The organism is Lewinella sp., assembly GCF_050633125.1.
GTDB lineage: Bacteria > Bacteroidota > Bacteroidia > Chitinophagales > Saprospiraceae > Lewinella.
Genome location: NZ_JBOEFX010000073.1, coordinates 1 through 57671 on the forward strand (window position 1 = coordinate 1; position 57671 = coordinate 57671).

At 43.8% G+C, this 57671-nt stretch carries 49 protein-coding genes (1 of these 49 running past the window's edge); 33 read left to right on the plus strand and 16 right to left on the minus strand.

The features are described from left to right. From ACRBG0_RS15650 to ACRBG0_RS15690, 9 genes are all read left to right on the plus strand, one after another. Positions 1 to 606 (plus strand): hypothetical protein (locus ACRBG0_RS15650; protein WP_431487805.1); only part of this gene is annotated, 606 nt, incomplete at its 5' end. A gap of 461 nt (positions 607 to 1067) precedes the next feature. Beyond that, a complete protein-coding gene (gene ileS, locus ACRBG0_RS15655) occupies positions 1068 to 4409 on the plus strand; it encodes an isoleucine--tRNA ligase (RefSeq protein ID WP_431487806.1) in 3342 nt (1113 codons plus the stop codon). Between the two features lie 214 nt (positions 4410 to 4623). After that, a complete protein-coding gene (locus ACRBG0_RS15660) occupies positions 4624 to 6021 on the plus strand; it encodes a VWA domain-containing protein (protein WP_431487807.1) in 1398 nt (465 codons plus the stop codon). Positions 6022 to 6234: 213 nt separating this feature from the next. Further along, positions 6235 to 6693 carry an NUDIX domain-containing protein gene (locus ACRBG0_RS15665; RefSeq protein WP_431487808.1) on the plus strand — a complete coding sequence of 153 codons (459 nt, stop codon included), beginning with the start codon at positions 6235 to 6237 and terminating at the stop codon, positions 6691 to 6693. A gap of 79 nt (positions 6694 to 6772) precedes the next feature. Then, positions 6773 to 7990 carry a metal-dependent hydrolase gene (locus ACRBG0_RS15670; protein ID WP_431487809.1) on the plus strand — a complete coding sequence of 406 codons (1218 nt, stop codon included), beginning with the start codon at positions 6773 to 6775 and terminating at the stop codon, positions 7988 to 7990. Between the two features lie 133 nt (positions 7991 to 8123). Then, positions 8124 to 8888 carry an alpha/beta fold hydrolase gene (locus tag ACRBG0_RS15675; protein ID WP_431487810.1) on the plus strand — a complete coding sequence of 255 codons (765 nt, stop codon included), beginning with the start codon at positions 8124 to 8126 and terminating at the stop codon, positions 8886 to 8888. Between the two features lie 434 nt (positions 8889 to 9322). Further along, a complete protein-coding gene (locus tag ACRBG0_RS15680; RefSeq protein ID WP_431487811.1) occupies positions 9323 to 10957 on the plus strand; it encodes a S41 family peptidase in 1635 nt (544 codons plus the stop codon). Between the two features lie 119 nt (positions 10958 to 11076). Further along, positions 11077 to 11355 carry a hypothetical protein gene (locus ACRBG0_RS15685; protein ID WP_431487812.1) on the plus strand — a complete coding sequence of 93 codons (279 nt, stop codon included), beginning with the start codon at positions 11077 to 11079 and terminating at the stop codon, positions 11353 to 11355. Next, entirely contained in the window at positions 11334 to 11669 is a 336-nt protein-coding gene (locus ACRBG0_RS15690; protein ID WP_431487813.1) for a type II toxin-antitoxin system RelE/ParE family toxin, read from the plus strand. Before ACRBG0_RS15685 ends, ACRBG0_RS15690 begins: the two co-directional genes overlap by 22 nt. Positions 11670 to 12123: 454 nt before the next feature. Here ACRBG0_RS15690 and ACRBG0_RS15695 read toward each other — a convergent pair whose 3' ends face one another. After that, entirely contained in the window at positions 12124 to 13485 is a 1362-nt protein-coding gene (locus ACRBG0_RS15695) for a DUF5723 family protein (RefSeq protein WP_431487814.1), read from the minus strand. Between the two features lie 24 nt (positions 13486 to 13509). Next, entirely contained in the window at positions 13510 to 15057 is a 1548-nt protein-coding gene (locus tag ACRBG0_RS15700; protein ID WP_431487815.1) for a hypothetical protein, read from the minus strand. Positions 15058 to 15353: 296 nt separating this feature from the next. Between ACRBG0_RS15700 and ACRBG0_RS15705 the strand changes: the two genes are divergently transcribed. The 7 genes from ACRBG0_RS15705 to ACRBG0_RS15735 all read left to right on the plus strand — a co-directional run bounded on the left by ACRBG0_RS15705 (position 15354) and on the right by ACRBG0_RS15735 (position 21530). Continuing rightward, positions 15354 to 16544, plus strand: a complete 1191-nt coding sequence (locus ACRBG0_RS15705; RefSeq protein WP_431487816.1) for a Pycsar system effector family protein — start codon at positions 15354 to 15356, stop codon at positions 16542 to 16544. A gap of 59 nt (positions 16545 to 16603) precedes the next feature. Further along, entirely contained in the window at positions 16604 to 17674 is a 1071-nt protein-coding gene (locus ACRBG0_RS15710; RefSeq protein ID WP_431487817.1) for a phosphotransferase family protein, read from the plus strand. A 197-nt stretch (positions 17675 to 17871) separates the two neighbouring features. Continuing rightward, on the plus strand, positions 17872 to 19308 hold the full coding sequence (locus tag ACRBG0_RS15715; protein WP_431487818.1) for a glucosaminidase domain-containing protein: 1437 nt from the start codon (positions 17872 to 17874) through the stop codon (positions 19306 to 19308). Positions 19309 to 19364: 56 nt separating this feature from the next. After that, complete coding sequence (locus ACRBG0_RS15720; RefSeq protein WP_431487819.1) at positions 19365 to 20123, plus strand: hypothetical protein; 759 nt, start codon at positions 19365 to 19367, stop codon at positions 20121 to 20123. Between the two features lie 39 nt (positions 20124 to 20162). Then, the gene (gene lptB / locus ACRBG0_RS15725; protein ID WP_431487870.1) at positions 20163 to 20915 is read left to right on the plus strand and encodes an LPS export ABC transporter ATP-binding protein; all 753 of its coding nucleotides are present in this window, start codon (positions 20163 to 20165) and stop codon (positions 20913 to 20915) included. After that, a complete protein-coding gene (locus ACRBG0_RS15730) occupies positions 20912 to 21184 on the plus strand; it encodes a hypothetical protein (protein ID WP_431487820.1) in 273 nt (90 codons plus the stop codon). Before lptB ends, ACRBG0_RS15730 begins: the two co-directional genes overlap by 4 nt. Before the next feature lie 7 nt (positions 21185 to 21191). Continuing rightward, positions 21192 to 21530, plus strand: coding sequence for a hypothetical protein (locus ACRBG0_RS15735; protein ID WP_431487821.1), 339 nt, complete (start codon positions 21192 to 21194; stop codon positions 21528 to 21530). On the opposite strand, the gene crcB is transcribed toward ACRBG0_RS15735, so the two are convergent. The 4 genes from crcB to ACRBG0_RS15755 form a co-directional block, all read right to left on the minus strand. After that, positions 21520 to 21876 (minus strand): fluoride efflux transporter CrcB, encoded by a 357-nt coding sequence (crcB, locus tag ACRBG0_RS15740; RefSeq protein WP_431487822.1) that lies wholly within the window; start codon positions 21874 to 21876, stop codon positions 21520 to 21522. The two genes, ACRBG0_RS15735 and crcB, sit on opposite strands and share 11 nt — an antisense overlap. 63 nt (positions 21877 to 21939) lie before the next feature. Further along, on the minus strand, positions 21940 to 22998 hold the full coding sequence (locus ACRBG0_RS15745) for a glycosyltransferase family 4 protein (RefSeq protein ID WP_431487823.1): 1059 nt from the start codon (positions 22996 to 22998) through the stop codon (positions 21940 to 21942). Between the two features lie 30 nt (positions 22999 to 23028). Further along, a complete protein-coding gene (locus ACRBG0_RS15750) occupies positions 23029 to 23940 on the minus strand; it encodes a pseudouridine-5'-phosphate glycosidase (protein ID WP_431487871.1) in 912 nt (303 codons plus the stop codon). A gap of 23 nt (positions 23941 to 23963) precedes the next feature. Next, positions 23964 to 24887: a carbohydrate kinase family protein gene (locus tag ACRBG0_RS15755; RefSeq protein ID WP_431487824.1), complete on the minus strand. Its 924-nt coding sequence runs from the start codon at positions 24885 to 24887 to the stop codon at positions 23964 to 23966. A 287-nt stretch (positions 24888 to 25174) separates the two neighbouring features. On the opposite strand from ACRBG0_RS15755, the gene ACRBG0_RS15760 reads away from it, so the two are divergent. Both ACRBG0_RS15760 and ACRBG0_RS15765 read left to right on the plus strand, forming a co-directional pair. Then, on the plus strand, positions 25175 to 26446 hold the full coding sequence (locus ACRBG0_RS15760; protein WP_431487825.1) for a zinc-dependent metalloprotease: 1272 nt from the start codon (positions 25175 to 25177) through the stop codon (positions 26444 to 26446). Positions 26447 to 26467: 21 nt separating this feature from the next. Next, on the plus strand, positions 26468 to 27277 hold the full coding sequence (locus tag ACRBG0_RS15765; protein ID WP_431487826.1) for a BtpA/SgcQ family protein: 810 nt from the start codon (positions 26468 to 26470) through the stop codon (positions 27275 to 27277). A gap of 1 nt (position 27278) precedes the next feature. Here the strand turns inward: ACRBG0_RS15765 and ACRBG0_RS15770 are convergent, their stop codons facing one another. From ACRBG0_RS15770 to ACRBG0_RS15785, 4 genes are all read right to left on the minus strand, one after another. Continuing rightward, positions 27279 to 28436: a glycosyltransferase gene (locus ACRBG0_RS15770; protein ID WP_431487827.1), complete on the minus strand. Its 1158-nt coding sequence runs from the start codon at positions 28434 to 28436 to the stop codon at positions 27279 to 27281. Between the two features lie 139 nt (positions 28437 to 28575). Beyond that, positions 28576 to 29796, minus strand: a complete 1221-nt coding sequence (locus ACRBG0_RS15775) for a murein hydrolase activator EnvC family protein (protein ID WP_431487828.1) — start codon at positions 29794 to 29796, stop codon at positions 28576 to 28578. After that, positions 29777 to 30571: a DUF4292 domain-containing protein gene (locus tag ACRBG0_RS15780; protein WP_431487829.1), complete on the minus strand. Its 795-nt coding sequence runs from the start codon at positions 30569 to 30571 to the stop codon at positions 29777 to 29779. The genes ACRBG0_RS15775 and ACRBG0_RS15780 overlap by 20 nt, the downstream gene beginning before the upstream one ends. Beyond that, positions 30568 to 32262, minus strand: coding sequence for a tetratricopeptide repeat protein (locus ACRBG0_RS15785; protein WP_431487830.1), 1695 nt, complete (start codon positions 32260 to 32262; stop codon positions 30568 to 30570). The genes ACRBG0_RS15780 and ACRBG0_RS15785 overlap by 4 nt, the downstream gene beginning before the upstream one ends. Before the next feature lie 521 nt (positions 32263 to 32783). Here ACRBG0_RS15785 and ACRBG0_RS15790 point away from each other — a divergent pair. The 5 genes from ACRBG0_RS15790 to ACRBG0_RS15810 all read left to right on the plus strand — a co-directional run bounded on the left by ACRBG0_RS15790 (position 32784) and on the right by ACRBG0_RS15810 (position 37314). Beyond that, entirely contained in the window at positions 32784 to 33047 is a 264-nt protein-coding gene (locus tag ACRBG0_RS15790) for a hypothetical protein (protein ID WP_431487831.1), read from the plus strand. A 418-nt stretch (positions 33048 to 33465) separates the two neighbouring features. Then, on the plus strand, positions 33466 to 33867 hold the full coding sequence (gene mce, locus ACRBG0_RS15795) for a methylmalonyl-CoA epimerase (protein ID WP_431487832.1): 402 nt from the start codon (positions 33466 to 33468) through the stop codon (positions 33865 to 33867). 58 nt (positions 33868 to 33925) lie between these two features. Then, positions 33926 to 34093, plus strand: a complete 168-nt coding sequence (locus tag ACRBG0_RS15800; protein WP_431487833.1) for a hypothetical protein — start codon at positions 33926 to 33928, stop codon at positions 34091 to 34093. Positions 34094 to 34319: 226 nt separating this feature from the next. After that, positions 34320 to 36107 carry a DNA polymerase III subunit gamma/tau gene (locus ACRBG0_RS15805; protein WP_431487834.1) on the plus strand — a complete coding sequence of 596 codons (1788 nt, stop codon included), beginning with the start codon at positions 34320 to 34322 and terminating at the stop codon, positions 36105 to 36107. Between the two features lie 505 nt (positions 36108 to 36612). Further along, entirely contained in the window at positions 36613 to 37314 is a 702-nt protein-coding gene (locus ACRBG0_RS15810; RefSeq protein ID WP_431487835.1) for a Crp/Fnr family transcriptional regulator, read from the plus strand. Between the two features lie 15 nt (positions 37315 to 37329). Here the strand turns inward: ACRBG0_RS15810 and recJ are convergent, their stop codons facing one another. After that, entirely contained in the window at positions 37330 to 39057 is a 1728-nt protein-coding gene (recJ, locus tag ACRBG0_RS15815) for a single-stranded-DNA-specific exonuclease RecJ (protein ID WP_431487836.1), read from the minus strand. 148 nt (positions 39058 to 39205) lie between these two features. Beyond that, the gene (locus ACRBG0_RS15820) at positions 39206 to 39967 is read right to left on the minus strand and encodes an OmpA family protein (RefSeq protein WP_431487837.1); all 762 of its coding nucleotides are present in this window, start codon (positions 39965 to 39967) and stop codon (positions 39206 to 39208) included. Between the two features lie 353 nt (positions 39968 to 40320). Here ACRBG0_RS15820 and ACRBG0_RS15825 point away from each other — a divergent pair, with 353 nt between their 5' ends. The 6 genes from ACRBG0_RS15825 (at position 40321) to ACRBG0_RS15850 (ending at position 51386) form a co-directional block, all read left to right on the plus strand. Next, positions 40321 to 41109, plus strand: a complete 789-nt coding sequence (locus tag ACRBG0_RS15825; RefSeq protein WP_431487838.1) for an alpha/beta fold hydrolase — start codon at positions 40321 to 40323, stop codon at positions 41107 to 41109. 69 nt (positions 41110 to 41178) lie between these two features. Beyond that, a complete protein-coding gene (locus ACRBG0_RS15830) occupies positions 41179 to 43761 on the plus strand; it encodes a M1 family aminopeptidase (RefSeq protein WP_431487839.1) in 2583 nt (860 codons plus the stop codon). Positions 43762 to 44039: 278 nt separating this feature from the next. Continuing rightward, positions 44040 to 46499, plus strand: a complete 2460-nt coding sequence (gene thrA, locus ACRBG0_RS15835) for a bifunctional aspartate kinase/homoserine dehydrogenase I (RefSeq protein WP_431487840.1) — start codon at positions 44040 to 44042, stop codon at positions 46497 to 46499. A 36-nt stretch (positions 46500 to 46535) separates the two neighbouring features. Beyond that, on the plus strand, positions 46536 to 47477 hold the full coding sequence (locus tag ACRBG0_RS15840) for a homoserine kinase (protein WP_431487841.1): 942 nt from the start codon (positions 46536 to 46538) through the stop codon (positions 47475 to 47477). Between the two features lie 18 nt (positions 47478 to 47495). Continuing rightward, the gene (gene thrC, locus ACRBG0_RS15845; protein WP_431487842.1) at positions 47496 to 48830 is read left to right on the plus strand and encodes a threonine synthase; all 1335 of its coding nucleotides are present in this window, start codon (positions 47496 to 47498) and stop codon (positions 48828 to 48830) included. A 219-nt stretch (positions 48831 to 49049) separates the two neighbouring features. After that, positions 49050 to 51386 carry a M1 family metallopeptidase gene (locus tag ACRBG0_RS15850; RefSeq protein WP_431487843.1) on the plus strand — a complete coding sequence of 779 codons (2337 nt, stop codon included), beginning with the start codon at positions 49050 to 49052 and terminating at the stop codon, positions 51384 to 51386. A gap of 30 nt (positions 51387 to 51416) precedes the next feature. Here the strand turns inward: ACRBG0_RS15850 and ACRBG0_RS15855 are convergent, their stop codons facing one another. The 3 genes from ACRBG0_RS15855 to ACRBG0_RS15865 are packed head-to-tail and all read right to left on the minus strand — an operon-like array spanning position 51417 to position 53034. Beyond that, on the minus strand, positions 51417 to 52439 hold the full coding sequence (locus ACRBG0_RS15855; RefSeq protein WP_431487844.1) for a type II toxin-antitoxin system HipA family toxin: 1023 nt from the start codon (positions 52437 to 52439) through the stop codon (positions 51417 to 51419). A 1-nt stretch (position 52440) separates the two neighbouring features. Next, positions 52441 to 52770, minus strand: coding sequence for a HipA N-terminal domain-containing protein (locus ACRBG0_RS15860; protein ID WP_431487845.1), 330 nt, complete (start codon positions 52768 to 52770; stop codon positions 52441 to 52443). Between the two features lie 51 nt (positions 52771 to 52821). Beyond that, the gene (locus ACRBG0_RS15865) at positions 52822 to 53034 is read right to left on the minus strand and encodes a helix-turn-helix domain-containing protein (protein ID WP_431487846.1); all 213 of its coding nucleotides are present in this window, start codon (positions 53032 to 53034) and stop codon (positions 52822 to 52824) included. Between the two features lie 231 nt (positions 53035 to 53265). Between ACRBG0_RS15865 and ACRBG0_RS15870 the strand changes: the two genes are divergently transcribed. From ACRBG0_RS15870 to ACRBG0_RS15880, 3 genes are all read left to right on the plus strand, one after another. Beyond that, the gene (locus ACRBG0_RS15870) at positions 53266 to 54369 is read left to right on the plus strand and encodes a diphosphomevalonate/mevalonate 3,5-bisphosphate decarboxylase family protein (protein WP_431487847.1); all 1104 of its coding nucleotides are present in this window, start codon (positions 53266 to 53268) and stop codon (positions 54367 to 54369) included. 105 nt (positions 54370 to 54474) lie between these two features. Continuing rightward, positions 54475 to 55722: an aminotransferase class I/II-fold pyridoxal phosphate-dependent enzyme gene (locus ACRBG0_RS15875; protein WP_431487848.1), complete on the plus strand. Its 1248-nt coding sequence runs from the start codon at positions 54475 to 54477 to the stop codon at positions 55720 to 55722. A 157-nt stretch (positions 55723 to 55879) separates the two neighbouring features. Continuing rightward, positions 55880 to 57016, plus strand: a complete 1137-nt coding sequence (locus ACRBG0_RS15880; RefSeq protein ID WP_431487849.1) for an ATP-binding protein — start codon at positions 55880 to 55882, stop codon at positions 57014 to 57016. Positions 57017 to 57027: 11 nt separating this feature from the next. Here the strand turns inward: ACRBG0_RS15880 and ACRBG0_RS15885 are convergent, their stop codons facing one another. Continuing rightward, a complete protein-coding gene (locus ACRBG0_RS15885) occupies positions 57028 to 57498 on the minus strand; it encodes a DinB family protein (protein WP_431487850.1) in 471 nt (156 codons plus the stop codon). A 121-nt stretch (positions 57499 to 57619) separates the two neighbouring features. On the opposite strand from ACRBG0_RS15885, the gene dtd reads away from it, so the two are divergent. Continuing rightward, positions 57620 to 57671, plus strand: partial view of a D-aminoacyl-tRNA deacylase gene (gene dtd, locus ACRBG0_RS15890; RefSeq protein ID WP_431487851.1) — the beginning only. It continues 401 nt past the right edge of the window; the window shows 52 of its 453 coding nt (coding positions 1–52); its start codon is at positions 57620 to 57622; its stop codon lies off the right edge, out of view.

The following is a 57671-nucleotide window of genomic DNA, read 5'->3' on the forward strand; positions in this document are numbered from 1 at the left end:
AATTTCCCAACAAGCTCTAATATTGTTGCTACTGACGTGAAAATTGGAAAAGTACATCAGATAAGGCTAAAATATAAAGATGGAGAAATCAAAATCAGGGAATTCACATTACCAAACCAAATTCATAATGGGGATAAGATAGACAATTCGATTGAATGGGCAATAACAATGAAAGCAACCAATGATAATGAATCATCCATAAGAATCAGATGTGGTTTCAAAGATCAAATCATTGGATTTAGTGACACAGGAGAACATTTAGATGCTCTCCAATTTATTAAAAATGAAAAATACCAGTTACACATAGGAACCGAAGCCCCTGAAAGTATAATGTGGCGAGCGAAGGAGGAAAACGCTATGCCCAGTAGATTTTTCACGATGCTAAAGAATGCAAAACGAGACTATGCTGAAAAGGCATTTACGCATTACGAATCTAATGGTTTTGTCACAAAATATCCCAACCTAAAAAAGGATGAACTTATCCAGTTTCACTACCTGATTGCAGCGTCAGAATTGCAGAACGAAAACGATGTGAGAACTTGGTTAGCTGTTGAAAGGAGAATTGAAGAGATCGAAAAAATAATTAAATCGGCTACTCTCCCCTAAATGGCACTTAAAATTAGCCTATAATGGCTCAAACCTTTCTCGACCTTTGATAGTATCATGCCACAAAAAGCCGTTGAAAACGGGGTGCTAAAAAAAACAGGAGAAAGGCGATTAACGAAGTATGAAAAGAACGAATAGTACAGCGCACACTTTGCACTGTCCCAAAAAAACACCATATTCGCAGTATGCAACAGCAAAGTATAATTATTAGCATTATTATTATCAGTTCGCCCGGCGATCTGTAGGTGCTAATTTTTGCTACTCAAAAAGCTCCGACAGATGGCCTCTGTCGGAGCTTTTTGTTTTGTACTTTTGCACATTCATTGAAAATTAACCTTCTCTGTTTTTTTGTGGTCAAGCTAAAGCAACAATTGTAAGTGACTGACAAGGAACGTGATTTTGTTTTCGCTTGACTCCAAACACAAAAAAAATCAGAGAATCTAAATGTCCGCACGCTACCGATGTACAAGTCGTATAAACAGCTGAACTTACCGGAAATCGATCAGGAGATTCTCCAATTTTGGGAGAACGAAAAAATCTTTGATCGATCTATCCAGGAACGCGATCCAGAGAAGACTTACGTTTTTTATGAAGGTCCTCCTTCTGCCAATGGTCTGCCTGGCATTCACCACGTAATGGCCCGGGCAATAAAAGATATTTTCTGCCGCTTTCACACGCTCCAAGGGGAGCGCGTGGACCGCAAAGGTGGCTGGGATACACACGGTTTGCCTATCGAGCTGAGTGTAGAGAAAGAATTAGGCATCACCAAGGACGATATTGGTAAGAAAATTTCGGTAGACGAGTACAATCAAAAGTGCCGCGAAACCGTGATGCGCTACAAGGACATTTGGGACGACCTAACTCGCAAGATGGGTTACTGGGTAGACCTGGATAATCCTTACATCACTTACGAGAATAGCTATATCGAATCGGTATGGTTCCTTTTGCAGCGACTGCACCGCAAGGGTTTGATGTACAAAGGGTATACCATTCAGCCATTTTCTCCTGCTGCGGGTACGGGGCTGAGTTCGCACGAACTAAACATGCCAGGTGCCTACAAGGAAATTCGTGACACCTCGGCGGTTGCTCAGTTTAAAGTAAAAGATACTGACAATGAGTATATCATCGCGTGGACAACTACGCCTTGGACGCTCCCATCAAACACAGCATTGGCGGTAGGTAAAAAGATTCCTTATGTGAAGGTCAGCACCTTCAACCGCTACACACACGAACCGATCTTCGTGACACTCGCAAAGGATCGGCTGAATGCTTATTTCTCGGAAGCTAAGCCCGACATGACGGCAGCTGATGCCGTTCCTGGCAACAAGCCTTACCCCTATATCGAAATCGTAGCCGAAATGACCGGCGCTGAACTGGCAGGCACCCGCTACGAGCAACTGATGCCTTATGTTAAGCCCGAAGGCGACGCTTTCCGCGTGATTGTTGGTGACTTCGTGAGTACCGAAGACGGTACGGGTATCGTACACATTGCACCGACCTTTGGTGCAGATGATATGCGCGTGGCTAAAGAGAACGACATCCCTGCCTTATTGGTAAAAGATGAATTTGACAACCCCATGCCACTGGTGGATCGCCAAGGTAAATTTGTGGCAGAAGTCACGGATTTTGCTGGGCGCTACGTCAAAGACTATGGTCAGGAAGAAGAGCGCCCGACGGATGTTGACATCGTGATCAAACTGAAAGAAGAGAACAAGCTTTTCCACTCGGAGAAATACCTGCACTCGTACCCACACTGTTGGCGGACGGATCGCCCGGTACTGTACTACCCACTTGACAGTTGGTTTGTGCGTGCCAGTGATTACAAAGAGCGCATGTCTGAACTCAATAAGACCATCAACTGGAAGCCCACCAGCACCGGTGAAGGTCGTTTCGGAAAATGGTTAGAGAACCTACAAGACTGGAACCTGAGTCGTTCTCGCTTTTGGGGAATTCCGTTGCCGATTTGGCGTACCGAAGACGGGAAGCAAGAATTATGTATTGGTTCTATTCCCGAACTCACCCGTGAGGTAGAGAAAGCCAATAAAGCATTGGGCTTGAACCAGGAAGTACCTAAAGACCTTCACCGTCCCTACATCGATGATGTGGTACTGGTAAGTGAAGACGGGCAAGCCATGAAGCGCGAGCTGGACCTGATCGACGTATGGTTCGATTCTGGCTCCATGCCTTATGCTCAGTGGGGGCTTGATTATGAAAAATTAGCTGCTGGCGACGAGCAGCCTTTTAACGCTCCTTTTGGGCAAAGCTACCCTGCCAACTTTATTGCCGAAGGTGTTGATCAAACCCGTGGCTGGTTCTATACCCTTCATGCGATTGCCGTGATGGCTTATGATACCGTTTCGTTCAAAAATGTCGTCTCTAACGGACTCGTACTAGACAAGAATGGTCAAAAAATGTCGAAGCGACTCGGCAATGCCGCTGATCCATTTAAAACATTGGAGCAGTACGGTGCTGATGCTACTCGCTGGTACATGATGGCCAATAGCGATCCTTGGGACAACCTCAAGTTTGACCTGGAAGGCATCGAAGAAGTTCGCCGTAAGCTATTCGGTACGCTCTTTAATACTTATAGCTTCTTCACGCTTTACGCGAATATTGACAAATGGCAGCCACAAGCGGGGCAGCGTATCCCTGTGAAAGATCGTCCTGAGATCGACCGGTGGGTTATTTCAAAACTTAACAGCCTCTCGAAGGAGGTTCAAGAGCAGTTTTCTGCCTACGAACCTACTCGTGCCTGTCGTGCCGTCGAGCGCTTTGTAGACGAACATTTGAGCAACTGGTATGTGCGCCTTTGTCGCCGTCGTTTCTGGAAAGGAGAAATGAACACCGATAAGCAAGCAGCCTACGAGACCTTATTTGAATGTCTTGTCACCACGGCCCAGTTGATGTCGCCAGTAGCACCATTCTTTAGTGATTGGCTGTACCGCAACCTTACGGAAGGCGTAAAAGATGATGCCAAAAAGGAAGGTTCTCGCCTACAGTTTGACTCTGTGCACCTGAGCTTACTGGAGCCTGCCAACGAGTCCTTGATTGACCTCGAATTGGAGGAGCGGATGGATTACGCCCAGCGTATTTCCAGCCTTGTGCTTAGTATTCGTAAGAAGGATATGATCCGGGTACGGCAGCCACTACAAAAAATCTTACTCCCGGTACTTGATGCCGGTTTCGAACGCCAGGTAGAAGAGGTAAAAGACCTTATTCTCGCCGAGGTTAACGTGAAGGAAATCGCTTATTTACGCGACGATGAAGAAGGCTTCCTCAAAAAGCGGATCAAGCCCAACTTCAAGACCCTTGGCAAGAGATTGGGTAAAAACATGAAGGCCGCTGCACAAGCTATCAACAAATTCAACCAGGACGATATTGCAGCCCTCGAAAAGTCAGGAACCTACACGTTAGTCGTAGGAGACGAGAACTTCGAGTTGACGATGGAAGATTTCGAAATCACTACCGAGGATATCCCCGGCTGGAAAGTAGCCACCGATGGCAGCTTAACCGTCGCCTTGGATTTGACACTAACGGAACTTTTGGAAGACGAAGGCATGGCTCGCGAGCTGGTCAATCGTATTCAGAATATCCGTAAGGACAAAAATTTTGAAGTGACCGACCGCATTACGGTAGCCATCAGCAAAGACCCCGCCATTGCGCGGGCAGTAACCAACTTTGGCGACTTGATCAAAGGGGAAGTACTGGCCGATGAGCTAAGTATTGGTACTCCAAATGGGGGAGAAGCGATAGAACTGCCTGGAGAATTGCAGGCTACGATTGAAGTGAATAAGCGATCTTAAGATTAGGTCGTAGTTATTCTTTTAAAGTACAGCCATAAAGTGTTGCCGCCTTGCGTTTGAGGAACAGCACGAAAACAAAGTGTGTTTTTGTTTTTCACAATAGATAAATAAGCGCTTCATTTAAAGCGTTTTAACTATTGTGAAAAACAAAAACACACTTTTTTTCTGCGCAATACTATGTGCGGCAACACTTTATTCTAACCGGACCATCCCCATGAAACAATTGTTATTCCTCTTACTGCTTTTCTTTTTCACCCAAGCGGCGATGGCTGGTGGTGGAAAGGAAGCTTATCGCAATTACTTCCTGGGGTCGTACTATTTTTCGGAGGGCAACTACGGTCGGGCTGAAAATCATTTACGCAAAGCGTATCAGCTACATCCTAATCAATATAATTTTGCGCTGGCCTACGCCTTGTCTTTGGGGCAACAGCAAAAAACAGATGATGCGCTGGAAGTACTAGGCAGTGGTAAAAATATGCTCAGTCCTCGGCACCCTGATTATGTACACTTGGCCAGCTTGCAACACTTTGTTGCCGGGATGATAAACCTCTATGGGCTGCGCTATGGGAAGGCTATTGCCCCCTTAAAACGAGCGATTGAATTACAAACAGAATTGCCTTACCCAGAGGAGCGCTCTATCATGCTCAATGCGCTTGGATATGCACAAGTGATGAACCAGGGTAAGGGGGCTGCTGCCCACGCCGACCTAGCTCCACACTACCACGTACACCGAAGAGACTTAGAGCGGGGCATGGTCAGTTTCCTTGCGGCTTATCGCGCCGATGTACAAAATAGGCAAGCCGGCGAAAATTATCAACGATTGATAGACACGCTCGGCATTGCTACTGAATTTATAGTAGAAGACAGTGTTCAAAATCGCGAAAATCGTCAGCTAAAAACCTATGAGTACGCCAGCCTTCCGGCTAATGTGCAACCTCTACTTGAATTTGTAGACTACGATGAAGTCGTCTTTTTACTAGATATTTCAGGGAGCATGGTAATGGAAGAGGTCAGTTGCATCGGAGAAGATCGCTTTGATGTGATGCGCGAAACAGCTCAACTACTCCTCGAAAACTTTTCTGATGAGACCCAGGTAGGCATTGGCACTATTGGCGGAGACTGCGGCACCATACCCCGCCTGTGGCACCCAGCCGGAGAGTTGAGTCGCAAAGATATGGGCTACGCCTTACAGTTTTTGGTACCAGATGGAACTACCCCTTTATTGACTATACTGCAAGAAACACCCACTCTTTTCACCGACAACCCTAATACTTCAAAAGCGCTTATTTTTATCAGCGATGGCGAAAATGTATGCCGCTTGCCTGGTGTAGATATTTGTGAATGGACCAACACACTGGCTAGTCAGAAAATCACTATCAATATCATGACTTTCCTGGGGGCGAGTTTGGATAACACCAATGCTTTCGCAGAATATACTTGTCTTACGGAAAACACCTTTGGCCGACTCCTCTACATGGATGGCAACCGCTGCCGATTGGAAGAATACCGCTTTGATTTGGTGAAAGCCTGCCGTTTTGATCTTCCTGAACTCCGGAGAGTTGATTGCTGGGGGGCTGCTACAGAGAATTTGTGGGCGATTTTTCCGGAGTAGGGCGATTTTTCACCACATAGGTTTTAAAACCAATTCAAATCCAACGAAGCTCGGCTATGTGTCTACGTTATGAAGCTAGCCCACGCTCCTTATTCGACATAGAGGTTTGAACGTTAAGAGGTAGAAAGCCGTAATTACCTCCCCTTCCTGGAATCTTTTTTAACATTACCTTGTTCCCCTACATTTCATCGTGTATCATTAAAAGCCCCAACTATGCGCATCCGTAACTCTGTCAAAGCAATTATTATCCAAGATGGAAAGCTCCTTTGCAACAAAAACGAAGACAAGCGCGGTGTTTTCCACTGCGTTCCTGGTGGTGGCCAAGAGTACCAAGAAAGCCTGGAAGAGGCTGTCGTTCGTGAGTGCTGGGAAGAAGCCAGTGTGCAAGTAGAAGTAGGGGAGTTGTTGTTTGTGAGAGACTATATTGGACTAAACCACCCGGGGCAGGCTCGCCTGCGTCACATACATCAGGTAGAGTTTTTCTTTCGCTGCCATTTGGCACCAGGCTCCGTACCGAAGATGGGAACCGGTGCTGATCGTTATCAGATTGGTGTAAGCTGGGTTCCCTTGGAAGAGCTAGCACAAGCTCAATTTTACCCCCTTGATATGATCCAGTGGTTATTTGATCTGGACCATCCAGAACGGCCCGTTTATCTGGGAGACATGGACTAGGAAATTGCCTTAACCTAATCCGTCAACCTACTGTGTCCTTTTGGTGTTGTACCATCGTTCTTCATACCCAACACCATTCATGGATAGTCTTACACAAATCACACTGGGCGCCGCAGTAGGCGAAGTTGTACTAGGAAAAAAAGCCGGGAACCGAGCTATGCTCTGGGGCGCGATAGCGGGTACTTTTCCTGATCTTGATATCTTCGCCAACTTCGTCACCGACCAAGTCAGTGCGCTGGCCTATCATCGCGCATTTACGCATTCTATCCTTTTTTCTGTTGTGATTCCACTGGGAATGGGGCTATTGGTACACCGACTATACGGAGGTAAAGAAGGCCAATGGCCACAGAACGAAAAGACGTCCCTATTGGCAGGGTGGGCTTTTTTCTTCCTTGCCGTGTTCATCGGAAGTTCTTTGATGCCACTAGAAATAAACAACATCGGTAGCATCTCCTTGGTCGTAAGTTTGGCGATGATTGCATTTCCATTGGTTATTTACTTACGTGAAAAAAAACGAAAAACGCCTTCCGTTAATGAAAATCCTGGGTGGTGGCTTTGGACACAACTCTTTTTTGGGGCCATCCTTACTCACCCTCTCCTAGATGCCTGTACCACCTACGGCACCCAATTATTTGAGCCTTTCAGTACGATTAGAATAGCATGGAACGTCGTTTCTGTCGCTGATCCGCTTTACACTGTTCCTTTTTTAGTTTGTCTTATTTTAGCCAGCAGGCAAATACGCGGAAGCAAAAAACGGCAGCGCTACAATTGGGCCGGAATCATTATTAGTAGCGCTTACCTTCTGCTCTGCACCAGCTTTTTTTGGTACGCCAACCAACGCATGGAAGCTACCTTAGAGAAAGAAAACATTACTGCTACCCGACACGTCGTTGGGCCCACCATCCTTAACAGCCTCCTCTGGCAAGGCACCGCCGAAACGCCTACTAGCTTTTACATGGGGCAGTATTCTCTGCTTGATAAAGCGCCATTCTTTAAATTAAAAGAGGTTCCTAAAAACCATCAATTGGTCAAAGACCACTGGGAGGATCGCGATGTAAGTATTTTGCGATGGTTTTCCGATGGTTACTTTAATGTAGAACAAGAAAATGATTCTACCTTCAGGATGAATGATCTCCGCTATGGACAGATTGATGTTCCGGGAAAACGGCCACAGCATATTTTTTACTTTCTCCTTCAGGAAAAGGCTGGGCAATTACAAGCCGTTCATGTTCAACAAGGGCCTGAAGACCGAGAAGCGAGTATGTCTGGGCTATGGGGACGGATTATGGGAGAATAAATTGTTTTTTATCCAATCACTCTTCGGCGTAGCTAAAGTATGTATTCGGCAACACCTTTTTTTCTCGCCCCAACCAAGCTCTTAACAAGGGTGTTTATCTTTAGAACACGTTTTGGTACTGATCAATTCAACGATGCAACTTAACTACAAAACTTTTGGCCAAGGGCCACCACTGCTTATACTACACGGGCTTTTTGGAACGCTCGACAACTGGCAGACACTGGCCAAGCGTTGGGCAGCGCACTATACCGTCTTTATCATCGATCAAAGAAATCACGGTCGTTCCCCTCACATGGATGCGCACTCTTATCCGCTTATGGCAGAAGACCTAAAAGCCTTCATGGAGGCCAACTGGATGTACGAAGCCAACCTGCTTGGGCATTCAATGGGAGGGAAAACAGCCATGCAGTTTGCTACCCATTTTCCAGACATGGTCAACAAGCTTATTGTGGTTGATATTGCTCCGAAGAGCTACTCTGGTGGGCACGAAATCATTGTAGAGGCACTCAATGACTTGGATCTAAACACCATTGAAGACCGTAAACAAGCTGACAGTATCCTTGCAGAACGCATTTCCGATTTCGGCGTACGCCAGTTTTTGTTAAAAAATCTTACTCGTAACAAGGAAGGCGGTTACCGTTGGAAAATGAACCTACCTATACTTACGCGTGATTACGAGGCGATTCTTGAGAACATTACGCCAGAAGAAACTTTTGACGGACCAACCCTATTTATCCGGGGAGCTGCATCTAACTACATTGATGACAATGACCTTCCTCTTTTACAAACGCACTTTCCTGTAGCCGAATTGGCGACCGTCGCCGATGCGGGCCACTGGGTTCACGCTCAAAAACCAGAGGAACTTTTTCAGTTGGTCAGCACCTTTTTAGAAAAATAGCTCTTAGCAGATATCGACATTAATGATCTTCTGCTCAATAAATAAAGACATAACGCTCGAAGATTTAGGACATAATTCAAGCTTGGAAAATTACCGAACAGAGAACAACCTCTTATCATTTGGGGTCGGTAGGGTAACTAGCGAACATAAAGAAAGGTATATCGTAAAAACTGTTTCAAAAGCGTACGAAGCAGGAAAAATGATAAGGCATTTTAAAAAATCCAGGAAATCAAATAAATACTGAAGGTTATACCCGTTACTAAGTGGTTTGGGAATATTAGCACAAATGATGCGACGATACCTTCCATTCATCATCCACACCGTATATTCAAACGTTCACTGCAATGCTGATGTCAATTTATCATCAGTTGACAACATTCCTTTATCTTAAGCGTATAATTTGAGTGTAAGTATTGCGTAAAAAACGAATAACAATGAGTAAGCGTATTCTGATTGTCGGAAGCTTGGTAGCTACTTTTCTACTGGGTACCGCTTTTACGATTAGCAATGAGAAGGATAAGTATTTCGAAATCATCAAGAACATCGAAATATTCACGAACCTCTATAAAGAAGTAAATACCAATTACGTCGACGAGATTGACCCGGGTCAATTGATGCGTACGGGGCTGGAAGCAATGGTGGGTTCTTTAGACCCCTTTACCAACTACATCAGCGAATCGGACATTGAAGGTTATCGGGTAATTAACGAAGGTAAATATCACGGTATTGGTACCAAAAGTAAGAAGATCGGGGAATACATTACCATTACCGAATTGTACAAAGATCAACCCGCTGACATGGCCGGGCTGAAAGCTGGCGATCGTTTTATTTCCGTGGATGGCCAGAGTGCCCTCAATCGTTCAATGGAGGAAATGGAAGAGATCATGAGAGGTTTCCCCGGAACGACAATGCGTTTGGTTATCAATCGGCCGGGCGTATCCGAAAACATCAACATTGAGCTTACGCGTGGTGATGTTGACGTTCCCAACGTTCCTTATTTCGGAATGCTCAACGAGGGTATTGGTTACATCAACCTCTCTATTTTCACGCGCAATGCTGGCCGTAATATCATTGAAGCTTTCCAAAGCCTAAAGCAAGAAAACCCTGACCTAAAAGGGCTTGTTCTGGATTTACGTGGCAATGGTGGTGGACTACTTAACGAAGCCGTTAATATTAGTAATATTTTCATCCCGCGTGATGAAGTTGTCGTCACGACCAGAGGTAAAGTCAAAGACTGGGACCGAGCATATAAAACGGTTAACCAGCCGATTGATACCGAAATTCCTTTGGCAATATTAGTAGATAAAGGTTCTGCCTCTGCTTCTGAAATTGTTAGTGGTGTAATGCAGGATTATGACCGCGGAATACTCATTGGTCAACGTACCTACGGTAAAGGATTGGTACAAAACACCATGGAAGTAGGTTATAATGCCCGGGTTAAAGTCACTACTGCCAAGTACTATATTCCTAGCGAGCGCTGTATTCAGAGTGTTGAATACAAAAACGGCGAACCAGTGGCTATTGCCGATGAAAAGCGTGCCCGGTTTAAAACTCGGAGCGGTAGAACCGTCCTCGATGGTGGTGGCGTGAAGCCTGATATCCTTTTGGATGCTGCTACTGATGATGGTATCATCAAATCCTTGTTGCAGGATGATGTTATTTTCAACTACGTAACAGAGTGGGCCCAAGATCACCCAACGATCGACTCTACGGACACCTTCCGATTCACGGATTTTGCCAGTTTTGAAAACTACCTGCAACGGACCAACTTTTCGTACCAAAGTGATGCCGAAAAAGTACTAAAAACACTGGCTGAAAAAGCCACTGCTGAAGAAGTAAACCTGACGAATGAGATCACCGCCCTACAGTTGAAATTTGATAATGCACAAGCATCAGAACTCAATAAGCACCGCGATTTGATTATCCGCTTGATTGAAAAGGAAATTGCTGGCCGGTATTACTACCAAAAAGGTAAAGTACAGATCGGTTTACGTAATGATCCCGAGGTTAACGAAGCGATTCGCGTTTTGAATAACACAGAAGAATACAGTCGTATTTTGGGTAATTAAACACCTCGTCATTGAATAAAAAACGGTGCTGCTTTCGCGAAAGCAGCACCGTTTTTTATTTAGAAATGACTTTTTTACCCTGACAAAGCGTTATATTTATAATCGTAAAACAAATGATTATGAGTGCTGTAGAGATTAGAACGGAGATAGACAACCTACTGGATAAAGTCCAGGATCAGGATGAGAGCTTTCTCAAAGTGGTTTATTCTATGCTGAGCACCTATGTTCAGGAGCAAAAAGACCCCATTCTTGGTTATGAAACAGATGGCACACCTGTTACAGCTTCGGCTTTTTTAGCGCAAGCTGATGAAGCTATGGCCGCCGTTGAGCGTGGTGAGTATATCACTCTTGAACAACTCGAAAAAGAATCAGAGGAATGGCTGAAACCTACCAAATAATAGTAACGAAGGGGGCCAAGAAAGACATCAATGATATACTCTCTTATTTACAGAAAAAAGTATCCCAAAGTGAGGCTATTGACGCACGGCAAAAAATACTTTCAGCCATTCACACTCTGTCAAATATGCCAAGTTCACGCTCTCCTGTTCAAGAAGTTGCACAACTTACTAATGAGATTGTCTATAGGCAAGTCATAGCAAAGGAAGTATATCGAATTATCTACCGTATCAAAGAAATTCAGAAAGGCGTAGTTGTAATACGCGTCATGCATATAAAAAGAGGACCTACCTTTATTAAAAAAGCACTGGAATAAATCGCGCCGAAACGACCGCCTTTTGAGTAGGTAAAATTCAAACACCCTCTAATTTAGAGCTCCACCAGTGGAGCTTAAATATACCATTGTTATAAAAGACATAATTAGGCAAAAAAACATTATTCTTCTATTTCTAATTAGCCTTCTTAGCTCTTTCTCATCTTCTTCATTTATATCTATACATTCAAGCGTATCCTTCATTGTAGCTATCGTAACACCCCAAGTGTTTTTACGTTGATCAACCCATATATTATTCTTATGATAAAAAAAGGTCCTGCGTGAGATTTCAACCTATAAACCACCGCCAGAAATAAAAACCCAATTGGTAGATAAGATATATCCATAATGATTGAGTTCTTCGATAATATCCTCTATAAAGGATGCCGAAGGTTCCATTCGCGGTAACCTTCGGCATCATTCATTTTCTAAAATTCAACTTTTTTAAATCTCCTCATTAAAACATCCGATTCCCATTACTCCGATCTACATCTTCCTTTTCCTGACCGAAAGCCAGATTTAATCCTACTCGGAAGTTGGCCAGATGAGCATCTTTTGGCCGAAAGGCAGAAATGATATTATCAGTTGCTGCTATTAACCGAACGGGACCAAGACTTAACGTCGCATTTACGCCCAGGTTATCTAGCCGCTCATTACGTAAGCCGTAGAAGCCTCCTACCCGAAGTACGGGTGAGAAGTTGATGCTTCCGGAAACAGCAACGGCGGTAGTGTTCACATCTTTGTAGTTATCGGTATAGGCGATCAGGCCTACAAGAATATCTTCCGAAACTTCATACTGACCACTAAAGTAGTATTTCGCACCAATGGTCGTTGTATAGCCATTGTTGGTTTCTGTGGGCTCATAAGTGTTATATAGAGAATCAATAACATCTCCGAAAGACTCTCCATCATCCAATAGTTGCTGGGCTACATCCAGGCCTTCAAATTCATAGAGGCCATCCAATGTATAGTTGGCTACTTGTTCATCCCAGCTGATTTCTGCGCCTAAATCCAGAGCGCTGGCTGACAGTTGGAGTTTACCCAGTTGCACCGCAATACCCAGATCAAAAGCCAAGCCACTGTTGCTACTAAAAAGAGAACTCGTAGAAAAATTACCATAATTAAAATCCACTCCTACGTCTCGCAAGCCATCATAAGTGAGGGAGCCCGCTGTATTTAATAAAAGGTCCGCATCTAGCGTCAACTGATACACATCATCACTGGTTGTGAGCTGTAAGTCATTGCGTTCGGTATTCAGGTTAGCACCTCCACTAAGGAGTTTTACTTTACCACCAACCTGCACATTATCTCCAATTTTGTAAGAAGCGCCAAGTGCAAATTCATGGTAGGCGGTAAGGTCAAATGACGGCCCAAAACCAACGGTCTCACCGACAAACTGTGCATTACCTTCCCAGATAAGTTGCGCCAGGGTTTTAGGATAATCAATCAGCGCATTGAACCGTAGCCGATGCCCGACGCTAAGCCCTAAACGCCCAACGTGAAACCCAATTCCGATGGTTTCGATATCAAAATCTTCGCGCAAGATATTCTGCGCTTCCATCTGGCCTATGGCATTGCTAATATCCAGAACGGTCGCGCCGTTTTCCTCCACCACCAAGTCATTAAAGGTGATATTGGTCAACCACAGGTTATTGTAAAACCCTGGCAAATTGACAACAATACCTGCTGGTTGTAACGCTGGATTGGCATTCATTTCTTGCCAGCTATTGCTTAATAACAGGCTACTTAAATCACTTTGTCCTCGCAAAGGGGTAATGCTTATTGCTGCTAATGCCAGTAGTATAAAAATATGTTTCATTAGATACATTTTTAGAGAGATTTCCTAGTTTTCCGTTACACCAAAGATGGCTCCTAGCTTCACCTTTACATCCTGGTCGCCTAAAATCTGTACCGATTGCTGCCCATCTGTTGTCGTGAAAAAGGTCGCTACAATTTCCAACTTTGCAGCATTTTTGATAATAGCAAAACGATCCGAAGGAAAATCACTATAGGTAACTGTCTCCTCCATACCTGTAGGCCGTCCATCCACTCCAACAGGAGCCCCGGCAATTACGCGAGTCGACTCCGTGTACAAAGAATCTAAAATAGTACCATTCCCGTCAAGAAAATACCCCTGAATACCTATTGCTACAGGCATCTCGTTTTCGGTCACCAGCTTAAACTCGGCATAATCAACCTTGTCAAAATCACCTAGGTTTAAATCGAACGTATCGCGCACACCGAAGTTAATCGCAGAACCATAAAGAGGAAGATCAACATCAACCCTTACTTCGTAGAAAGAACTATCGGTTACGAACCCTCGGATATCAGTATTCCCGTCCGGATTGGTAGCGGCATCTACATCGTAGATAATAGCAATCGGACCTGCACCTAGTACTTCTCGGATATTGGAATTGTCTTTATTAAAGACAAAATCTGTGGATTTCACTAGGCCTACCTCATTTAAGGTGGGAAAAGGAAAATCGATCCCTTCCTCGATGTAAATACTTTCCAAAGGCAAGGTATCACCATCCACAGTAATGATATCAAATTGCTCGATTACCGAGCGAGTAGGAATACCAAAAGAGTTGGCAATATTGAAGGTAATCACCGGGGCTTCGAAGTAAACATCTCCTCTGATCCAATTATCAAAAAAGTCGATATCGATCCGGTCTACACCACTAGAATGCTGAATCTGCCCCATATACCCTTCTGCATAGCTAAATGCCAGTCCAAGAATAAGGATAGAATTATTGGAAGAAGGAGCTATTTCTACACCGTCAGTATCCACCGCAGTATACTCTACGTAAATAGAATCATTTTCGGGGGTGATAATATAGTCCTCTAGGTTTATTGGTGACAACGCGTTGTTTAATGACGGACAATCTCCTGTTCCATTATAAGCCGCAATGGTACGCGTAAAAGACAATGGTTCTCCATCAAGCATTACCGTTGGGAAAGTCATTGTTGCAGTAATTGGTTTATCGTGGCAGTTTTCGAATTGCCAAAACATTTGACCTTCTTTTAATTCCATCCGATCAATAACCAAACCATCAGGTCCGGAAAAAGGTAAAGCTTGAACATTGTCCTCGATAACAATACCTCCAACACCGGAAAGTGTTGAATTGATCGCTTCAAAAACATCATCAGCATTCTCTGTAAGCACGCTGCCGCTGTACTGCAAACGTAGTAGCCCATCAGGCAAAACGGTAAGTACCGAATTTTCTTCAAAATTTTCCAATAGGTCATTCATTGAAAAACTGGTGTTGAGTAGCGGAACAGCATAAGCTGCATCATAATTCGAACGCTCCACACCTTCTAGGTCAGCAAATTGGCTACATCCTAACAATAGAAGTAGCGGCAAGACCATTAACTGGCTCCATTTTCTCATAACTCTCGTAGACGTTTAGGCTTACGGCAACAGCTGCTTTTGACAACAACATTGCGCTGTAAGAAATTAAAATAAAGGAAGGTGCCTTTAATCTCTGTGGGGAAGTGGGTAGACATTGCTAAGAATCAACAGAAGAGATAAAACCTTAACCTTTCGTTGTTCTAACGATAAAGGTAAAGGAAATGCTGCAAGGCTACTCATTCTGCTTTGGAAAAACGCAGCGCGGAAGACAAAAATTATCTCAGGCTTAATAATTACCGCCAACTGCTTATCTTGAGCTTATCTAAAAATAAGCAATGGACGTTTTGCCAACTGTACCCAACCCTTTGATCAATGCTGCAAAAAAGCATATAGCGGCCTTGTGTATACAGCACCAAGATCCTCAGGCACTGCTTTATGATGACCAACTGGCCTGTTTTTTAGAAGCGTTGGTTTTGCAATTTGGAAATTCAGAACACGCTGACTCCGATGCTATACAGACGGCCCAAGTAGCAGCACTCTTTTACCCACTGGGCTATCTACAGAACCGTAAGCACCCCTTCTCTGCAGCACAAGCCAGCTGTCTTGATTTTCTTAAACAACAAGAAAAAGAAGATTTATTCCCATTTGTTGAACATTGTTTAAAAGTCACCTACCAACAAACTCCTGATAATCTGGCCAGTAAACTCTTAGCTGATGCATTAATTGGCATCTATTGCAACGATGACACTCATCACTGGGCAGACTTAAGGGCACTTGAACAAGAGCTGCGTAATGGTCCGGGGCAACAATTAGAGCAAACTCAATTAAAACTACAAGAGCTTCTTAATCTTCGCTATCAAACAAGTGCCGGCAAAATGCACTGGCAAAAACGAATAGCTCATCAAATTTTAGTTCAGAAAAAACGGCTCGAAAAGATAAGGCGCAACCAAGCACCAGGAACCACAAGTGAAACAACATCGCCTTTTGAGCAACTCGAAACCAGCTTGCCTATCAGAGGAACACAGACCTATTTTCGCACAGTATATCGCAACCATATTAACCTCAGTGCTATTGCTGACAACAAGGCTAATATTATGATTAGCGTCAATTCGATCCTCATCAGTGTACTGATTACCTTTTTATCTTATCGAAATATAGCGGAAACCCAACCCATGATTTTGCTGCCAGTAGTGATTTTTTTGGTTACAGGTTTGGCTTCATTGATTTTTGCGGTCCTTTCTGCTCGCCCAAAAGTTACACAGCTACCTACTAATGACGAGGAGGTACCTGCAGGTTTGGCTTTTTTCGGTAATTTTGTTCGCCTTCCTTTAGGGAAATTCACCCAGGCAATGAACAAAACATTCCAAAGTAGTACTTTACTTTACCATAGTATGGTAGAGGATTTATATCATCTGGGAAAAGTATTAGACAAAAAATATCGTTACTTGTCTATTTCCTACAACATATTCATGGTAGGGCTCATTATCACCGTGGCCTTGTTTCTGTTCACCTTATTCCTGCCTTAGTATTGTTCAAAAAAATGAAGCTTTTTTTGCGCTGTCCTTAGTCCTCCTTATTAGTAACTATGCAAGATCAAACCATTGATGTACGTTCCGGAGAAAATATTAATATAGATACGCTTAGTGCTTATCTAAAGAGGCATGTTCCCGAACTTACCAACATCACAGAAGTAAGGCAATTTCCTGGTGGTTTCTCTAACCTGACCTACCTGCTACGCACTAATCTTGGAGACTGGGTGCTACGCAGGCCACCCCTTGGTGCAAAGATAAAGTCGGCCCATGATATGGCTCGTGAGTATAGGGTTTTAGAAAAAATGGGCCCCATTTATGGCCGTATCCCTGCTCTTGTTCATTTGTGCGAAGACGAAACACTGCTGGGGTATACTTTTTATATCATGGAGAGGGTAGAAGGGATTATTTTACGCAACAAACCTCCACAAGGGCTAGATTTGTCACCACCACGAATGCGGGCCATCTCGGAGGCTACTATCGACAATCTTGCCTTATTGCATCAAATCAATATTGAAAGTACCGGGCTAACTGAATTGGGTAAACCCGAAGGCTACGTTGCACGCCAGGTAAGCGGATGGACAAAACGCTACCACAATGCGCAAACGGACGATATTGCAGTCATGGAAGAGCTGGCCAACTGGATGGTACAAAACCAACCGATAGATGGTTGTCCTGGATTAATCCACAATGATTACAAGTATGACAACCTGGTATTAGACCAAGCAGAACCTGCTCGCATTTTAGCTGTCTTAGATTGGGAAATGGCCACCGTAGGAGACACCCGTATGGATTTAGGAACCAGTCTTGCCTACTGGAGTGAAGGTCCCGAAGCAAAAGTAATGCAGTTGGCAGCAAGCAACTTAACCTGGCTACCTGGCAACCTCACGCGGATGGAAGTTGTAGAAAGGTACCAGCACACCACGGGCCATCAACTTGATGATATTCTCTTTTACTTCGTTTACGGTGCGTTCAAAATAGGGGTTATTGTACAGCAGATCTATTCTCGTTGGAAGCAAGGTCACAGCAAAGACCCTCGCTTTAGCGAACTCATTCATGCCGTACATTATTTCGGCAACTTGGCACGCCTTGCTATTGAAAAAGATCGTATTAGTCAACTTTTGTAGCGTTTATGAGCCAATACCGTTAAAAAAAGACTAAGAATTTGCCTTCTATAAAATAGTTAGAATAGACTTTAGCGTTAATAAGCTGATTTTTATCTCGTAAAAGCAGACCTTTAGAGATAGAAAAACAGCATCCCTATTTTCCTGATCTTATGCCATTGGCTTATACCGGCTTAATTATCTCCAAAACCTCCTGCGTAATGTTCAATCGATTTCAACCACTAGCTCTTTTACCCTTGCTGCTTTTGTTGGCAATCCCTTCGCTAGGGCTAATGGCCCAACAAAGTGAAACCCAACTTAATTACATTAATCGTTTCAAGGATGTTGCCGTACAAGAAATGGAGCGTACAGGTATTCCTGCGAGTATTAAGTTAGCACAGGGCCTTTTGGAGTCTAATGCCGGACAGAGTATTCTTGCACGGCGCGCCAACAACCATTTTGGCATCAAATGTGGCGCTGATTGGCAAGGTGATAATATCTATCGCGAAGATGATGACTATGACGCCAATGGTAAACTCATTAAAAGCTGTTTCCGTGCTTATAAAAACAGTGATGCCTCCTACATTGCGCATTCTGAATTTCTCCGTGACCCTCGCAAGGCTTTTCGTTATGGGTTTCTTTTCCGGTTAGATCCTATGGACTACCGCAACTGGGCTTACGGCCTTAAGCAAGCAGGCTATGCAACCAGTCCTACGTATCCTGAAAGTCTCATTTCACTCATTGAGCGTTATGAACTTTTCCGTTACGACAATACTACCGCTGTAGACATTGACACTCCTTCAGATATTGTTGCCAGTGGTATTCTTGACAACAATGATGTCCGTTATGTTGTCGTCTCAGAAGGCGAGAGCCTCGAAGATATTGCAAAAAGGGTAGATGTAAGTGTTCGTAATTTGATTAGCTATAATGAGAAAATCGGCAGCAGCCAGCAAGAAGTTGCAGAAGGAGAGCGTATTTATTTACAACCAAAGAGAAACGGCTACCGAGGCAAGGATAAATATCACACCGTCGGCACAGGAGAGACCATGTTTACTATTTCACAGGAGTATGCTGTAAAAATGAGTAAACTGTATAAGCGTAACCGCCTATCTTCTGGGGAAGAACCTGCTGTAAATGAAAAAATAAAGCTTCGGGGGTGCAAAGTAAAAGATGCCCCAAAACTCCGTTCAGAACAGGAAGAAACGTTAGACTCAAGTCCGGCGGTTCCGGTTTTGCCAAACGGAGAATTGGATATGGAAGAGCCCGAGGAAGAAGAAACCGTACCTGTGCCAACGCGCCCTGTAACGCCTCCTCCAGTAATCGTACAACCAGAAACGCCCACTAATGGAGGAACAAAGCCTGATGTCCCCATCATCATCGTTGATCCAAATCGTCCACCAGCACCTAGTCCTACACCTACTGCACCAAACACGAGTAATCCACCTGTAATTAATCCAACTCCAGCGCCAAGCCCTACAACACCAAGCACAAACCCTAACAATAACACAAACGGTGCTCCGGTCTACCATACGGTTGTTGCAGGAGAAACACTCTATGGCATTTCACGGCGCTATAACATCACCGTTGATCAATTGAAAAGCTTTAATGGTATAACAACCAATACGATTCAGGCTGGAATGAAGCTTCGTGTTAAGTAAAATTGGAGAACAGTAAGGGATAGCTTATGTTTGCACCCAGACTATCCCTTACTACCATGTATATCAGACTACTATTACTCCTTGGATCTTTTTTATTGAGCTATCAAAGCTGGGGCCAAGGCTCTTTTTATGGCGTCAAAGGAGGGTTGACGATGGCTACCCAACAATGGAATGCTTTTGAACGCGACCCTCTCGTAGGTTATCATGCGATCCTTTCGGTAGAAAGTGTTCCTGCAGAAGGTCAGTTTTCTCTCTTTGCACAAATGGGTTATCACTTGAAAGGGAGTGCTATTCGGCGCTCACTTTTTGGGAATCCGTTCAACGCTAGTTTTGTTGATTTTCCTACACAGCGTTTTGAATTTCACAATCTTAGTTTATCGCTTGGAGCCAAACAGGTTATCACCAAGGTAGGCAATAGCAATGTATACTATCTATTTGGTGTTCGCGGTGATTATACACTGACGACCAATCTGGACGAATACGAACGATTTACTCAAGTCAACCAAATATCAGTAGGAATTTATCCTTTCAATGTTTACTTTTCAGAAAATCAGATCTTTGGTGTTCGCCGATTCAACTATGGCTTTCTAGCGGGGGGAGGACTCAACTTTCCTTTCTCGGAATATGTTGAGGGGATAGTAGAATTTACAGTCAATCCTGATTTTTCGCTGCAGTACCAGCAACCGAGCATTGACAATGTGAGAAATCCGATTAACGGGCAAACAACCACCCTACAGGAACGTAAAATCCGCAATCTTACTTTTGAAATAACCGTAGGTGCACGGTTCTTGCGTAAAGTGGAATACATTGATTAGTAAGCAAAACTATTAAACTATCGATTTCGACCAGATATGATGATCCTGCGCAGTGAAAATTTAGTAAAAATTTATGGCCGTCGCAAAGTCGTAAAAGAAGTTTCCCTGGAAGTACACCAAGGGGAGATTGTTGGATTGCTCGGCCCTAATGGTGCAGGAAAAACCACTACCTTTTACATGACGGTTGGTTTTATTCAACCCAATCAAGGCAATGTTTTCCTCAATGATGAAAACATCACTGATTTACCCATGTACCAGCGCGCTCGCCGGGGCATTGGTTACCTCCCACAGGAACCGTCCGTCTTTCGGAAGCTCTCTGTAGAGGATAATATCAAGGCCGTATTGGAGATGACAGCTATCAGCAAGGAAGAACAGCGAGATAAGCTAGAATCACTGATCGAGGAATTTAGACTGGAAAAAGTACGTAAATCTTTTGGCGATACGCTCTCTGGCGGAGAGCGCCGGCGTACCGAGATCGCCCGAGCGCTAGCCACCAACCCCAATTTCATCCTGCTCGACGAACCCTTTGCTGGTATCGACCCTATCGCGGTAGAGGATATTCAATACATTGTAGCTAAGCTTAAGACCAAAAATATTGGCATTTTGATTACCGATCATAATGTACAAGAAACATTGTCTATTACAGATCGGGCTTACCTAATGTTTGAAGGGAGCATCCTAAAAGCAGGTACGGCCGAAGAGTTAGCTGCCGATGAAATCGTCCGAAAAGTATATCTCGGTAAGCATTTTGAACTTCGACGAAAGGTTATTGATGTAAATGATCGCGAATGAACCGAATGATTCCTGCCCTCCTCTTTATAATGTTTTTCACCCTTATTACAGCTTGTGATAACCAAACACAAAACGTAAGCTTGCGTCTTACACCAACAGAACGCAACAGAATAGACACGCTCTACACGAGCAAACTGGATAGCTTACGCCCTATTTGGGATAGCTTGTGTGAGCAACGTTATCCCGAAATGGTACAATTAGCGGTTGACAGTATCGTCAATCAGCGATTGGCGGAAGAGGAACGTTTACGCACCAGAACAGCAAATTAGTTAAAGTATGCGGCAATTATTATCAGTTCTATTTTTCCTTGTTCTTTTTGCTGGATGCGAAAGTGCTACGCACGTTGATATTGATGCTGTTATTGCAGAAAAAGTAGAGGAGCGCTTGACTGAATTTGAGGCCATCATCAATCGCCGATGCCTGGATCGAGCCCTCGAAGAGGCAGGTCTTCTTGCAGACTCTATCATTATTGAGCAAGCTCGCCGGAAAAAAGATACGTTGGATCGACCTCTTAAGCCACTACGCCCTGACCAACCGGAATTACTACAACTAAAAGACAGCCTGGAACTAGCCCCTCTTTTTGATACAGTTATAAAAAAACGTATCAATCAATAATTTTCATCCCCAACCAGATCGCCAATAAACCAAAAAAAATACTTCCTAGAAGATAGCTTCCGGCAGTAAAATAATTGGCTTGCTTGAGCATTTGTACCAGTTCATTTGAAAACGTTGAAAACGTTGAAAAACCACCACAAAAACCTGTCAACAAGAGCAGTCTCAATTCTGTACTTAGCCCTTGTTTGCTGACCAAAGCGACTAGCATTCCTAGAATGATGCAACTCAACCCGTTGGCTACGAAGGTTCCCCATGGATAAGCTTCCGTCCGGTTGAGCCAGGTTGCTAGAGCGAAGCGACACAAGCTTCCTAGTCCACCACCAAAAAAAACCCAGAAATACGCCATAAGTATTGTGCAGAAAATAGACTGCGATTTTTTTTAAAAATTTCCATGCTGTTCCTAAGCTCTTTAATTGGTATTACGTTTATGGTTGGCCTTTTGGTGAAAGTAAAAGCTAAAAACACTCATAAGTGCCAACTCAAATAAAATAACCAAGTGCATATTCAGTTTATCGTGGCAAAACAATACAGAAGCAATAACAAACATGCTCAACCCTACCAAAATAGCCGTTGCTTCTGTGTGGGATTTTCCGGCATCAATTAACAAATGATGAATGTGCCGACGATCCGCTTTTAGTGGAGGTTGCCCTCTGATTATTCTAGTCGAAAACACTCTAATGGTATCAAACAATGGGATTAATAAAATACCTATTGCCACCGCTGGCCCTCCTTTTAGACGATAAGGGTTATTCGCAATTAAGCCATCATTCAAATCAATAAACTTAATTGCTAAGAATGCCGACATTAACCCCAACATCAAAGCACCCGTATCTCCCATAAAAATTTGAGCAGGAGAGTAATTGTATTTAAGAAAAGCCAATACTGCTCCGACTACTGCGAAAGCTATCGCTGCCAAAGTTGCAAATCCTGCGACAAAAAACCATACCCCAAAAGTGGTAAAAATCAATACTGCCAAACTTCCTGCTAAGCCATTAATTCCGTCAATCAAGTTAAATGCATTGGTAATCACCAAAATGGTGAAAACAGAAAGAATAATCACCACAATCTCAGGTAGTGCCCCATGGAGCCCCATCACACCATAGAGACTTTCTAAACGTGTATCTGACTTTATTACTAAAATAGAAGCAGCCATAATCTGGCTAATGATTTTTTTATTGGCCGAAACGGGCGAGATATCATCTTTAGCACCAATAAGTAAAAGAATTAGCATCGCACAAAGAACGTATTGCAAGTGGTCTGCTCCCCCCAGAGGAGTCCAATAAACCATAGAAAAAATAGCACCGGAAAAGATAGCGATCCCTCCTAAAGAAGGGGTACTCTCATAATGAGAACTACGTTCCCCCGGCACATCATACAATTGCTTGTCACGCGCGATATGAATAATCGACGGTATCGCAAAATAGGTTAGCGCAAATGCAGTAAGGAAGCTGAGCACCAATAAAAGCATGCTTCTTTTTTAAGTGAAAAATTTGCAATACTAGCTATGAGCTACTGCTATTTCAGCGGCCAACCGTGCATTATTAAGCACCAGTTCAATGTTGGAAACCAGGCTTTTACCGGCGGTTAACTCTTTAACTTTACTCAACAAATAGGGTGTAACAGCCTTCCCTTTTATTTTGTCACGCGTAGCTTCTACTAGTGCATGTTCAATAATGCTATTGAGGTAAGTAGCATCCATGCTAAATTCTTCCGGCACAGGGTTGGCTACAATCGCTCCACCTGTCAAGCCTGCACTCCACTTCGTCTTCAACACTTCGGCGATCTCTTCCGGTGTGTGCAAGGCGTAATCTACACTCAACCCGCTTTCGCGAGCGTAAAAGGCTGGAAACTCATTGGTTTGATAGCCAATCACTGGTACGCCATAAGTTTCCAGGTATTCTAACGTCAAAGGTAAGTCTAATATAGACTTTGCGCCAGCACAGACGACTGCGACACTCGTTCTCGCCAGTTCTTGCAAATCTGCTGAAATATCAAAACTAACTGCTCCGCCTCGATGAACACCACCAATACCGCCAGTCGCGAAAAGCTTGATTCCTGCCTGGGCTGCAATAATCATCGTTGCAGCAACCGTTGTTGCGCCTAGTTGCTTTTTTGCTAAAAGAAAGGGAATATCGCGGCGACTGGCTTTGGTTACTGCTGTCCCCTCTTTCCCAAGGGTTTCGATCTGTTCAAGGCTCAAGCCTGCACATAATTTTCCGTCTAAAATAGCAATCGTTGCCGGCACAGCACCGGCAGTTCTCACAACTTTTTCTACCCTTAATGCCGTTTCCACATTTTCAGGATAAGGCATTCCGTGTGAGATAATTGTCGATTCTAATGCCACTACAGCTTTCCCTTCTGCTAAGGCTGCTGCCACTTCTGGGCTTTTTTTCAAGTACGGGCTCATCAGTTCATTGAGTTTGGGAAATGCTCTTAGCAAAATTTACGAATATGCTCCAATAGGGTCGCTTGCGACATTTCTTTATTAATTGCACCTTCGGCACGTACAGCTACGGTTGAAGCTGCCAACCCGGCTCGGCAACAATCTTCCAGTGACCATTTTCGCAAACTGGCCCAGATAAGGCCGGCTTGAAAAGCATCGCCCGCGCCAGTAGTATCTGCTACAGTTACCTTTGCCGCTGGCAGATGTATCTGCCGTTCGGCATCAGCAGCATAAGCCCCTTGGCTGCCCAGCGTAATAAACACGCGTTGAACCCCCAATGCGATCCATTTATTCGCCAGTTTTTCAACATCCATCAATTGATCCAGTGGGCGGCCACCTAAAACTTCTGCCTGCCGGCGGTTAACTTTTATCGTATGAAACTTCCCTAGTTGATGCTGTACCCGCGTTGCTAAATGAGCAGAGACGGGATCAAGATAAATCGGAACATCTAGTTCTTGTTCCAATAACCATTCGATAGCTGCTGGCGGTGTATTGGTTTCCAAACAAATAAGGCTAGCCTCTTGCAAAGCCGGCAACTGAGACGCTAAGTACGTAGAGGTAATCACATCTAAAATAGAAAGGTCTGCAATTCCCGCATATAGGTCGTTGTTTTCGTCTAAAATAGCGAGGTGCAATGCTCCTTTGCGGCCATTGGCTAAAATACTATAGCGTACACCTATATTTAGTTCCTGGCATTCAGAAAGAAGCGCCTTGCCATTACGATCGTCACCAAAAGCAGTAATCAATTCGGTAGGTAAGCCTAGTCGAACCAGGTTTTCGGCAAGGTTTCGGCCCACTCCTCCTGACGCTTTGGCTACTCGCCCAGGAACGGAATCCATTAAGGCTGGTTTTCGTTGAGGAAAGCCTACCATATCTGTAAGCGCTGCCCCCAACACAAAGATTGGTTTACTCATGTTTTCAGGGATGTTTAATATTCGAGCTAAAATAAGTGATTCCAATTTGTATTACGCTCACTTAAGCACAGAGATACGAAAAATTCCGGGGTCCTAATAGTCCAGATCAAACGGCTTCTTAACGACAATTCAGCCAAGCATCTGTACTAAGAGCGTGTTGGGGAATTTCATTTGGTGAAAAATAATACTCAAAATGAAAGCCTACAAAAGTTGAGTGCTTCCTTTTTGAGTATTAATTTTCCTAACTTTAATTTATTCTACACAGCAGCAACTAAACGCTCTTCTCCATGAAATACTTATCACTCTTTTTACTGTTTATTACAGCAGCAAGCCCCATTATTTTCGCTCAGACTACACCAAATTTCACGACCTGCACTTATGAAGACATTAAGGCACGCATGCTGCTATACGATCCTAATACAGAAGAAACGTTGGCCGCTAATGAAAACTTCACCCAAGCACGAGTCGCAGAAATACAGCAAAACCGACTAAACGGCAATCAATCAAGTGTAAATGCGACCTATACCATTCCCGTAGTACTACATGTCTTTCATAATGGTGATGATGCTTATTTGGATATGGACCAATTGCAATCGGGCCTCGACATTATCAATACCGATTTCAATGGCTGGAACACTGACTGGAATACCATCGACCCGGCCTTCGATTCTATCAAAGCCAGCTTAGATATTGAATTTTGCCTAGCTTCTATTGATCCCGATGGTAACCCTACTACAGGTGTCGTTTATTATGACAATGAAGAAGCGATGCTCAACCAGATAGAGTTAACACAATATTCATGGGACAACTATAAGTACCTCAACATCTATCTTCCTAAATACACCAACGGCTCTCCGTCTTTGTTTACAGCCTATGCTAATCTCCCCAGCACCGTCTTATCTGACGACGGCTACGCCGGAATTACCTATAGTTCTATCCGCTGGGGGTATGGTGCTCATTCAGAACTGGAAGATGGTCAAGAATGGGCTTCCGTGGGCACTCATGAAGTAGGCCATTGGCTCAACCTACACCATACGTTCCGCTACGGCTGCTCTTCCATAGGTGATGAGGTAGATGACACTCCTCCGACACTAGGCGGTTCTATCGAGTTGGAAGGTTGCTACAATAACGACTTCAGTTGCGAACTGGCCACCAATGGCTCTAACTACATGGACTATAACCACGACTGTAAAAAGATGTTTACGCAAGGGCAGGTAGATCGTATGACCGCAGCACTCGAACTTCCTTCACGGATTACGCTTTGGTCCGAGGAAAATCTAATCGCAACGGGTTGTGCTGAAACCGTGCCTACTACTTTTTTAGCAGAAAACAACCTTGTGAACGTATCTCCTAACCCAGCTAGTGGTATTATCCGGTTTAGCTTCAATACTCCACCGCAGCAGCTGTTCATTTATAATATTCAAGGAAACGTCCTGGCTAACTCCCTGACGAAAACATCAGCAACTACCATTGACATCAGCAGCTTTCCTGCTGGCATCTACTATTATTCGGCTATTTTTAGTGATGGTTCACAAAGCGGAAAATTTATAGTGCAATAATCAAACTCAAATCCTTTTTTTATGTCTTTTTCTTTATCAAGCACCTTTCCTCATCATAAGCCACTGATAGCGATGATTCATGTTCCGGCTTTACCTGGCACACCGGCTTATCGCAACAACTGGCCTGCTGTTCTAAAAAAGGTACAAGAAGAGGCCGAGTTGCTGACTGCTGCGGGGGTGGATGTGCTCCTTCTAGAAAACATGCATGACACCCCTTATTCCGCTCGAACGGTTGGACCCGAAATAGTGAGTAGCATGACAGCTGTAGCACTGGCCGTGAAAAATATTGCGCCGCACTTGCCCTGTGGAATTCAGGTCCTAGCTGGTGCCAATCAAGCTGCTTTAGCTGTAGCGCTGGCGGCTGACCTTCAATTCATTCGGGCAGAAGGTTTTGTTTTTGGCCACCTAGCTGACGAAGGCTGGATGAATAGCGATGCAGCCGATCTGCTCCGTTACCGGAGAAATATTGGAGCGGAACATATTGCTGTTTTTACTGACATCAAAAAAAAGCATAGCGCTCATGCAGCTACTGCCGATGTTAGTCTAGCTGAAACGGCTAAGGCTGCTCATTTTTTCCGAACGGATGGCCTAATTGTTACAGGAACAGCTACGGGCAGCGAGGCAAAACCCGAAGATCTTGCAGCGGTTAAAAAAGCGTGTCCGGAGCTTCCGCTTCTGGTGGGGTCAGGAATCAGTCCGGAAAACGTGGAACAATACCTGCCTTATGCGGATGCTTTCATTGTAGGGTCAGCCTTAAAAAAAGAAGGACACTGGGCTAATGAACTGGATACAGGAAGAGTGGAGAAAATGGTTGCTGCACTGGCGAAGTAATCTATCTCACTTTCCGCCCTTTCCAATAAAAAGAAAGCGGTAGTAAAGCAAGTGTTCCAATCAGCACAATATAGAAAGGGTGAATCAATTGCACGGGGAACAACCACCTCAGCCATTGGTGGTCACCCATTTCGCGACAAGCGAACCTGAGATAAAACCCTTCTCCAAATAATTTCACTAGCCAAACCAATCCCACAAGTAGCGGATTATAAAAGAGCAATGGTAATAACAATACCATACCCCAACAAAGAAAAAACACCAAGGCTTGAAAAACGAGAAGATATGGGTCACGATAAGCACCTGTTTTTCCCGCCCACCGCAGTCGCTGCCAAAATAACTTCTGCCAACTATCTTCTACTCCCGTAAGTATTGCTGCTGATTTAGAGAATAAAAACTTAATAGATTTTACATCTTTACTTACTGCTTTTTGCAGCAAAAAAACATCATCCCCTGAAGCCAGTTTTTCATTCCCTTGATAGGCGCCTAGTTCATGAAAGTAGGCCTTAGAAAACGCAAGATTAGCGCCATTCGCCAAAAGTGGACGCCTTTGATAAACAGCAGCTCCTGTGAGTAACATCGTACCGCAAACATCAAGCCCTTGCCAAGCAGTAAGTAGAGTAGGAGGACCGCTCATTTGCACTGGCCCCAATATCATTTTCGCCCCCCCCTGCCAGGCAGATACTATTTCTTCCAGCCATTGTTTTGACACGATGACATCAGCATCGGTAGTAACAATCAGTTCTCCTTGAGCTTTTTCAATTCCCTTTTTCAGTGCCGCTTTTTTACCGTGCTCCTTGTTCCCTCTTTGGGAAATTAAGTGCAATCGCTCATCTGCCACTTGCCCAACAACCTCAGCTGTGTTATCCGATGAATCATCATCAATGACAATAACTTCTATTTTCTCTGTGGGATAATTCTGGTTCAAAACCGAACGGAGGCAAGCCCCGATATTGGAGGCTTCATTGCGGGCAGGAACAATGACGGACACCATGGGAGATTCCGTAAGGCATGGCACTGAATCACGATAGGCTAATTTTCCTTTCTTCCAACTTTTGGCAATCCACCATAAAAAAAGAGGGTACAACAGACTTAGTGCCAGTGTACCATACAACACTACGGTACTTATTAAAAGGTACACAGTACTTGGTATTGCATCCATTTTTAGGAATTTAAACCGATGATCAGGAACAAAAACCAGCGAAGCTACCTTACTTTACGTGAGATTTGCCTAATCATTTCTTGCCTCCCTAGGAAGACAAAAAGGCACCGCGAAGTAGCAGTGCTAGCTAATCCTCATGTTACTTACTAATCCAGCGTTCAGGGTTCAGGCGTTCTTTTTGGCGCCATAATTCGAAGTGAAGTTCTCCGGCCTGGGTGCTTATGTTCCCTATCGTTTGGCCTGCAGAAAGGCTTGTTCCACTGCTTACATTTACACTCTCTAAATTGGAGTATACGGTATAATAATCACCATGCCTTACCAACACCATATTGCGGTAACCAGGCACAAAATGGGTACTCACCACAGTACCCGCTGCTACTGCTTTGACTGTAGTATTGGTTTTGATGCCAATGTCAATGCCATTGTTTGAAATTTCTACTCCTTTAACTGTAGGGTGAGGCTGTCGGCCAAAACGTTTTACTATTTCGCCTTCTACTGGCCAGGGCAAACGCCCTTTCTGGCTGGAAAAGTTACTCGCTTCATTGCTTACTTCAGGTGTAGCAACATTACTCGAAGCAGGCGCAGCAGCTGTAGTGGTTGTTCTATTTCTTTCTGCCTTCCTGATTCTAGCCATTTCCGATGCGATAGATTCCTCGATGGCTTGATTGAGTTCTTCGCGCGCAATTTCTTGCTGCTTGATTTCTGTCAGAATATTTGCTTCACTCTTATTGAGCTTGGTCAGCAACTGATCCTGAGCACCTTTTTCTCTACTGATAGCCAGCCTCTGGTTCTCTTCGGTTTGTAACAACTTTTCTTTCTCGGTACGGCGTACCTCCAGTTGAGTCAACTTGGTTTGTAAAGACTTTTGTGTCGCGACAATCAAACGAGCCTGTCTGCTACGAAATCGCTGGTATTGCCGAAGGTATTGCCAACGACGGAACGCCTCATTAAAGCTTCGGGAAGACAAAAGGAAACTAAGCCACGTATTTTGCAATCGGCTACGATAAGCAGCCCTCACCAAGTGGCTGTATTCTTCTTGCAATCGTTCTACATCTTCATTGAGTGCGAATACTACCTCATTGGTACGAATAATACTGGCATCCGTGTGGGTGATTTCCTGCTGGAGGGTGGTAATAAGCTCTGCTCGTTTACGGATTTGTTGCTGCAATAGCGCCAACTGTTCCACGGTCGCGGCCTTGTTCCTTCGAGTATCGCCCAAACGGCGGTTATTGGCATTAATCTCTGCCAATAGCTCTGCTCGCTTATTCTTTAGTGCATCCGCTGACTGCCCGGACAATACTCCGGCAGTACTGCATACAATCAGTACCAGTAAAAGGGTGCTACTTAGACATCCGTTCATAGCGCGGAGGTACACTGAAATCGATGTTGGTAGGAACGTTGAGTTCAACTTGCGTAAATTCTATTTCTATCTCTGCCTTACCCGTTTCCCGGCTATTGACAGCAATTTTACGAAGGTAAGAAAAATCACGGTTGGTGCCCGCATCCTGGTAATTCAGTAATTGAATTGCCAACGAACGAGCACTTCTTTCTTGCTGTACTTCCATCCGATCCAATTGGTAATCGGGTAACAAAAACCAAAAATCGTTGCGGGCATCCTCATCTTCAGCAGACCAACGGAGGATATTTTCTTCCATACTGGACTTGGGCGTGTACTGCGTCAGAAAAACCGGATTTCCCAGTAATATTTGCTGCAACATTGCCAAGTCTGCTGGCAACTTAAAGCGCTCGGAAATATAACTGATGGGCTCCGCAGCATACTCTTTATTGAAACGATCCAGGATAAAAAGCGAATCTGGCGTCACCATGGCCCGGGCGACTTCAAAACCAAATTTCTTGACGCTCATCCAGATGGCTTTGCCTTTTTGCATTTTGATGGTTGCAGTACCGCCAACAGACATGTCACCATCATCAAAAGAAAGGCGTGCGCTGCCATTGAGCCATTCTGCCTGCACCTGGTTTTGTGCAAAAATATTGATATAATCAGCAGGCCCTAGGGGGCGATCAACCGTGGTCGTTTCGGTTACTTTCTTATTCGTATTACACCCACTGCTTAACACAAGGGTCAATACGACAAAGGCACCTAAAAACGAGCGAAATATTGGTAATGAAATCATAAACTCCTATTTGCAATTTTATCTTCTAAACGCTTACTATTGCCGCCTAGTGCCTTGGCTTGCTGCCAAAAAGAAACGGCTTGTTCTGTGTGTTTCAGCTGAAACTGAATATCCCCTGCCAACTCCAAAGCCGTAGGCCAATAATTAGCTCCGTTGGCAAGGGCCTTGGTATTCCATTCTTCTGCCGCCTCGTAGCGACCGTCCTGATAATACACCTTGGCTAATCCATTCGTGTAATAAGGATGATAAGGCATTTGGTTAGCAGCTCTTTCGGCTGCAGCCTTAGCATCTTTCAGTTCATTCTTTTCCAGGAGGTACTCTGCGTAACGGTAATTTACATCAGACGACGCTGGTGCCAATTCCAATGCTTGCTTGAATGCAGCAGCGGCAGCGGCTTTATCTCCTTTATGGCTGTATACCTGGCCTTCAAGCGCCTGTATTTCTCCACGCAATGCTTGATCTCGGCCACTCATCATGGTTGCCATATTTGTAGCATCCAAGGCTTCATCATAACGCTTGGTCGCGTCGGCCCCCAGTGCCAGGTAATATTGGATAACAGCACGATTGGGAAAGATATCCAAAGCGTCGTTTGCTGCTTCATACAGTCCGAGGCCGTCACCTATTTCATAAAGAGCGGTCAGTAATTGTTCCCATACGGGGAATACATTTTCATCACGCTCCAGGGTAGCTCGGTATTTCACAATAGCTTCCTTCCGCCGCCCGGAGTGATAAAGTAAATCACCCGCAGCTGAAAAGGGCTTGGCGTCACTGCTGTGTACACTTTCCATGATGGTTGTCAACTCAAGAGCAGCATCGGCGATAACCTTATTACCCGTTTCGGAAACCATCGTGATAAAGGGATAAAGCTTACCTATTTTTAAATCTACCTCTACATCGCTACGCTCAAAAGCAGGTCGCAATTCGGCAAGGTAACGCAATTCATCTTGTTGTACATTGGAACCACCAGCCAATGCTAATTGTGCCTTGGCATCTTTAGGATTTTGGGCAATAATACGCTCATATACCTTACGGGCAGCAGCCTTATCTCCTTGTGTATCATAGAATGCCGCTAAAATGTGCTTGTATTCTAATACATTGGGGTAAGCCTCCACCAAGCGCTCAAGTTCTTTGCCCGCTCGTTTGGTATCACCCAAACCCAAGAATAAAGTATGCCGCCGCCGGGCAATTTCTTCATTGAATCCTATCGCCTTTTCCAAATCATCATATACCTTGATGGCTTTATCTACCTCTTGGGCTTTGACCAAGAAGTACGCCCAGCGAAAGTAGGTATACTGGTCATCGGGAGATTTCTTAGCCAGTGATTCGTAAAGTGCAGCACCTTCGGCGTTGCGGCCTTCTTGCTGATAGATGTCTGCCAAAAACTTGAGGTACCATTCGTTATCTGGAGCAAGGTTTGTAGCAGACTTCAAGTAACGGACAGCATCTTCGATGTCACCCTGGGCATGCAGAAGTCGTCCTAGTTCGTAAGCCACGGCAGCATTATCACCATCCTGACGATACAACTCGCGGAGAATACTGACAGCTTTGTCATAGTTGCCCAAAAGCTTTTCGCGGTTGGCTTCTATAAAAAGCTTTTCGCGATTTACTTCTTCTTCGGTCACCTGCTCCTGTGCAAGCACCGTACTTATAGACAAAAACATCAACAAGGGTAGTAGAATAGTTCGACTCACAACAGTGGGTTATCTTAATAAAACACACAAATTTACAGTGTATTGGCGTAATAACTCAGCCGACACCTCTTTAACAACAACGAAAATTCCTTTCTGGTTATTAGGACACGCTATGAAGTTAATTTTTCTACGCTATTTTTTGTTTTCAAAAGGGCCGAGCCGGGCTTTTACTAAGGCGATTTTTAGAACTTCCGAAATGGCACCAATACCTACCCGTTTGTTAAATAATTTAGATTTAATATTGAGACCCTTGCACACATCGTTTAAAGAGCTGTATCTTTAGAAAGATACAAAAACTTCTTTCACGCATTCCTTTTCCGCTCTCGTCCCCATCTTTAGGAATAGCAATCGTGTAAGCAAATAATTATTCAATTGCACTGTCAACAGTTTTAGAAGCACAGGTCATTCCTCAGCCTGCGCGGCAACAAGCCTGGTTGAAATTAGACCAGCCCTATACGGGAGAGTTCGTCCTGACTATTCTTAATAGCAAGGGGTAAATACTGACCAAAATTGCTGACGAAATGTCCGATGGACAGTGTACGCTGCCTATAGGTAGTTTGCCATCAGGCTTGTACTATTACCAATTACAGCTTCCTGAACAATTGCCTATAAGTGGTAAAATGTGGCAGCTTCCGGAAGGGGCAACGAATACTCCATTTAACGGTTGGGATGGAAAAATTGCGGGACAGTTCGCAGCGACCGGAGTATATGTATGGTCGGCACAGATAAGGCTGACTAATGGCGAAGTTGTTGCGTTGAAGGGGGAGGTGTTGCTGGTGCGGTGATAATGACCTTGGGGAGCATTGCACATACTTACTGCCTGTGTTGGATATATTCTTTTTTGTGAGTCCATCGCGGCAGAGGGCTAGCCCCCTCCGTCCTGCGGACACCTCCCCGTGGGGAGGACAAGGGTTTTGTTTGGGTTGTGGGTCGTCGTTTTGACGGTATGTTGTGCAGGCGCAAAACGGAATTCTGCATACACTCCTATCCTGATAGATTTGTATGGATCGTATCGGCGCGTAAGGCGGAGCCTGGAGCGCGGCGGACGGAGGAGCAGGACAAGGGACAGCAGTGGTACCGAAGGTAAAAACGAATGGCCCGGTGCCGATCCCGACTGCATCAGTCGGGAGAAGGCATGGCCCCTCATGAAACAGAAGGCAAATACAGGGAGAGATGTTATCTTTGCAAAAAAGAGGTAAACTGATGCAAATTGAACATCTCGGCATCGCCGTAAAAGACCTGGAGGCCGCCAATGAATTGTACACTACACTACTAGGTAAGGAGCCTTACAAGGCCGAAGAAGTAGACAGTGAAAAAGTGATGACTTCCTTTTTTCAAACGGGGGAATCCAAGGTTGAGTTACTGGCAGCTACCGCCCCTGAAAGCGCTATTGCTAAATACATCGAAAAACGAGGAGAAGGTATCCACCATGTAGCATTTCGGGTAGCAGATATCCGTGCTGAGATGGAGCGCCTTCGAGAACAGGGCTTTCATTTACTCAACGAAGAACCTAAGCGAGGTGCTGATAACATGTGGGTTTGTTTTGTACACCCCAAGTCTGCAAATGGCGTATTGGTGGAGTTGTGCCAACCTGTAGCCGAATAACTGTTTATGATCTGCACTTTTAAGTACCTTTGTGCTGCTAAACTACCTGACTAACAGCATGGCTTACCAAAGTAGAAAGAGAGATTACCGCAGCCCGCGCGAAAAAAACGCGGTCACTTGGCGAAATACCAAGCTGATTGTGCTTTTCTCCACGATGGCGATCATCGTTTGGATTTTTAAAAATCGTTACGAATATTGGGCCTGGATCAAGACCTATTTCTATTAGACTTGTTTCACTGGGATATACCGGGGTTAAATCGCGCCTTATCTTCCCACGCTATGCTTTTTTTGAGTCACTTAACTAAGGTTAGGCTCCTCAAAAAAAGCTTCGCGTGGTTGATAATGCATCAATTTCCCCACCGATCTCCCCCAGTGGAACAAGTCTATTGATTATCTTTGTATTGAGGGAGTGTAGATTATTTATTTCCTTATCCCTAAAGTAAGTATCCTCTATGAGTAATTTTGTTGTTTCGGCCCGTAAGTATCGTCCTCAGCGCTTTGATGAAGTGGTAGGGCAGCAGCACGTGTCCTTAACCCTCAAAAATGCTTTACAGAGTGATCACCTGGCTCATGCTTTTCTTTTTTGTGGCCCTAGAGGAGTAGGTAAAACGACTTGTGCCCGGATTTTAGCGAAGACGCTGAATTGCCAAAACCCTACCAGCGATTTTGAGCCTTGCAATACTTGTGACAACTGTGTCTCCTTTAGTCAAAATGCGTCCTTCAATATTACGGAGCTGGATGCGGCTAGTAACAACTCGGTAGAACATATTCGGGCACTGATTGAGCAGGTTCGGTTTCAACCTCAACAAGGTAAATACAAGGTGTTCATCATTGATGAGGTACACATGCTCTCGCAGGCGGCTTTCAATGCTTTCCTAAAAACGCTGGAAGAGCCGCCGTCATACGCTATTTTCATCTTGGCCACGACGGAGAAGCATAAGATTATTCCGACCATCCTATCTCGTTGTCAAATTTTTGATTTCAAAAGAATTCAGACACCCGATATGGTTGCTCACCTGGCGGGTATCTGTGAACAGGAAGCCATTAAGGGTGATGCAGATGCCTTGCATATTATCGCGCAAAAGGCCGATGGTGCGCTGCGAGATGCGCTTTCTATTTTTGATCGGATTGTCTCCTTTTCGGGGAAGCAAATCACTTATGAGGACGTTATTACCAACCTCAATGTTCTCGATTACGATTACTATTTCCGGGTTGTAGATGCCCTGTTGGCCGAAGATATTCAGCAGACACTGATGATCTTCGACGATATTCAGCGAAAAGGTTTTGACGGCGATTTATTCGTCACTGGCCTGGCCGAGCATTTGAGAAATATCCTGGTATGCAAAGACGAGCAAACGCTCAGTCTGCTCGATGCCAGTGATACCCTCAGAGATCGCTACCAGCAACAGGCTCGCCTGAGTGGCAGTGATTTTATATTGACCTCTTTAAACCTTGCCAACGAATGTGACCTCAACTATAAGCTGGCCCGCAACAAGCGGTTGCATGTGGAGATGACGCTCATAAAAATGGCAAGCATAGGAAGAGCCTTCCGCATCGCTGATCAACCGCTGGTAGCCCCCGCAGTACAGGAAAAAAAAACGCCTGACGCGAGCGTAAGCAGCCCGGTTGCTAATGCTGCCGATGTACCTTCAGTAGGGATCGCGCCACCACCTAGCCCAGGAAAAGGCGAGCAAGCTCCTGCTGTAGCCCCCAATAAAGAAACCAATTCCTCAACTGCTCTGAGTGAAACTCCACCAGCGACAGCCCCTATTCCCATCAAGGAAAAGGCTAACACTATGGGAAAAGCCGACCTAAGTAGTATGCTTGCCCAGCTCAAGGAGGAAGATAAGATTGTGGTAAAAACCGTTGATGAACTCAAGCTCAACGACGTCCAAAAAGCCTGGGATAGGTACGCAGCATCCGTTGAGCGGGATAGCCTACGCTTTCAATTGCAAGGCGTGGAACTCTCATTGGAAGACATGACTATCACCGCTAAGGTGGGTTCCATTTTGGTAGAAAGTGCCATTCGTGAAGAACATGACCTCACCGAGACATTGCGCAAGCAACTCATGGCCCCAGACCTGATGCTAAAGGTAGATGTAGATGCCAGCATGCGTAAGGAAGAGGTAAAGTTAAAGCCAAAAACACTCAACGCTCGCGAAAAATACCAAATGATGGCCGAGCAAAATCCGGCAGTAAAAGACCTAGTAAAGCGCTTTGGCTTGCGGCCAGATGAATAGGAGGGGTTGCTTTCTCGCTAAACGTATTCAGTAAAGTCAAATTTTCGGTAACCAGCAACGGTGAGATACATCCTTTTTGCTTGACAAAAAAGGATCAACCTGCCTGCGGGAGTGTCTCAAATAGTGTGTCTCGCGCAGAGACGCGGAGACGCAGAGGTTTTTTATTGCTGGTTATCAAGTGGATACATTTTGACAACTTTAGTTAGACACCGTTGACTGTACACTCTCCTGCCTGCTAGCGAGACGCTGTCGAGCAGGCAGGAAAGTCAAGGCTTGTGACGATTCTCCTAAAACTCCGAGGACCGCAGGGACGATCAGCGCAGCTAAACCACTTAGTGCCGGGTATATCGTGGTCGCTTGCGAAGCCGCTCGTCTAAGGATCGTTTCCGTAGGAGGATAGAGGAAACAAATATTCGGCCTAAATTAAACCTATTATGGTAAAAATCGCTTTTACTAGGGAATCATCCCTTTTTTAGGACCTCGTATCAATTATTCAGTACATTTTATGGAACCGACTAACAGCTTATGGCACCTTGAAAACGTAGACGTCAGCGGCATCTTCTGTCCACAAAAAGTGGCAGACGGTGGTCTAGATAGCCAAACACATCGAAATTTTAAGCGTGGAGAATATATTTTTCTCCCAGACGAAGATGCCGATAAAGTATATTTTGTCTTTGAAGGGCGAGTAAAAATTGGCACCTACGGAGAGGATGGCAAAGAAATCACCAAAACAATCCTTGGTCCTGGCGAAGTTTTTGGAGAATTATCTATCATTAGTGAAAACCAGGAAAAACGTCGGGATTTCGCCTTTGCAATGGAGAAAACCACTACGTGCGTACTCACGATGAAGCAAATCAAATCACTGATGCGCGAATACAATGGCTTTAGTCTTTTCCTAATGAAAATCATGGGAAGACGTGTACTTCAAATGGAGAAACGCCTGGAATCTTTGGTATTTAAAGATAGCCGTACCCGCATTATTGAATTTTTATTCAACTTGGCTACAGAGAAAGGCCAACGCGTTGGTTATGAAGTAGTCGTTCGGAAATTTATTACACACCAGGAAATCGCCAATCTAACGGCCACTTCGCGACAGACGGTTACCACTATTCTTAATGAATTGAGAAATGATAATGTGCTAACATTCGACCGTAAACGCCTACTGGTGCGTGATATGGATTTGCTCAAAAAAGAGATGGATATCTAAGCGTATATTGGGCTTCTAGCTAATTGCCGGCCATTTTTCGCCGGTAAAGTCGATGTCTTTGATCATCAGCTGTAGTTTTTTCTTCCCACCCCAATGGTTTTCTTCTACAGAATAGGCGATAGTAAATTCTTCATGTTGAGCAAAGAGTTCATAATAATCCTTCATCCCAAATGCAATAACATGCAAAGGTGGACCGGTTTCCTGCTTAACCTGAAGGCGTACGTGCTCGTCTTTTAGTAAATCTATAGATCCGAACGCTTTTACGTTAGTACTCACGAACACAGGGTTGCGGTTAGCTGGACCAAAAGGTGCAAATTGGCGAAGTACATTATAAAAATCAGTTGTTATCTGTTCCAATTTCAGGGTCGCTGCTATTTCTATTTTTGGCTGCAACCCATCTTCGGGCATAAGTTCTTCGATGGCTGCTTCAAACCGCTGCGCAAATTCTGGCCAATGTTCTTCTTTCATTGATAAGCCAGCTGCATTGGTGTGGCCACCAAAACTGAGCAACAAATCTTCGCATGATTCAATAGCGCCAAACAGGTCAACGTTTCCTGCTGAACGAGCTGAGCCTACCAGCACCTCGTCTGATTTTGTCAAGATAACAGTAGGCCGGTGAAAATCGGTCGATAAGCGAGCCGCTACAATACCAATGACCCCTTTGTGCCAGTGTGGTTGATAAAGCACCAAGCTTTTCTGAGCTTCCCAATTGGGATTATCCTCTACATCTTCGCGAGCCTCATCAGCCGTGCGTTTATCGTATTCTCTGCGGAGTTCGTTGCGTTCGCGCAATTGTTCTGCATAGTCTTTGGCTTTTGCTCGGGTAGTAGCCAGCATTAGCTTTACTACCAGGCCAGCATCTGCCATTCGCCCAGAAGCGTTGATGATGGGGCCAATTCCAAAAACGATATCACTGATTCTAAATGGTTTACGACGGCTCGTTACTCTAAGTAGAGCCTGTAAACCAAACTTACGAGTAGTATTTAATTGTCGTAAGCCATAAGTAGCCAAAATACGGTTTTCACCTATCACTGGCATGACATCGCTAGCAATACTTATCGCTACAAAATCAGTTAAACGCTGAAGTTCTGTATCTGATTTTCCCCAATGCCGGAGCATAGCTTGGGCCAACTTGAAAGCGACACCACAACCGCTTAAATTAGGATTAGGGTAATTGCAATCTGGTCGTTTAGGGTCAAGAACAGCCGAAGCAAAAGGCCATTCATCGCCGGGTAAATGATGATCGCAGATGATTACATCCATCCCTTGGCTTCGTGCGTTATCTACTGGCGCCTGGGCCCGAATGCCGCAATCAACCGTAATAAGAAGCGTTACCCCTGAGTTTGCGGCATAATTTATACCTTCCTCTGAAAGACCGTAACCTTCTTTGTATCGATTTGGAATGTAAAAATCAACCTCCCGATGGCCTTGATCCAAGAGGAATTGATAGAGAAAGGAAACCGACATCGTACCATCGACATCATAATCCCCATAAATTAGAATTTTTTCGCCGCGGTTGATCGCCATATCCAGTCGATCCACGGCTTTCTCCATGTCTTTCATTAGGAAAGGGTCATGGAGCAACTCCCATTCTGGTTTAAAAAAGGCCTCAGCTGCTATTACACTTTCTACTCCCCTTTGCACAAGAAGCTGGCATAAGGCTGGGTTAAGTTCCAGTCTTTGCTGTAATTCACCGGCTTTTTCCGGGGCATAAGGTACAGGCAGCCAAACGGGGGTTTGCATGTCGGAAGGTTAGCGAATTCTTTTTTGCTTAAACAACTAAGGTATAACATTCTCTTTACATTACTGGTTATTCTACAAAGCAAAAGCCGGATTTGCTTTCACAAACCCGGCTTTGCCTTTGGTATCAGTAAGTTATAAAAGCAAAATCTTAGTTGCCACCAGCTGCTTTCAACAAGCCACCCAAATCTGGGTTAGGCGTAAGAGAAGTACGACGGTTAGCCTCGCGACCTTCCTTAGTAGCATTATCACCAGCAGGCATGGTATCACCATGACCAGCGATAGTAATCTGTGACGCGTCTACACCCTTGCGGATCAAACGGTTAGCAACAGACTTAGCACGTGCGTAGCTCAAGTCCCAGTTGTCGGTACCAGCATCAGCAGCGAATTGCTTGTTGTCAGTGTGTCCTTCTACCAATACTTTGATCGCAGGGTTAGCCTTCAGTTTTTCAGCCATTGCGTCGATAGCATTACGCTGATCACGGTTCAAGCTAGAAGAGCTATTACGGAAGTTTACTGGTTCTTCAGTTACAAGGTACAAGCGACCATCGCGCTCTTCCATTGTCAGGCCAGAATCCGTGTAAGCGGCGAACATACCATTAATTTCATCCTTAATGGCTTTCAATTCTGCTTCTGTCATGTTCAGTTTTTCATTAACCTGAGCAATTTGAGCAGTCATATCGGTGCGAAGGCTGCTAAGTTCGCCATTCAAGCGAGCTTTTTCAGAAGCCATTTCAGCAGCTAGGGCATCTTTCTCTTCCCCTAAGGTTTTCACCTGTGATTGGGTTTCAGCAAGTGCCTGATCAGTAGCTGTCTTTGCAGCTTGCAATTCATCAAATTTCTTCTTTGATACGCAAGACTGGAAAGAACCGGCTACCATAACGAAGATCAACGCAGTGATTATAAAACGCATGTTCTCTGTAAGTTTGATTTAAAAAAATTTTATTGACTCTTAGTTTCGAGTAACGAAAATTATTAGTTATTAGGTTTACTACAACAACTGCTTGCAAAGCAAGACATAATTTTTGAATAAAACAAAGTTTACCGTATCCAAGTTATCCACAGTGGAAGAAAACTGGTAGAATAACCAGTCATAGGGGTGTAATTTTCAGTTTTTAACAAAAACTGGGGAAATCGTTTTCGTTGATGCAAATATAAGGGCTTATCTAGATATTACATTAGTGCAAAAGGGTTTAAATCACTATTTTTGCAAAAAATTGCACTTTTTTTCCCTTATTTCAACAAACAAGAGGAAATATCGCAACAATGGCAATAGCTATTGCCTTAATAAGCTACATGGAATATCAAATTATCGAGGAAGGAAGGTTCCGCTATCTGGAAACTAATGGAGGAGACGAAACCATTATGTTATTGCACGGGTTATTCGGTGCCCTAAGTAATTTTTCGGGCATACTTGACCATTTCGGAAAGAAGTACAATGTCGTCGTACCAATGCTCCCTATCTTTGAACTACCTCTACGTAAGGTTTCATTGGCAGGGTTAGTAGATCATGTCGCTGATTTTGTAGAAATGAAAGGCTTTGACCAGGTTCATCTCCTTGGCAATTCGCTGGGGGGGCACGTATCTTTGTTATACACCCTGGCTCACCCTGAAAAGGTTCGAACAGTTAGCCTGACAGGTAGCTCTGGCCTTTTTGAAAACTCAATGGGTAATTCTTTTCCGCGTCGAGGTGACTACGAATTCATCCGAGTAAGGACAGAAGGAACGTTTTATGACCCTAAAGTAGCGACTAAGGAATTAGTAGATGAGGTCTTTGATACGGTCAATGACCGGAACAAAGCCATCAGGGTTATCGCAACAGCTAAATCGGCCGTACGCCACAACTTGAGTGATAAGCTTGCCCAGATAACAGCCCCTACACTTTTGATATGGGGAAAAGAAGACAGTATTACACCTCCTTTTGTGGGCGAAAAGTTCCACGAACTCATTCCGAACTCAACGCTTCACTTTGTTGACAAATGCGGGCACGCTCCAATGATGGAACATCCTGTAATTTTCAACGATCTTCTGGAGGAATTTTTAGTACAACATTAAGTAGGATATCTACACTAGTCTGCAACGAACGCTACTTTCAATTCTGATTAACTCCCTAATTTTACCAACATGAAATTTCAAATTCTCGGTATTAGCTTACTGAGCTTGTTGATAGCAGCCTGTGGTACGCCCAAAGTGGTGACTATGGAAGAACCTATCTTTGAAGAGCGCCAACTCGACACCTTATACGTTACCGCACCACCAATAACAGAGGACGAAAAAGATTACGAGTTACCTGTTTACAATCCAAGCCATTCCAGAACGATTGATCTTCTCCACACAAAATTGGATCTTTCTTTTGATTGGGAAAAAGAAGAAGTTGTAGGAAAAGCAGATTTAACGCTCACTCCTTATTTCTACCCTACGAGTATCGTAGAGCTCGATGCCAAAGGCTTTACCTTTAATAGTATACAACTTGCTGACGGTACCACTCTTCGTTATGAATATGATGGTCGTAAAGTTGTTATTCAATTACCTGGCACTTACACCAAGAAAGACACTATCCGGTTAGCTATTGACTATATAGCGCAACCACGTCCAGATGGTGGTAGTGATGCGATAACATCTGACAAAGGACTGTTCTTTATTAATCCAAGAGGAGAAGAAGGCGACAAGCCTCAACAAATTTGGACCCAAGGTGAAACGGAAAACAATTCCCGCTGGTTTCCGACAGTAGATAAACCCAACGAGCGTTGTACGCAGGAGATGTACCTAACGGTAGAAGATCGCTTTCTGACGTTATCAAATGGCCTTCTCTTTTCTTCTACAAAGAATGATAATGGCACGCGTACTGATTACTGGAAAATGGATCAACCACACGCACCTTATCTCTTTATGATAGCGATCGGTGAATTTGCTAAAGTTGAAGACACCCCTTACAATGGAAAGCCTGTCAATTACTACGTGGAACCAGAATTTGAAGCGCACGCAAAAGCTATCTATCCACATACACCAGAGATGCTCGGTTTTTTCTCTGAAGTAACAGGTACCGAATACCCCTGGTCAAAATACTCTCAGGTGATTGTGCGTGATTTTGTATCAGGTGCTATGGAAAATACCACTGGTGTTATCTTTGGCGACTTCATACAACATACTGAACGTGAACTCATTGATGAGTTAATTAATGAAAAAATTGTTGCCCACGAAATGTTTCACCATTGGTTTGGTGATTTTGTCACCTGCGAAAGCTGGGCCAATCTGACATTGAATGAAGGGTTCGCCAATTACAGTGAATACCTTTGGCTTGAGCACAAATACGGCCGTGATGAAGCAGACCAGCACTTGTTGGAAGAATGGGAAGGCTACCTGTCGTCTGCTCGCGAGGGTATCCACCCTTTGATTCATTATGGTTATGCGGATAAAGAGAACATGTTTGACGCCCACAGCTATAATAAAGGTGGTGCGGTTTTGCACATGTTGCGCAAGACCATTGGCGACGAAGCTTTCTTTGCGGGCTTACAGCGTTACCTTCAAGACAATGCTTATTCAGCAGTTGAAGTTGATGAGCTCCGTATGGCTTTTGAAGACGTAACTGGTGAAGACCTTCATTGGTTCTTTGATCAATGGTACATGAATGAAGGGCAGCCTACCTTGAACATAGACTACGGTTATGATGTAGATACCAAGGAGGCTGTTGTGACAGTCAAACAAACCCAGGACGGGAGGAAGATGCCTCCTATTTTCCAGCTACTCACTGAGATCGACATATATCTTCCTGGCCAGGATGCCCCTGTTCGCCACAAAATTTTTATTGACCAGCGGCAACAGGAAGTTCGCTTGCCTGCAGCTACTGCTCCTGCCCTTGTTATTTTTGATGCAGAGCGGAGTATTTTAGCAAAATGGGAAGACAATAAAACCCAAGATCAGCTGGCCTACCAATTCCTGAATGCACCACTATTCCTGGACCGTTACCAAGCATTGAATGAACTGGAAGATAATTACCCCGCCTTTGATGCTATTCTCCAAAAGGCACTACAAGATCCTTTTTATGGTATCAGAGCCTTGGCATTAAACCGTTTATCAGAAGAAACTTCTTCTTCCGTATCATTGGAACTGGTAGCTAAACTTGCGGAGGAGGATGACCATTCTGAGGTTCGCTCAACAGCATTAATGGCACTTACAGAAATAGGACATGATCAAGCTTACACGCTTGCTGCAAAAGCAATAGACGCTCGTCCGTACAATGTCGTATCTACCGGATTATCAAGTCTTTACCAGCTTAATCCTCAAGAAGGATTAGCTGCTGCAGATAAAATGAATAACGAAACGAATGCTCAATTAGTAGCTACCGTGGGGGATATTTATGCTGAATCTGGTGATCAAAAATACCTTCCCTATTTCGATAAAAACCTTGGGAATGTAGATGGTTTTGGTGCTTTAAACTTCTTTGAAAGTTATGGAAATTTGCTCCTTGCTGATGACTCAGGGGCCAATATTGAGAAAGCCGTTAAACGCTTGAAGGCTATAGGTACCAATATGGGCCAATCTCCTTGGGCACGGATTGCTTCGATCAAAACGTTGAGTGAACTGAAAGGTGGCCTTGCTGAAAATGCCTTAGCTACAGAGTGGCTTAGTGCTATAGACCAAGCAATTGAAGCTATCAAAGCTGCGGAGACGAATCCACAGTTAAAAGGGATTTATCAGCAATTTTAATGTTCCCTTTATTTGTGAATAGTTAGAGAAAATCAAAGGGGACTACAAAACCTCTTTAACTACAAAAAATCCCGAGTGCGATCGTGCTCGGGATTTTTTTATCTACTTCTTTGCCAAAACCAATGGCTTACCTTTCGGAATTAGGGCGCATATTTCTCATGGCCAAGCACTGACAGAATTGTATATTTTAAATACATTTATTCTTCCAAATATTAACCGTCATTACTGCTTGCCTTAACCTCACAGTGACGGTACATTTATTCTAAATTCATTTTACTATGAAGGTCCTGAAATTCGGTGGCTCTTCCGTATCCAAGCCGGAAAGAATTCGTAACATCGTTGATATATTAAAATCATATTACGCTGAAGGAGAACACTTTACTGTTGTTTTTTCTGCTTTCGGCGGGGTCACAGATATGCTCATCAAAATGAGTGAACTAGCTGCTAAGGGCAACGAAAGTTATCAAGATCTTTTTGATAAATTTAGCGATCGCCATACCAAAGCAGTAGAGGAGCTACTCAGTGACGAATATAAAAAGGAAGTACTCCCCCAACTTGATCGTAATCACGAAGTTCTGAGAAATCTGCTGCACGGTATTTTTCTAGTGAGAGAAGCTTCGCCTCGTACGATGGATTATGTTCTTAGTTTTGGAGAGCGTAATTCTTCTTTTATCATTTCTTTTGTTTTGCGTCAAGCGGGTATCAAGAGCGCCTACCTTGATGCACGGAAAATTATCAAAACGGACAAGAAGTTTAATTCTGCAAAAGTAGATTTTGAACTGACTTATCAAAAAATTCGCGAGTACTACGCCGAGCACCCTGAGGTACAAATCGTAACTGGTTTTATCGCTTCCGCAAAAGGTGGCCTAACGACAACATTGGGCCGTGGGGGATCAGATTATACGGCATCATTAATTGCCGCTGGGCTCAACGCAAAAGTTATTGAAATCTGGACCGATGTCGATGGTGTCCTCACTGCTGATCCTAGAAAAGTAAAAAAGGCTTTCACTATTAAGAACATGACCTACGCCGAGGCGATGGAGATGTCTCATTTTGGTGCCAAGGTGATTTACCCGCCTACACTACAGCCTGCTTTACGAAAGCAGATTCCTCTTTTTATAAAAAACACGTTTAACCCTTCTTTTCGGGGCACCTATATTTCCAATCAGTCTGATCCAGAAGGGGCTCCTGTAAAAGGGATTTCTTCTGTAAGCCAAGTAGCATTACTGACACTTGCTGGCAGTGGTCTTTTTGGCGTCCCTGGCATCGCTGCTCGTCTTTTTGGTGCTTTGGCCCAAGCCGGTATCAATGTTATTCTCATTACACAGGGCTCTAGTGAACATGCTATTAGCTTTGCAGTACAGCCACAAGTTGCCCGCAAAGCTAAGCGCCAGGTAGAAGAAGCATTTCAATACGAACTAGACAGAAATATTGTTGACCCTGTAAAAGTAGAAGAAGACTTATCCGTTGTTGCTATTATTGGTGAGAACATGCGATACCGCACGGGGATATCAGGGAGATTATTCCAAGCCCTAGGCAAGAATGGTATCAATATTATTGCCATTGCTCAGGGGTCGAGTGAATTAAATATTTCTGTTGTCATTCCGCAGAGTGATGAAACCAAAGCCCTCAATGCACTGCATGAGGCTTTCTTCCTTAGTGGTACTCAAGAGTTGCACCTATTTATGGTGGGTGTTGGATTAATAGGCAGCACCTTACTCAAGCAACTCAAGGCACAAACCGAATTCTTGAAAGAGAAACGTTCTCTAGAGATAAAGGTAATTGGGTTAGCCAATTCCAAAAAAATGATTTTTGATAAAGAAGGTATTGATTTAGAAAATTGGCAAACGACTCTTACCGAAGGAGAGGCTATTTCCGACTTACCTATTTTCGTCGCGCGGATGAAAGAGATGAATCTCACTAACAGTATCTTCATCGATAATACCGCGAATGAGAAAGTCGCGAGTTATTATGAATCCATACTGGAGCATAGTATTTCTATCTCAACACCGAACAAGATCGCTACTTCATCCTCTTACCTCCAATACCAACGATTAAAGACGATTGCCAACAAGCGAGATGTAGCTTTCCGGTATGAAACCAATGTTGGTGCTGGGCTTCCCGTTATTTCAACGCTTAACGACCTCATCGGAAGTGGTGACGAAATTCTACAAATCCAGGGCGTCTTATCAGGATCGCTTTCCTATATCTTTAACCATTTTACAGGAGATCGTTCTTTCAGCGAAATCGTAGCAGAAGCAAAACAGCTTGGTTATACAGAGCCTGACCCGAGAATAGACCTAAGCGGAATGGATGTACGACGTAAGATCCTCATCTTAGCTAGAGAGGCTGATTGGATGCTAGAAAAGGAAGATGTGACCGTCACCTCCATTTTACCCAAGGCTGTGGAAGAAGCCGAAAGTATAGATGAATTTTTCCTTCAGCTTGAAGCTCATAATGATCATTTCGAGCAACTACGAGCTAACGCCGAAGCGGACAATAAAGTACTAAGAATGATCGCTAGCCTCGACGAAACAGGAAAGGCTCAAATCGCATTGAAAGCCGTAGCTACTGACAGCCCTTTTTATTTCTTGAGCGGCAGTGACAACATGATTGTCTTTGTAACTGCTCGTTATAAAGATCGCCCCTTAGTTGTGCGCGGGCCTGGTGCAGGAGCAGAGGTTACAGCAGCAGGTGTTTTTGCAGAAATAATTTCTATTGGAAAATTTCTTTTTTAAAAGTAAAGCTTTAATAAAAAGAAGTAAAACTTTAAAATGATACTTAATTCTGAAATTCGCGTTTTTGCTCCAGCAACCGTAGCGAATGTAGCTGTAGGCTTTGATATTCTTGGTTTTGCCATTTATGGTCCTGGTGATGAAGTAGTCGTAAAAAAACGAGAACAACCAGGCTTAGTGATTTCAAAAATTACCGGAACCGGCGAAAAGGTATTACCTCTTGATCCGGTAAAGAACACAGCGGGATTTGGTGCACTTCAACTCCTTCGCCACTTAGACATGGAGGACGCTGGCATCGAAATGGAAATCCACAAAAAAATGCCTTTTGGAAGTGGGCTAGGCTCTAGTGCAGCTAGTGCAGCTGCAGGTGTTTTCGCCGTAAACGAATTGCTTGGTCAGCCATTAAGCAAAGCAGAACTCCTTCCTTTTGCCGTTGCAGGTGAACAGATTGCTGATGGCGCCTACCATGCTGATAATGTTGGACCATCCCTATTAGGGGGAATTCTTTTTATTCGTGACAATCAAAGCCTGGATGTCCATCAACTCCCTGTTCCTGAAGATTTGTATGCAGCTGTGGTCTATCCTTATGTTGAAATATTAACAAAGGATGCTCGTGAAGTACTAAGCGACCAGCTCGGTCTGCCTCAACATATCGAACAGAACGGAAACCTAGGAGGACTCATCACCGGTCTATATGAACAAGACTACGCTTTGATTGGCCGATCACTACATGATGTTATTATTGAGCCGCAGCGAGCACAATTGATTCCGGCTTTTGCTGATGTCAAACAAGCTGCATTAGACAACGGTGCACTCGGTGCAAGTATTTCGGGTGCTGGCCCTAGCATGTTTGCCCTATGCCGAGGTAAAGCGAATGCCCAAACCATAGCCAAAGCAATGCAGCGTACATTTGAAAACCACGGCATTAAAGCAAATGCCTACCCCTCTCCTATCAATAAGGAAGGAGCTATTCGTATTTAGTATTCTAAAAAAGATTCCATGCAACTATACAGTACCAAAAACCGAGACATCCAAGTCGATTTAAAGCAAGCAGTTTTCCAAGGGCTTCCAGAAGACAATGGATTATTCATGCCCAATGACATTCCTCGACTACCCCAGGACATACTTGACAACCTCTCTCAACTTAGTTTTTCAGAGATTGGTTTTCACATATCGAAGACCCTTTTTCAAGGAGCAATCCCTGACCAGGATTTACAAGGGATCATCGACAAGGCCATTAACTTCCCTGCGCCTGTTGTTCAGCTAGATGATCAGAAGTATATTTTAGAGCTATTTCATGGTCCATCCCTAGCTTTCAAAGATTTTGGCGCGCGCTTCATGGCCCAGCTCATGAGTTATTTCAACCGTAAAGAAGACCAAGAGCTTACTATTTTAGTTGCCACATCCGGCGACACGGGCGGAGCAGTAGCTGCTGGTTTTTACAAAACGCCGGGCATTCGGGTCGTTATCCTCTACCCTAGCGGAAAAGTAAGTGCTCTACAAGAAAAACAACTTACTACATTAGGCCACAATATCACAGCCTTAGAAGTAGATGGCACTTTTGATGATTGCCAGGCTTTGGTTAAACATGCTTTCCTTGACCAAGAGTTACGACGTAAAATCAGAATCAGTTCAGCTAACTCCATAAACATTTCCAGGCTAGTACCTCAATCTTTTTATTACTTCGAAGCGTATAAACAAATCCAACACACAACAGAGGACATCGTTTTCTGTATTCCTTCTGGAAATTTCGGCAACCTTACTGCCGGGTTATTAGCCTATAAAATGGGGCTTCCTGTTCACCAATTCATTGCTGCAACCAATAAAAATGACGTTGTCCCCTCCTATTTACAGAACGGAGATTACCAACCACGTCCGTCTGTTCGCACACTATCAAATGCAATGGACGTAGGCAATCCTAGTAATTTTGCAAGAATGGTTGACATTTTCTCCGCAGCAAAAGGCAAGGGAATCCCTTCTGACCAAGGTATATGGAAAGGCATGAATAAGCTAATTTCTGGCTTCTCCTTCAACGACCAAGAAACAGAACAGGCTGTCAAATATATCTTTGACACCTATAACTACCTCATCGACCCGCATGGTGCTGTAGGTTATTTAGCACTTGATGCCTACCAAAAAAAGCACCCAAATACCAAGGGTGTCATTCTAGAAACTGCCCATCCAGCAAAATTCAAAGAAGACATGGACCGAGTAATAGGGAAAGAAATCCCTGTTCCCGAAAGACTACTAGCTCTTAGCGGCCGTGTAAAAGAAGCTATATCTATGTCCATCGACTACACTAATTTTAAAACATGGCTACTTGACAACCTGTAAGACCAAGTCTCTATTTGCCAAAAGCCTTACTTGAACTATCCCAAGTAAGGCTTTTTTAATGTTCCACGTGGAACATTACCGAAGAAAACCCCGTCGATCTTCAAACTAAACCTCCTGGAATTCACTTCTATTTGAGCACATTTGATAGCAATGTTCCACGTGGAACACCGCTGTAAACTACTTAGTCTTTACCTTTATGCACGCATAAAAAACGCTATAATGAAAGCAAAACTTCTACTTATTCTATTCACGGTATGTCTTTTCGGGCATGAGATTAGCGCTCAAGACAAGCGCTACAACCAGAGTAAATTCAAACAACTATACCAAGAACTTGCTACTCCCAATGTTTACAGAACTGCATCTGGAGCACCAGGACACAAGTACTGGCAACAGCAAGCGGACTATGTAATGAACATCCGCTTAGAAGATGAAACTCAAAGAGTATATGGTGACGAAACAATCACTTACACCAACAACTCGCCTGATGCCCTTTCCTACCTGTGGATTCAGCTAGATCAGAATATGCGCGCCAAAGATTCAGATACTTATAAAGCACGCACCTCTAACATTGATGATCGCATGAGTCTAAGAGGACTCAATAGCCTCGAACCCACCTTTGACGGTGGCTTCAAACTAGAATATGTTCGTGACGGAAACAATAAAAATCTTGACTACACTATTGTAAAAACAATGATGCGTGTAGACCTAGCCACCCCTTTGGCACCAGGGGCAAAGGCTACACTGAAGATAAAGTGGTGGTACAACATCAACAATAGAATGACAATGGGTGGTCGCTCGGGTTATGAATACTTCGAAGAAGACGAAAACTACCTTTATACCATTGCTCAATTCTTCCCTCGCATGGCCGTATATAGCGACAACGAAGGATGGCAAAACAAGCAATTTTTAGGTGGCGGAGAATTTACACTCCCGTTTGGCAATTATGATGTAAAGATCACTGTACCTTCTGACCATAAAGTTGCAGCTACCGGAGTACTCCAAAATGCAAAAGATGTACTGACTAAAGCGGAGCAAGATCGTTTTGCTCAAGCAAAAAAAGAAAGAGAAACACCTGTCATTATTGTAACTGAAGAGGAAGCTATTGAGAACGAAAAAGAGAAAGCAACCACATCTAGCACTTGGCACTTTAAAGCAGAGAATGTACGTGACTTTGCATTTGCTTCTTCCAGAAAATTCATCTGGGATGCTATGGGTGTAGATCAAGAAGATGGCTCAGTAGTAATGGCCATGTCCATGTACCCAAAAGAAGGGAATCCGTTATGGGAACACTACTCAACCAAGGTCGTTGCTCATACTCTAAAATGGTACAGCCATTATACTTTTGCCTACCCCTACCCTGTTGCTTGGTCGATCCACGCAGCAAGTATTGGTATGGAGTACCCTATGATCTGCTTCAACTTTGGTCGGCCTGAGAAAGATGGTACCTATTCTGAAAGAACCAAGTATGGCATGATTGGCGTGATCATTCACGAAGTAGGCCACAATTACTTCCCAATGATCGTCAACTCAGATGAAAGACAATGGACCTGGATGGATGAAGGATTAAATTCTTTCTTGCAATACCTAACAGAACAGCAATGGGAAAGAGATTACCCGAGTCGCCGTGGACCAGCCAAAAACATCGTTTCTTACATGGCTGGTGATAAGGAAGGTATTTCTCCGATCATGACCAATTCAGAATCTATTTTACAGTTTGGCAATAATGCCTACGGTAAGCCCGCAACTGCACTAAACATTTTAAGAGAAACAGTTATGGGCCGTGAGCTCTTCGACTACTCCTTCAAAGAGTATGCTCGGCGTTGGCAATTCAAGCATCCTTCGCCGGATGACTTTTTCCGGACGATGGAGGATGCCTCAGCAGTAGATCTTGATTGGTTTTGGCGTGGGTGGTTCTTTACCACCGACAATGTAGATATCGCACTTACCGATGTAAAGTGGTATCAGATCAATACGCAAAACCCAGATGTAGAAAACGCGTTAGCCAAACAGCAACAAGAAGAAGCCCCCCGTCGTATTGGTAGCATCCGCAACGAAAAGGAAATTGCTAAGACACAAGATGAGATTGATCCTACCCTACGCGACTTTTACACTGAATACGATCCACTGGCTGTAAGTATACTCGACAAAGAGGATTATGAAAAATTGCGCTCCTCACTTTCTGACGAAGAAAGAGCAGTACTGGAGGATGACCGTAATTATTACGAAATGACCTTCAAAAATGAAGGTGGTCTAATCATGCCCATTATTATCCAACTACAATTTGCGGATGGTAGTAACGAAGATCACTATATCCCTGCGGAGATATGGAGACGAAACAACGACCAGGTAACTAAAGTATTAGTTACAGATAAAAAAGTAAGTTCAATTGTTATCGACCCCTACCTCGAAACAGCGGACACCGATCGGACGAACAACTACTTCCCTCCTCGTCAAGAGATGAATCGCTTTGAGTTGTACCGAAGAAGCAACCGTGGCAGCCGAGAAAATCCGATGCAGCGAGATCAGCGAGCAAAGGCAGCAGAAGGCTCTAACTAAAATATTGATTCAAGCCCCCCATGTATCGCCCTACGACTTGTCATCGTGGGGCGATCCTTTTTTTAGGAAATTCCTGCGAGTACGATAAGCCTGCAAATACCCTCTTTGTGTAGATGCATCCAAAAAAGATTGTGCTACCAATTTCTCGACTTGCTCTTGCCGTTGAACAAATGACTGCAATAATTTCTCTATCCTCTTGGGGCGCATTTCCCAACGATTACCAAGTTCCAGAAAATCATCATAACCAGCGTGCCCTTGCTTCTTCCAGGTCTCCGACTTAAATTCATCTTCAAATAGGCCTCTACTCAAAGCAAAGTCAGAATCGTCTACATGAATACGAGTATTGAGCAAGTCGTAAGCCGGACTCATCAAATAATCTCCCTGAGAAGTTTCCAAGACAGAGAAGTTTTTCAAATGAGCATCTCCATTCGAAAAAAGATAATTGAAGACAAGCAACTGAAATAGCTTCTCAATCTCTACCCGCCAGGCAGGCAGGAACTGCGGCAGTAATTTCCCTAATGCCTCGTAACTATAATCGTACTTAAAATTGGCACCACCATTTTCACTCGTTCTTCCAGCCAGGGAAGCAAAATCTTCACTCCCCCATTTATGACCACCTTCACCTAAGTCAAACCGGCGAGTGAGATAAGCTGGTGTTCCGTCGGCAAAAAACACCAAACCATTAGCTGCTGTATTTATACCATACACTTGCTCCGCCAGCTGCATTGTGAGGTGTTCATTCATCGGAGCTTGCCCAACTTTTTTCAGATCCCGTGGAACAGGTTTCAGTATATACGCACCTTGCTCTTCTTCCTTGGCCAGGCGTAATTCTTTACCTTCCAGCACCATGCTCAATTTTTCCTGAACGCCGGAAACAGATAAATGTTTTCTGTTTTGGACAAAAGCGGCAGCAGTCTCTTCGCTCAACTGGGGAGGAGAAAAAGGTAAAACAGGATTTACTTTTTTACCATCAAAAAGCTTTCGTAGAGCTGACGGACTATATCCCTGGTATCCCTCCGCTAAAGTGCCTGGGCAATTTTTCAATGCTTCCATATTACTCCTTTTCTGCTTCTCGAACTGTTACAGCACCTATTGTATCATAAGCAGCTGTAGCCAATAACAATCCGAAATGGTCACCTTCATCAATTTTCAATTGCCGGCTTTGCAGTTTGCGGTTTACTCCTTCGCTGAGCATATTAAAAAAAAATGGAAAAAGCACTTCACTTTCGTAAGCCTCTTCTCGTTTGGGTAATCGCAAACTAACTGCGGGTTTAGTAGGATCACTTACCCAAGCTTGAGTATAAATAAAATGATAGCGACTACCTGTTTTTTCTGTAAGTGTACCCAAGTGTTCTCCGTTTCGGTAAACCTCTCCCTTTCTCATTTTACTTTAATTGCCTTAGTATTGCGCAGAAAATAAACTGCGATTCGCTTTTTACTTTCGTGCTGTTCTTATTTGTAAATGTATTTCCAGACCTAGTACTTTTAGAATACGATCCAGAATATCAAGTGTAGGATTGTTCTGCCCTCGCTCTAATTTATAAAGCGTATTCACGCTCACATCAGCTAACTCTGCCAAGTCGGGCTGCGTAAGCCCAAGAAGTTTTCTTCTTTCTTTGATTTGCCCACCTATATCTTTAACTAACACTATACTGTGATTTTTAATTAATTTAAGCAAACTCAGCGAGCAATGCAAGCAAAAATCACTCTATCATGTGATTTAAGACAAAAAACATACTGTTTCTCAATAGTATTTTGAAAAATCACACTAAGTTGTGATATACAGCTTCACAAAGAACAATTCGCACTATTACTAAAAATAGTATAAACATAATACCATAGGGATTGTCTCTATCTTTGGAATCGAAAAATTAAGACCATGGACTATAAGAATCCGAAATTCATCATTGATAGTAGTCAACTTACTCCCGGCAAAGTGCGTTGGCGCAGCCCAAGCAATATTGCCTTAATTAAGTATTGGGGAAAATATGGCCAACAGCTTCCTCGGAACCCTTCGATAAGCTTGACACTTTCACAAGCGGCGACGGATACGACCTTAAGTTATAGTGATAAGCAAAGCGGTAAAGAAATAGACCTCGATTTCTATTTTGCAGGAGAATCACGGCCTGATTTTTCTCTTAGGGTAGAAAAGTATCTAAAAACATTATTGCCTGTTTTTCCTTTTCTCGGGCAACTACACTTACGCATTGATACCAACAATAGCTTTCCTCACTCGGCTGGCATTGCATCGTCAGCTTCTGCGATGAGTGCTATTGCATTAGTCTTGTGTAGTATGGAGCAGCGCTTTTTTGATTCACTCTCTGATACAGAAGGCTTTTACCAAAAAGCATCCTACCTCGCACGTTTGGGATCTGGCAGTGCCTGTCGTTCTGTTTACCCACACGTAGCAGTATGGGGAGAAGCAGGCGAAATACCGCGGGCTTCCAACTTTTATGCAATACCTTATGCAGATCAGGTACACGATATTTTCGAAACCTACCACGATGACATCCTCATCATTAGCAAAGCAGAAAAAAGTGTAAGTAGTGGCGCCGGACATAATTTGATGGAAGGCAATCTTTATGCTGATAATCGTTATTTACAGGCACGTCAGCGTATGGATAATTTAACCGCAGCGATGCGAGCAGGTGACCTAGAAACTTTTGGAAAAATTACAGAAGCAGAAGCATTGACCTTGCATGCACTGATGATGACATCGAATCCTCCCTACCTTTTGATGGAACCCAATAGTATTGCCGCTATTCGTAAAGTACAAGCTTACCGTGCCGAAACTGGGCATCCTTTGTATTTCACACTGGACGCCGGGCCTAATTTGCACTTGCTTTATCCTGATAATATTGCCACCGAAGTAAAAACATTTATTCGTAGTGAACTCACTCCTCTTTGCCAGGATGGTATCTACATTGCAGATCGATGTGGAGCGGGGCCGGAGGAGTTGGAGGCTGATTTAAATCCAAACTAAACCAGCTGTTTCTAATTCCCTACTAAATCTTATCTTTGCAACTTAATCCTAATTAAAAGAACCGGCACGAAGGCCATCTTCGCGCGGTTTCAAAAAGTGCGTCTTATGGATTTATTTGCAAAGATTAAATCAGATCCGGGCCCTCTCGGTAAATATTCTGATTTTGCTCATGGCTACTATACCTTTCCAAAATTGGAAGGCCCATTGGCTAGCCGAATGAAATTCCAGGGCAAAGAAGTCATTGTCTGGAGTGTCAATAATTATCTCGGCTTGGGCAACCACCCAGAAGTACGCAAGGCAGATGCCGACGCGGCGAAGGAATGGGGAATGGCTTACCCTATGGGCAGCCGGATGATGTCTGGAGAAACCAAATACCACGAAGAGCTAGAGCAAAAACTTGCCAGCCACGTACAAAAGGAAGAAGGTCTTCTCCTTAACTTTGGTTACCAGGGAATCATGTCGATCGTAGATGCACTACTGACCCGCCGGGATGTAGTGGTTTATGACAAAGACGATCATGCTTGTATCTACGATGGTGTGCGGATGCATATTGGCCCTCGTTTTGCTTTTGAGCACAATGATATTGATAGCTTCAAAAAGCAGATGGTGAAAGCTACGGCTAAAGCTGCTGAAACTGGTGGCGGTATCCTGGTTATCACAGAAGGTGTATTCGGAATGCGCGGCGAGCAAGGTATCCTAAAGGAAATTGTAGCTACTCGTGACCAATTCGAGTTCCGTCTACTTGTCGATGATGCTCATGGTTACGGTACGCTTGGAGAAACTGGCGCCGGCGCTGGTGAAGCACAAGGTGTACAGGATGACATCGATGTGTACTTCAGTACTTTCGCTAAATCTATGGCGGGTATTGGTGCTTTTGCAGCAGGTGATGCTGATATTATCAATTACCTGCGCTATAACTTGCGCTCCCAGATTTATGCCAAATCATTACCGATGCCTATGGTTATTGGCGCATTAAAACGCTACGAATTGTTGCGTACTATGCCTGAACTACGGGAGAAACTATGGCACAATGTCAACCTTCTACAAAAAGGATTGAAGGATGCTGGTTTCAATATTGGTAATACAGGAGCCTGTGTTACACCTGTTTATATGAAAGGCACTGTTGGAGAAGCACTTGCGCTGGTACACGACTTGCGCGAAAACTTTAGCATCTTCTGCTCCATTGTGGTCTATCCGGTTATACCAAAAGGGCAGATGATTCTTCGTTTGATTCCTACGTCTTCTCACACCGACGAAGACATCCACATCACTCTTGAAGCATTTAAAGCTATCCGTACTAAACTGGAGGATGGTGTTTATGCAAAAGAAGGTGCAATGATCACAGACGACTAATTTCAGTCTGAAAAATAAAAACGGCCTGCAGTTTAAATACTGCAGGCCGTTTTTTTTATCCCTTACTCATCTTTCAAACCAGAATAAGTATATATTCGGGGATTATAATCCCTAAATATATGTATATTCGGGGATTATAATCCCTAAATATACTATCATGCATGTAGACCGTGTTCTCTACGATACCATAAAAAGTAAGTTAGGTACAGGAAAAGCAATCCTTATACTGGGGCCTCGCCAAGTAGGAAAATCTACTTTACTAAAAAGAATAGGAGCAACCTTTGACCAACCAACACTACATTTAGATTGTGACGACCTAGCCATAAAAATGCGTTTGGAAGTACAGACACTTTCAAATATTCGAAATATTATAGGCCCTGCAAAACTCGTACTTATTGATGAAGCACAGCGGGTAAAGAACATCGGATTGACCTTAAAGATTATTACTGATCAAATTCCTGATGTGCAACTCCTGGTAAGTGGTTCTTCTGCATTTGAATTGGCTAACGAAATCAACGAACCTTTAACGGGGAGGAAGTGGGAGTACCTTATGTTTCCTATTTCAACAGAGGAAATGATCGTTTATCATGGTGGATTTACAGAGGAACGAAACATAGAATCCAGGTTACTTTTTGGTATGTACCCTGAAGTAATAACGCAAGCAGGAAATGAGCGAGAAGTTCTTTTACAGCTTGCTAATAGTTATTTGTACAAGGATATTTTCACGTTTCAGGATTTGCGTAAACCTGAACTGATTGACAAACTGCTAAAAGCCTTAGCATCTCAGATTGGCTCCGAGAGTACCTATAATAAATTGGCCGAAATTGTTGGCAGTGACAAGGCAACCGTTCAGCGATACATCAGCCTACTGGAAAAGGCCTTTATTGTTTTCCGACTGGGAGCTTACAGCAATAACATTAGGACAGAGCTTAAAAAAAGTCGAAAATTTTATTTCTATGACTGCGGAATTAGAAATGCTATCATGGGTGATTTTCGGCCATTATCCCAGCGTAATGACGTAGGAGGACTTTGGGAAAACTTCCTTATTAGTGAGCGATTAAAATACAACAACTATCATCAATTTTATGGACACAGCTATTTCTGGCGCACTACTCAGCAGCAAGAAATCGATTACATTGAAGAATACGACGGGCAACTATATGCCTATGAATTCAAGTGGAATAGCAAGAAAAAAGCACGCATGCCCCGTACCTTCAGCAATGCTTATCCAGATACGGCATTCAGTGTTATCTCTCCAGAAAATTATCAAAATTTCTTAACTCCCAACAGCTAAGAGCTACTGTTTTATACCAGCTTCCGCATAGCCATCATCGTCCCCAGGTGCATGGCTTCGTGGGCTAAATTAAACTGGAAAGCCTCTTCTACTCTGCTTAGTTCTATACCAAAACTCGTAGGATAAAGCTTGAAATTTTCGAAAATTCCCTGCGCATAATCGTGCTGGAATTTCACCAAGGTTTCTTCACTAAGCTGGATAAATTCCGTAAATGTTTCCTGGCTTACACTCCCTTGCGGAGCACTTCCTTTTCGATAAGCTTCGACCATTGATTGATCTACTATAGGCTTTAAGCCAGAAAGACCATAGCATAACAATTGTTGGGTGACAATAACATGGCCAAAATTCCATACCAGGTTATTCCGAAAACCTTCGGGAATTTTATTAAGCTCATCCAACTGTAGGGGCTTCAATAGGCTCAGCATATTTGCCCTCGTTTGCTGTGTGCTTTTCAGTATAAACTCAAAGTTGGCAATAGTCATAAGCCTGATTAAAAGAGTGGAAAATGATGGTAGACGTTATTCCGTATAATGTCTTGTCAAAGTTAACAAACTACTTAAGGATTCATATTTTTGTGAACAGAAAAAGCACACCTCATTATATATGCGAGTACTTATCCAGCGTGTCACCGAAGCTTCCGTTACGATTGAAGGGA

Excerpts from the sequence above, each read along its gene's own strand:
- ACRBG0_RS15715 (WP_431487818.1), top strand. The coding sequence starts at position 17,872 with ATGTTCAATCGATTTCAACCACTAGCTCTTTTACCCTTGCTGCTTTTG.
- ACRBG0_RS15820 (WP_431487837.1), bottom strand. The coding sequence starts at position 39,967 with ATGCGTTTTATAATCACTGCGTTGATCTTCGTTATGGTAGCCGGTTCT.
- ACRBG0_RS15805 (WP_431487834.1), top strand. The coding sequence starts at position 34,320 with ATGAGTAATTTTGTTGTTTCGGCCCGTAAGTATCGTCCTCAGCGCTTT.
- thrA (WP_431487840.1), top strand. The coding sequence starts at position 44,040 with ATGAAGGTCCTGAAATTCGGTGGCTCTTCCGTATCCAAGCCGGAAAGA.
- ACRBG0_RS15695 (WP_431487814.1), bottom strand. The coding sequence starts at position 13,485 with ATGAAACATATTTTTATACTACTGGCATTAGCAGCAATAAGCATTACC.
- ACRBG0_RS15850 (WP_431487843.1), top strand. The coding sequence starts at position 49,050 with ATGAAAGCAAAACTTCTACTTATTCTATTCACGGTATGTCTTTTCGGG.
- ACRBG0_RS15705 (WP_431487816.1), top strand. The coding sequence starts at position 15,354 with ATGGACGTTTTGCCAACTGTACCCAACCCTTTGATCAATGCTGCAAAA.
- ACRBG0_RS15755 (WP_431487824.1), bottom strand. The coding sequence starts at position 24,887 with ATGAGTAAACCAATCTTTGTGTTGGGGGCAGCGCTTACAGATATGGTA.
- recJ (WP_431487836.1), bottom strand. The coding sequence starts at position 39,057 with ATGCAAACCCCCGTTTGGCTGCCTGTACCTTATGCCCCGGAAAAAGCC.
- ACRBG0_RS15885 (WP_431487850.1), bottom strand. The coding sequence starts at position 57,498 with ATGACTATTGCCAACTTTGAGTTTATACTGAAAAGCACACAGCAAACG.
- ACRBG0_RS15860 (WP_431487845.1), bottom strand. The coding sequence starts at position 52,770 with ATGAGAAAGGGAGAGGTTTACCGAAACGGAGAACACTTGGGTACACTT.
- ACRBG0_RS15700 (WP_431487815.1), bottom strand. The coding sequence starts at position 15,057 with ATGAGAAAATGGAGCCAGTTAATGGTCTTGCCGCTACTTCTATTGTTA.
- ACRBG0_RS15825 (WP_431487838.1), top strand. The coding sequence starts at position 40,321 with ATGGCAATAGCTATTGCCTTAATAAGCTACATGGAATATCAAATTATC.
- ACRBG0_RS15800 (WP_431487833.1), top strand. The coding sequence starts at position 33,926 with ATGGCTTACCAAAGTAGAAAGAGAGATTACCGCAGCCCGCGCGAAAAA.
- ACRBG0_RS15780 (WP_431487829.1), bottom strand. The coding sequence starts at position 30,571 with ATGATTTCATTACCAATATTTCGCTCGTTTTTAGGTGCCTTTGTCGTA.
- ACRBG0_RS15830 (WP_431487839.1), top strand. The coding sequence starts at position 41,179 with ATGAAATTTCAAATTCTCGGTATTAGCTTACTGAGCTTGTTGATAGCA.
- ACRBG0_RS15775 (WP_431487828.1), bottom strand. The coding sequence starts at position 29,796 with ATGAACGGATGTCTAAGTAGCACCCTTTTACTGGTACTGATTGTATGC.
- ACRBG0_RS15810 (WP_431487835.1), top strand. The coding sequence starts at position 36,613 with ATGGAACCGACTAACAGCTTATGGCACCTTGAAAACGTAGACGTCAGC.
- ACRBG0_RS15720 (WP_431487819.1), top strand. The coding sequence starts at position 19,365 with ATGTATATCAGACTACTATTACTCCTTGGATCTTTTTTATTGAGCTAT.
- ACRBG0_RS15745 (WP_431487823.1), bottom strand. The coding sequence starts at position 22,998 with ATGCTTTTATTGGTGCTCAGCTTCCTTACTGCATTTGCGCTAACCTAT.
- lptB (WP_431487870.1), top strand. The coding sequence starts at position 20,163 with ATGATCCTGCGCAGTGAAAATTTAGTAAAAATTTATGGCCGTCGCAAA.
- ACRBG0_RS15765 (WP_431487826.1), top strand. The coding sequence starts at position 26,468 with ATGTCTTTTTCTTTATCAAGCACCTTTCCTCATCATAAGCCACTGATA.
- ileS (WP_431487806.1), top strand. The coding sequence starts at position 1,068 with ATGTACAAGTCGTATAAACAGCTGAACTTACCGGAAATCGATCAGGAG.
- ACRBG0_RS15870 (WP_431487847.1), top strand. The coding sequence starts at position 53,266 with ATGGACTATAAGAATCCGAAATTCATCATTGATAGTAGTCAACTTACT.
- ACRBG0_RS15675 (WP_431487810.1), top strand. The coding sequence starts at position 8,124 with ATGCAACTTAACTACAAAACTTTTGGCCAAGGGCCACCACTGCTTATA.
- ACRBG0_RS15680 (WP_431487811.1), top strand. The coding sequence starts at position 9,323 with ATGAGTAAGCGTATTCTGATTGTCGGAAGCTTGGTAGCTACTTTTCTA.
- ACRBG0_RS15665 (WP_431487808.1), top strand. The coding sequence starts at position 6,235 with ATGCGCATCCGTAACTCTGTCAAAGCAATTATTATCCAAGATGGAAAG.
- ACRBG0_RS15735 (WP_431487821.1), top strand. The coding sequence starts at position 21,192 with ATGCGGCAATTATTATCAGTTCTATTTTTCCTTGTTCTTTTTGCTGGA.
- ACRBG0_RS15760 (WP_431487825.1), top strand. The coding sequence starts at position 25,175 with ATGAAATACTTATCACTCTTTTTACTGTTTATTACAGCAGCAAGCCCC.
- ACRBG0_RS15685 (WP_431487812.1), top strand. The coding sequence starts at position 11,077 with ATGAGTGCTGTAGAGATTAGAACGGAGATAGACAACCTACTGGATAAA.
- ACRBG0_RS15730 (WP_431487820.1), top strand. The coding sequence starts at position 20,912 with ATGAACCGAATGATTCCTGCCCTCCTCTTTATAATGTTTTTCACCCTT.
- ACRBG0_RS15840 (WP_431487841.1), top strand. The coding sequence starts at position 46,536 with ATGATACTTAATTCTGAAATTCGCGTTTTTGCTCCAGCAACCGTAGCG.
- thrC (WP_431487842.1), top strand. The coding sequence starts at position 47,496 with ATGCAACTATACAGTACCAAAAACCGAGACATCCAAGTCGATTTAAAG.
- ACRBG0_RS15660 (WP_431487807.1), top strand. The coding sequence starts at position 4,624 with ATGAAACAATTGTTATTCCTCTTACTGCTTTTCTTTTTCACCCAAGCG.
- ACRBG0_RS15790 (WP_431487831.1), top strand. The coding sequence starts at position 32,784 with ATGTCCGATGGACAGTGTACGCTGCCTATAGGTAGTTTGCCATCAGGC.
- ACRBG0_RS15710 (WP_431487817.1), top strand. The coding sequence starts at position 16,604 with ATGCAAGATCAAACCATTGATGTACGTTCCGGAGAAAATATTAATATA.
- crcB (WP_431487822.1), bottom strand. The coding sequence starts at position 21,876 with ATGGCGTATTTCTGGGTTTTTTTTGGTGGTGGACTAGGAAGCTTGTGT.
- ACRBG0_RS15770 (WP_431487827.1), bottom strand. The coding sequence starts at position 28,436 with ATGGATGCAATACCAAGTACTGTGTACCTTTTAATAAGTACCGTAGTG.
- ACRBG0_RS15690 (WP_431487813.1), top strand. The coding sequence starts at position 11,334 with ATGGCTGAAACCTACCAAATAATAGTAACGAAGGGGGCCAAGAAAGAC.
- ACRBG0_RS15875 (WP_431487848.1), top strand. The coding sequence starts at position 54,475 with ATGGATTTATTTGCAAAGATTAAATCAGATCCGGGCCCTCTCGGTAAA.
- ACRBG0_RS15880 (WP_431487849.1), top strand. The coding sequence starts at position 55,880 with ATGCATGTAGACCGTGTTCTCTACGATACCATAAAAAGTAAGTTAGGT.
- mce (WP_431487832.1), top strand. The coding sequence starts at position 33,466 with ATGCAAATTGAACATCTCGGCATCGCCGTAAAAGACCTGGAGGCCGCC.
- ACRBG0_RS15670 (WP_431487809.1), top strand. The coding sequence starts at position 6,773 with ATGGATAGTCTTACACAAATCACACTGGGCGCCGCAGTAGGCGAAGTT.
- ACRBG0_RS15855 (WP_431487844.1), bottom strand. The coding sequence starts at position 52,439 with ATGGAAGCATTGAAAAATTGCCCAGGCACTTTAGCGGAGGGATACCAG.